This is a genomic window from Neotabrizicola shimadae (assembly GCF_019623905.1).
Taxonomy (GTDB): domain Bacteria; phylum Pseudomonadota; class Alphaproteobacteria; order Rhodobacterales; family Rhodobacteraceae; genus Neotabrizicola; species Neotabrizicola shimadae.
Genome location: NZ_CP069370.1, coordinates 1,403,253 through 1,456,111, shown reverse-complemented (window position 1 = coordinate 1,456,111; position 52,859 = coordinate 1,403,253). Strand labels below are relative to the sequence as shown.

General features: G+C 65.7%; 64 protein-coding genes (2 of these 64 cut by a window edge). 39 read left to right on the top strand and 25 right to left on the bottom strand.

The genetic code is table 11. The annotated features are described in order from the left end of the window. The 4 genes from trkA to hflX form a co-directional block, all read left to right on the top strand. Positions 1-546 carry the 3' portion of a Trk system potassium transporter TrkA gene (trkA, locus tag JO391_RS07055; RefSeq protein ID WP_220663691.1) on the top strand. It extends 831 nt beyond the left edge of the window, so the window shows 546 of its 1,377 coding nt (coding positions 832-1,377); its start codon lies off the left edge, out of view; the stop codon is at positions 544-546. 4 nt (positions 547-550) lie between these two features. After that, a complete protein-coding gene (locus JO391_RS07050; protein ID WP_220663690.1) occupies positions 551-2,068 on the top strand; it encodes a TrkH family potassium uptake protein in 1,518 nt (505 codons plus the stop codon). Positions 2,069-2,209: 141 nt separating this feature from the next. After that, on the top strand, positions 2,210-2,443 hold the full coding sequence (hfq, locus tag JO391_RS07045; protein ID WP_146285890.1) for an RNA chaperone Hfq: 234 nt from the start codon (positions 2,210-2,212) through the stop codon (positions 2,441-2,443). 35 nt (positions 2,444-2,478) lie between these two features. Continuing rightward, positions 2,479-3,765, top strand: coding sequence for a GTPase HflX (gene hflX, locus JO391_RS07040; protein WP_310795068.1), 1,287 nt, complete (start codon positions 2,479-2,481; stop codon positions 3,763-3,765). 3 nt (positions 3,766-3,768) lie between these two features. Here hflX and JO391_RS07035 read toward each other — a convergent pair whose 3' ends face one another. Beyond that, complete coding sequence (locus JO391_RS07035; protein WP_220663688.1) at positions 3,769-4,470, bottom strand: Crp/Fnr family transcriptional regulator; 702 nt, start codon at positions 4,468-4,470, stop codon at positions 3,769-3,771. 173 nt (positions 4,471-4,643) lie between these two features. Here JO391_RS07035 and JO391_RS07030 point away from each other — a divergent pair, with 173 nt between their 5' ends. After that, positions 4,644-6,047, top strand: coding sequence for a DUF1254 domain-containing protein (locus JO391_RS07030; RefSeq protein ID WP_220663686.1), 1,404 nt, complete (start codon positions 4,644-4,646; stop codon positions 6,045-6,047). A 244-nt stretch (positions 6,048-6,291) separates the two neighbouring features. Here the strand turns inward: JO391_RS07030 and JO391_RS07025 are convergent, their stop codons facing one another. The 3 genes from JO391_RS07025 to JO391_RS07015 are packed head-to-tail and all read right to left on the bottom strand — an operon-like array spanning position 6,292 to position 8,518. After that, positions 6,292-7,272, bottom strand: coding sequence for a methyltetrahydrofolate cobalamin methyltransferase (locus JO391_RS07025; protein ID WP_220663684.1), 981 nt, complete (start codon positions 7,270-7,272; stop codon positions 6,292-6,294). A 14-nt stretch (positions 7,273-7,286) separates the two neighbouring features. Further along, positions 7,287-8,207 (bottom strand): methylenetetrahydrofolate reductase, encoded by a 921-nt coding sequence (locus JO391_RS07020; protein WP_220663682.1) that lies wholly within the window; start codon positions 8,205-8,207, stop codon positions 7,287-7,289. 14 nt (positions 8,208-8,221) lie between these two features. After that, a complete protein-coding gene (locus JO391_RS07015) occupies positions 8,222-8,518 on the bottom strand; it encodes a virulence factor (protein WP_220663680.1) in 297 nt (98 codons plus the stop codon). Between the two features lie 200 nt (positions 8,519-8,718). Here JO391_RS07015 and JO391_RS07010 point away from each other — a divergent pair, with 200 nt between their 5' ends. Next, positions 8,719-9,858: a Ppx/GppA phosphatase family protein gene (locus tag JO391_RS07010; protein ID WP_220663678.1), complete on the top strand. Its 1,140-nt coding sequence runs from the start codon at positions 8,719-8,721 to the stop codon at positions 9,856-9,858. Then, positions 9,855-10,607, top strand: coding sequence for an RlmE family RNA methyltransferase (locus tag JO391_RS07005; protein ID WP_220663676.1), 753 nt, complete (start codon positions 9,855-9,857; stop codon positions 10,605-10,607). Before JO391_RS07010 ends, JO391_RS07005 begins: the two co-directional genes overlap by 4 nt. Before the next feature lie 70 nt (positions 10,608-10,677). Here JO391_RS07005 and mepK read toward each other — a convergent pair whose 3' ends face one another. After that, positions 10,678-11,247 (bottom strand): peptidoglycan L,D-endopeptidase MepK, encoded by a 570-nt coding sequence (mepK, locus tag JO391_RS07000; RefSeq protein ID WP_220663674.1) that lies wholly within the window; start codon positions 11,245-11,247, stop codon positions 10,678-10,680. A gap of 53 nt (positions 11,248-11,300) precedes the next feature. Next, positions 11,301-11,555, bottom strand: coding sequence for a hypothetical protein (locus JO391_RS06995; RefSeq protein WP_220663672.1), 255 nt, complete (start codon positions 11,553-11,555; stop codon positions 11,301-11,303). On the opposite strand from JO391_RS06995, the gene JO391_RS06990 reads away from it, so the two are divergent. Genes JO391_RS06990 through JO391_RS06975 form a run of 4 tightly spaced genes read left to right on the top strand, consistent with a single transcriptional unit; the run spans position 11,554 to position 15,813 of the window. Continuing rightward, entirely contained in the window at positions 11,554-13,164 is a 1,611-nt protein-coding gene (locus JO391_RS06990) for a L,D-transpeptidase family protein (protein WP_220663670.1), read from the top strand. The two genes, JO391_RS06995 and JO391_RS06990, sit on opposite strands and share 2 nt — an antisense overlap. A gap of 46 nt (positions 13,165-13,210) precedes the next feature. After that, a complete protein-coding gene (locus tag JO391_RS06985; protein WP_220663668.1) occupies positions 13,211-14,314 on the top strand; it encodes a UDP-3-O-(3-hydroxymyristoyl)glucosamine N-acyltransferase in 1,104 nt (367 codons plus the stop codon). A 27-nt stretch (positions 14,315-14,341) separates the two neighbouring features. Continuing rightward, positions 14,342-14,608, top strand: coding sequence for an acyl carrier protein (locus JO391_RS06980; protein ID WP_220663666.1), 267 nt, complete (start codon positions 14,342-14,344; stop codon positions 14,606-14,608). Next, entirely contained in the window at positions 14,605-15,813 is a 1,209-nt protein-coding gene (locus tag JO391_RS06975; protein WP_220663665.1) for a beta-ketoacyl-[acyl-carrier-protein] synthase family protein, read from the top strand. Before JO391_RS06980 ends, JO391_RS06975 begins: the two co-directional genes overlap by 4 nt. Positions 15,814-15,842: 29 nt before the next feature. Here JO391_RS06975 and JO391_RS06970 read toward each other — a convergent pair whose 3' ends face one another. Continuing rightward, positions 15,843-16,553, bottom strand: a complete 711-nt coding sequence (locus JO391_RS06970; RefSeq protein ID WP_220663663.1) for an invasion associated locus B family protein — start codon at positions 16,551-16,553, stop codon at positions 15,843-15,845. A gap of 419 nt (positions 16,554-16,972) precedes the next feature. On the opposite strand from JO391_RS06970, the gene JO391_RS06965 reads away from it, so the two are divergent. Both JO391_RS06965 and JO391_RS06960 read left to right on the top strand, forming a co-directional pair. Further along, positions 16,973-18,517 carry a helicase HerA-like domain-containing protein gene (locus tag JO391_RS06965; protein WP_220663661.1) on the top strand — a complete coding sequence of 515 codons (1,545 nt, stop codon included), beginning with the start codon at positions 16,973-16,975 and terminating at the stop codon, positions 18,515-18,517. A 97-nt stretch (positions 18,518-18,614) separates the two neighbouring features. Further along, positions 18,615-19,862, top strand: coding sequence for a CAP domain-containing protein (locus tag JO391_RS06960; RefSeq protein WP_220663659.1), 1,248 nt, complete (start codon positions 18,615-18,617; stop codon positions 19,860-19,862). Between the two features lie 3 nt (positions 19,863-19,865). Here JO391_RS06960 and JO391_RS06955 read toward each other — a convergent pair whose 3' ends face one another. From JO391_RS06955 to JO391_RS06940, 4 genes are read right to left on the bottom strand one after another with little or no spacing between them, the layout of a single operon-like run. Continuing rightward, a complete protein-coding gene (locus tag JO391_RS06955) occupies positions 19,866-21,170 on the bottom strand; it encodes an HlyC/CorC family transporter (protein WP_220663657.1) in 1,305 nt (434 codons plus the stop codon). Next, positions 21,167-22,114 carry a site-specific tyrosine recombinase XerD gene (locus JO391_RS06950; RefSeq protein ID WP_375155690.1) on the bottom strand — a complete coding sequence of 316 codons (948 nt, stop codon included), beginning with the start codon at positions 22,112-22,114 and terminating at the stop codon, positions 21,167-21,169. The genes JO391_RS06955 and JO391_RS06950 overlap by 4 nt, the downstream gene beginning before the upstream one ends. Positions 22,115-22,119: 5 nt before the next feature. Then, positions 22,120-23,712 carry a hypothetical protein gene (locus tag JO391_RS06945; RefSeq protein ID WP_259444840.1) on the bottom strand — a complete coding sequence of 531 codons (1,593 nt, stop codon included), beginning with the start codon at positions 23,710-23,712 and terminating at the stop codon, positions 22,120-22,122. Next, on the bottom strand, positions 23,699-23,836 hold the full coding sequence (locus tag JO391_RS06940; RefSeq protein WP_220663653.1) for a hypothetical protein: 138 nt from the start codon (positions 23,834-23,836) through the stop codon (positions 23,699-23,701). The genes JO391_RS06945 and JO391_RS06940 overlap by 14 nt, the downstream gene beginning before the upstream one ends. Positions 23,837-24,048: 212 nt before the next feature. Between JO391_RS06940 and JO391_RS06935 the strand changes: the two genes are divergently transcribed. The 4 genes from JO391_RS06935 (at position 24,049) to JO391_RS06920 (ending at position 28,345) form a co-directional block, all read left to right on the top strand. Next, on the top strand, positions 24,049-24,591 hold the full coding sequence (locus JO391_RS06935; RefSeq protein WP_220663651.1) for a shikimate kinase: 543 nt from the start codon (positions 24,049-24,051) through the stop codon (positions 24,589-24,591). Between the two features lie 3 nt (positions 24,592-24,594). Then, entirely contained in the window at positions 24,595-25,707 is a 1,113-nt protein-coding gene (gene aroB / locus JO391_RS06930) for a 3-dehydroquinate synthase (protein WP_220663650.1), read from the top strand. A 62-nt stretch (positions 25,708-25,769) separates the two neighbouring features. Then, complete coding sequence (locus JO391_RS06925; protein WP_220663649.1) at positions 25,770-26,933, top strand: WD40/YVTN/BNR-like repeat-containing protein; 1,164 nt, start codon at positions 25,770-25,772, stop codon at positions 26,931-26,933. A gap of 1,175 nt (positions 26,934-28,108) precedes the next feature. Continuing rightward, positions 28,109-28,345 carry a hypothetical protein gene (locus JO391_RS06920; protein WP_220663648.1) on the top strand — a complete coding sequence of 79 codons (237 nt, stop codon included), beginning with the start codon at positions 28,109-28,111 and terminating at the stop codon, positions 28,343-28,345. Between the two features lie 31 nt (positions 28,346-28,376). Here the strand turns inward: JO391_RS06920 and JO391_RS06915 are convergent, their stop codons facing one another. The 4 genes from JO391_RS06915 to JO391_RS06900 form a co-directional block, all read right to left on the bottom strand. Then, a complete protein-coding gene (locus JO391_RS06915) occupies positions 28,377-28,898 on the bottom strand; it encodes a YcbK family protein (RefSeq protein WP_220663647.1) in 522 nt (173 codons plus the stop codon). A gap of 84 nt (positions 28,899-28,982) precedes the next feature. Further along, on the bottom strand, positions 28,983-29,531 hold the full coding sequence (locus tag JO391_RS06910) for an AAA family ATPase (protein WP_220663646.1): 549 nt from the start codon (positions 29,529-29,531) through the stop codon (positions 28,983-28,985). 3 nt (positions 29,532-29,534) lie between these two features. Next, positions 29,535-30,017, bottom strand: a complete 483-nt coding sequence (locus JO391_RS06905; RefSeq protein WP_220663645.1) for a hypothetical protein — start codon at positions 30,015-30,017, stop codon at positions 29,535-29,537. Beyond that, positions 30,014-30,514, bottom strand: coding sequence for a hypothetical protein (locus tag JO391_RS06900; RefSeq protein WP_220663643.1), 501 nt, complete (start codon positions 30,512-30,514; stop codon positions 30,014-30,016). The genes JO391_RS06905 and JO391_RS06900 overlap by 4 nt, the downstream gene beginning before the upstream one ends. A gap of 293 nt (positions 30,515-30,807) precedes the next feature. On the opposite strand from JO391_RS06900, the gene JO391_RS06895 reads away from it, so the two are divergent. The 12 genes from JO391_RS06895 to JO391_RS06840 all read left to right on the top strand — a co-directional run bounded on the left by JO391_RS06895 (position 30,808) and on the right by JO391_RS06840 (position 36,055). Continuing rightward, positions 30,808-31,800, top strand: a complete 993-nt coding sequence (locus tag JO391_RS06895; RefSeq protein ID WP_220663641.1) for a hypothetical protein — start codon at positions 30,808-30,810, stop codon at positions 31,798-31,800. A gap of 65 nt (positions 31,801-31,865) precedes the next feature. Then, positions 31,866-32,156 (top strand): hypothetical protein, encoded by a 291-nt coding sequence (locus JO391_RS06890; RefSeq protein ID WP_220663639.1) that lies wholly within the window; start codon positions 31,866-31,868, stop codon positions 32,154-32,156. Then, complete coding sequence (locus JO391_RS06885; RefSeq protein WP_220663637.1) at positions 32,156-32,461, top strand: hypothetical protein; 306 nt, start codon at positions 32,156-32,158, stop codon at positions 32,459-32,461. The genes JO391_RS06890 and JO391_RS06885 overlap by 1 nt, the downstream gene beginning before the upstream one ends. After that, positions 32,458-32,841: a hypothetical protein gene (locus JO391_RS06880; protein ID WP_220663635.1), complete on the top strand. Its 384-nt coding sequence runs from the start codon at positions 32,458-32,460 to the stop codon at positions 32,839-32,841. Before JO391_RS06885 ends, JO391_RS06880 begins: the two co-directional genes overlap by 4 nt. Before the next feature lie 106 nt (positions 32,842-32,947). After that, positions 32,948-33,433: a hypothetical protein gene (locus tag JO391_RS06875; protein WP_220663633.1), complete on the top strand. Its 486-nt coding sequence runs from the start codon at positions 32,948-32,950 to the stop codon at positions 33,431-33,433. After that, on the top strand, positions 33,433-34,197 hold the full coding sequence (locus JO391_RS06870; RefSeq protein WP_220663631.1) for a hypothetical protein: 765 nt from the start codon (positions 33,433-33,435) through the stop codon (positions 34,195-34,197). Before JO391_RS06875 ends, JO391_RS06870 begins: the two co-directional genes overlap by 1 nt. A gap of 38 nt (positions 34,198-34,235) precedes the next feature. Next, positions 34,236-34,844: a transglycosylase SLT domain-containing protein gene (locus tag JO391_RS06865; RefSeq protein WP_220663629.1), complete on the top strand. Its 609-nt coding sequence runs from the start codon at positions 34,236-34,238 to the stop codon at positions 34,842-34,844. Beyond that, positions 34,844-35,017: a hypothetical protein gene (locus JO391_RS06860; protein ID WP_220663627.1), complete on the top strand. Its 174-nt coding sequence runs from the start codon at positions 34,844-34,846 to the stop codon at positions 35,015-35,017. Before JO391_RS06865 ends, JO391_RS06860 begins: the two co-directional genes overlap by 1 nt. A gap of 1 nt (position 35,018) precedes the next feature. Beyond that, entirely contained in the window at positions 35,019-35,414 is a 396-nt protein-coding gene (locus tag JO391_RS06855; protein ID WP_220663625.1) for a hypothetical protein, read from the top strand. Positions 35,415-35,418: 4 nt separating this feature from the next. Next, positions 35,419-35,607 carry a hypothetical protein gene (locus tag JO391_RS06850; protein WP_220663623.1) on the top strand — a complete coding sequence of 63 codons (189 nt, stop codon included), beginning with the start codon at positions 35,419-35,421 and terminating at the stop codon, positions 35,605-35,607. Continuing rightward, complete coding sequence (locus tag JO391_RS06845) at positions 35,607-35,774, top strand: hypothetical protein (protein WP_220663622.1); 168 nt, start codon at positions 35,607-35,609, stop codon at positions 35,772-35,774. The genes JO391_RS06850 and JO391_RS06845 overlap by 1 nt, the downstream gene beginning before the upstream one ends. Then, positions 35,771-36,055 (top strand): hypothetical protein, encoded by a 285-nt coding sequence (locus JO391_RS06840; protein ID WP_220663621.1) that lies wholly within the window; start codon positions 35,771-35,773, stop codon positions 36,053-36,055. Before JO391_RS06845 ends, JO391_RS06840 begins: the two co-directional genes overlap by 4 nt. A gap of 350 nt (positions 36,056-36,405) precedes the next feature. Here JO391_RS06840 and JO391_RS06835 read toward each other — a convergent pair whose 3' ends face one another. Beyond that, positions 36,406-37,575, bottom strand: coding sequence for an NAD(P)/FAD-dependent oxidoreductase (locus JO391_RS06835; RefSeq protein WP_220663620.1), 1,170 nt, complete (start codon positions 37,573-37,575; stop codon positions 36,406-36,408). Positions 37,576-37,676: 101 nt separating this feature from the next. On the opposite strand from JO391_RS06835, the gene JO391_RS06830 reads away from it, so the two are divergent. Beyond that, positions 37,677-38,471, top strand: a complete 795-nt coding sequence (locus tag JO391_RS06830; protein WP_220663619.1) for a helix-turn-helix transcriptional regulator — start codon at positions 37,677-37,679, stop codon at positions 38,469-38,471. Between the two features lie 270 nt (positions 38,472-38,741). On the opposite strand, the gene tsf is transcribed toward JO391_RS06830, so the two are convergent. The 3 genes from tsf to JO391_RS06815 form a co-directional block, all read right to left on the bottom strand. Next, entirely contained in the window at positions 38,742-39,650 is a 909-nt protein-coding gene (gene tsf, locus JO391_RS06825; protein ID WP_220663618.1) for a translation elongation factor Ts, read from the bottom strand. 70 nt (positions 39,651-39,720) lie between these two features. Further along, positions 39,721-40,476: a 30S ribosomal protein S2 gene (rpsB, locus tag JO391_RS06820; RefSeq protein ID WP_220663616.1), complete on the bottom strand. Its 756-nt coding sequence runs from the start codon at positions 40,474-40,476 to the stop codon at positions 39,721-39,723. Positions 40,477-40,711: 235 nt separating this feature from the next. Beyond that, positions 40,712-41,638, bottom strand: coding sequence for a LysR family transcriptional regulator (locus JO391_RS06815; RefSeq protein WP_220663614.1), 927 nt, complete (start codon positions 41,636-41,638; stop codon positions 40,712-40,714). An 86-nt stretch (positions 41,639-41,724) separates the two neighbouring features. Between JO391_RS06815 and JO391_RS06810 the strand changes: the two genes are divergently transcribed. From JO391_RS06810 to JO391_RS06785, 6 genes are read left to right on the top strand one after another with little or no spacing between them, the layout of a single operon-like run. Next, positions 41,725-42,354: an NADPH-dependent F420 reductase gene (locus tag JO391_RS06810; RefSeq protein WP_220663612.1), complete on the top strand. Its 630-nt coding sequence runs from the start codon at positions 41,725-41,727 to the stop codon at positions 42,352-42,354. An 18-nt stretch (positions 42,355-42,372) separates the two neighbouring features. After that, positions 42,373-42,750, top strand: a complete 378-nt coding sequence (locus JO391_RS06805; protein WP_220663611.1) for a GFA family protein — start codon at positions 42,373-42,375, stop codon at positions 42,748-42,750. After that, entirely contained in the window at positions 42,747-43,298 is a 552-nt protein-coding gene (locus JO391_RS06800; protein ID WP_220663609.1) for an antibiotic biosynthesis monooxygenase, read from the top strand. The genes JO391_RS06805 and JO391_RS06800 overlap by 4 nt, the downstream gene beginning before the upstream one ends. Before the next feature lie 11 nt (positions 43,299-43,309). Then, positions 43,310-44,047: a type 1 glutamine amidotransferase domain-containing protein gene (locus tag JO391_RS06795; protein WP_220663608.1), complete on the top strand. Its 738-nt coding sequence runs from the start codon at positions 43,310-43,312 to the stop codon at positions 44,045-44,047. A 51-nt stretch (positions 44,048-44,098) separates the two neighbouring features. Then, entirely contained in the window at positions 44,099-45,619 is a 1,521-nt protein-coding gene (locus tag JO391_RS06790; RefSeq protein ID WP_220663607.1) for an FAD-binding domain-containing protein, read from the top strand. A 46-nt stretch (positions 45,620-45,665) separates the two neighbouring features. Then, the gene (locus JO391_RS06785; RefSeq protein ID WP_310795064.1) at positions 45,666-45,833 is read left to right on the top strand and encodes a DUF2256 domain-containing protein; all 168 of its coding nucleotides are present in this window, start codon (positions 45,666-45,668) and stop codon (positions 45,831-45,833) included. A gap of 34 nt (positions 45,834-45,867) precedes the next feature. Here the strand turns inward: JO391_RS06785 and JO391_RS06780 are convergent, their stop codons facing one another. Then, positions 45,868-46,329 carry a cupin domain-containing protein gene (locus tag JO391_RS06780; RefSeq protein WP_220663604.1) on the bottom strand — a complete coding sequence of 154 codons (462 nt, stop codon included), beginning with the start codon at positions 46,327-46,329 and terminating at the stop codon, positions 45,868-45,870. A gap of 121 nt (positions 46,330-46,450) precedes the next feature. On the opposite strand from JO391_RS06780, the gene JO391_RS06775 reads away from it, so the two are divergent. Then, positions 46,451-47,368, top strand: a complete 918-nt coding sequence (locus JO391_RS06775; protein ID WP_220663602.1) for a LysR family transcriptional regulator — start codon at positions 46,451-46,453, stop codon at positions 47,366-47,368. Here the strand turns inward: JO391_RS06775 and JO391_RS06770 are convergent. From JO391_RS06770 to JO391_RS06755, 4 genes are read right to left on the bottom strand one after another with little or no spacing between them, the layout of a single operon-like run. Then, positions 47,365-47,808 (bottom strand): SRPBCC domain-containing protein, encoded by a 444-nt coding sequence (locus JO391_RS06770; protein ID WP_220663600.1) that lies wholly within the window; start codon positions 47,806-47,808, stop codon positions 47,365-47,367. The genes JO391_RS06775 and JO391_RS06770 overlap by 4 nt on opposite strands. Before the next feature lie 37 nt (positions 47,809-47,845). Then, positions 47,846-48,334 carry an SRPBCC family protein gene (locus JO391_RS06765; protein ID WP_220663598.1) on the bottom strand — a complete coding sequence of 163 codons (489 nt, stop codon included), beginning with the start codon at positions 48,332-48,334 and terminating at the stop codon, positions 47,846-47,848. Then, a complete protein-coding gene (locus JO391_RS06760; RefSeq protein WP_220663596.1) occupies positions 48,331-48,819 on the bottom strand; it encodes an SRPBCC domain-containing protein in 489 nt (162 codons plus the stop codon). Before JO391_RS06760 ends, JO391_RS06765 begins: the two co-directional genes overlap by 4 nt. Then, a complete protein-coding gene (locus tag JO391_RS06755; protein WP_220663594.1) occupies positions 48,797-49,150 on the bottom strand; it encodes an ArsR/SmtB family transcription factor in 354 nt (117 codons plus the stop codon). The genes JO391_RS06760 and JO391_RS06755 overlap by 23 nt, the downstream gene beginning before the upstream one ends. A gap of 182 nt (positions 49,151-49,332) precedes the next feature. Here JO391_RS06755 and JO391_RS06750 point away from each other — a divergent pair, with 182 nt between their 5' ends. Both JO391_RS06750 and JO391_RS06745 read left to right on the top strand, forming a co-directional pair. Then, entirely contained in the window at positions 49,333-51,495 is a 2,163-nt protein-coding gene (locus JO391_RS06750; protein WP_220663592.1) for a malate synthase G, read from the top strand. A 155-nt stretch (positions 51,496-51,650) separates the two neighbouring features. Then, positions 51,651-52,703: an alpha/beta fold hydrolase gene (locus JO391_RS06745; RefSeq protein ID WP_220663590.1), complete on the top strand. Its 1,053-nt coding sequence runs from the start codon at positions 51,651-51,653 to the stop codon at positions 52,701-52,703. Here JO391_RS06745 and JO391_RS06740 read toward each other — a convergent pair whose 3' ends face one another. Continuing rightward, positions 52,704-52,859 carry the 3' portion of a BolA family protein gene (locus tag JO391_RS06740; RefSeq protein WP_220663588.1) on the bottom strand. The gene runs 96 nt beyond the window's last position, so only the last 156 of its 252 coding nucleotides appear in the window; its start codon lies beyond the right edge, outside the window; the stop codon is at positions 52,704-52,706.

Genomic DNA, 52,859 nt, shown 5'->3' with positions numbered 1-52,859 from the left:
CTGGAACGTACCATCGTGCTGAACGGCGACGGCATGGACATGGACATCCTCGCCGAAGCCGATATCGACCGCGCCGATGCCGTCCTTGTCGTCACCGACGACGACAAGACCAACCTCCTGGCCGCCGTGCGCGCCAAGCAGGCCGGTTGCCCCATGTCCATCGCCCTGGTGAACGATCCCACCCTCGCGCCCTTGATGGCCCCCCTGGACATCGACGCCTACATCAACCCGCGCGCCACTACCGTCTCGTCCATCCTGCGCCACATCCGGCACGGCAAGGTGCGCGCCATCTATTCCATCGGCGATGCCGAGGCCGAGGTGATCGAGGCGCAGGTTCTGTCCACCTCGCCCCTGGCGGGCAAGCTGGTGCGCGATGTGGAGTTTCCCGAAGGCGTGCTGGTCGGCGCCCTGATGAAGGGCGAAAAGGTGGTGAAGCCCACCGGCGACCTGCGGATCGAGGCCGGCGACGTGATCGCCCTCTTCGCCATGGCCAGCGATGTCCCCGAGGTCGAGCGCCTGCTGCAGGTCTCGATCGACTTCTTCTGATCCGATGCTGCGCCGGCTCGCCGATCTGCCGATCCTGGTGATCCTGCTGGCGCTGGCGGGCCTTGCCATGCTGTTGCCCGCCGCCCATGCCACAGTGCTGGACGATGACCGCCTGGCCCGCATCTTCGCCCAGTCCGCGGGCCTCGTCCTGACCGGGGCGCTCATGCTGGCCCTGGCAACCGCCGGCCAGCGCACCACGGTCCTTCAGGGCTATCTCGCCGGGCTTGCCGCCGCCTATCTTGCCCTGCCCGTGGTCTTCGCCTTGCCTTTCGTGCTGGCGCTGCGCGACACCACCTTCGCGAACGCCTGGTTCGAGATGGTGTCCTGCTTCACCACCACCGGCGCCACGCTCTACGATTCGCCCGACCGGCTCGCCCCCAGCCTGCATCTCTGGCGGGCGCTCGTGGGCTGGTTGGGGGGCTTCTACACGCTCGCCGTGGCCGGGGCGATCCTTCCAGCCATGAACCTCGGCGGCTACGAGGTCATCACCGGGCGCACGCCGGGCCGGGGAAATGCCGGCCTGTCGCAGATCACCCGGACCGCCGACCCGGCCGAACGCCTGGCCCGCCAGGCCGTCACCCTGTTTCCGCCCTATGCCGGGATCACGATCCTTCTGTGGATCGTCCTCCTGCTCACCGGCGAGGATGGCCTCGTCGCGCTCAGCCACGCCATGTCCACGCTGTCCACCAGCGGCATCAGCCCCGGCGTCGATTTCGAAGAGGTCCGCGCGGGCTTTCTGGGCGAGCTGGCCGTCTTCGCCTTCCTTTGCCTCGCGCTCTCGCGCCGCTTCCTGCCCGGCCCCGCCATCCTTGGCCGCAGCCCGCGCATCGTGGACGATCCCGAATTGCGGTTGGCGGCCGTGATCCTGGCCGTGGTCTCCACTGTCCTGGTGCTCCGCCACCTCTATTCCGTCGACATCGCCAGCGGCATCCCCGGCGTGTCCGAAGCCCTGCGCGCCTGGTGGGGCGCGCTCTTCACCGCGCTGTCCTTCCTCACCACCACCGGCTTCGAATCGAGCGAATGGGACGTGGCGCGCGACTGGCTCGGCACCGGCTCGCCCGGCCTCGTCCTCGCCGCCCTGGCCGTGATCGGCGGCGGTGTCGCCACCACGGCCGGTGGCGTCCGGCTCCTGCGCATCCTCGCGCTCTTCCGCCTGGGCCAGCGCGAGCTGGAACAGGTCATCTTTCCCAGCTCGGTCGGCGGCGGCGGCAGCGACGCCCGGCGCCTGCGCGGCGAGGGCGCCTATGCCGCCTGGGTCTTCTTCATGCTCTTCGCCACCTCCATCGGCGTCGTCACCGCCGCCCTGACCCTTGCGGGGGTCGAGTTCGAACCGGCCCTCGTCTTCGGCCTCTCCGCCCTCACCCTCACCGGCCCCCTGGCCGAGGTCGCTGGCGGCGTCCCCTTCGACTGGGCCGCGCTCGGCCTGCCGGCCAAGGCGATCCTTGCCATGGCCATGATCGTCGGCCGGCTTGAAATTCTCGCCGTCCTGGCGCTCCTTTCGCCGGCGCTCTGGCGGCGCTGATCCTCGATCCGCCGCGAAGATTGCTCTGGAATCCCGGAACTTTGTTTTCCATACTGCCCCGCACGGGAGGGATGGGCGCGTACGAACAGCGCGCCCGCGACCGGGACAACACGAGAAGCCAAGAACAAGGCAACAGAACGAATGGCCGCAGACAAACAGAACTTGCAGGACGCTTTTCTCAATCACGTCCGGAAGGCAAAGGTTCCCGTCACCATCTTCCTCATCAATGGCGTGAAGCTTCAGGGCGTCATCACCTGGTTTGACAATTTCTGCGTGCTCCTGCGCCGCGATGGTCAATCGCAGCTCGTCTACAAGCACGCCATCTCCACGATCATGCCCGGCGGGCCGATCAACCTCTACGAGGGCGAAGACTGAACATTTCCGACGAGGACGGGGAGGAGTTCGACGACATCCTCCCCCCGAAGGACGACCGCGCGCCGGACGAGACGCGCGCCTATGTCGTGCATCCCGACATCCGCTCCGCCCAGGGCCGCCGCCTGCCCGAACACCGCCTGGCCGAAGCCGTGGCATTGGCCGCAGCCCTTCCCGGGCTCACCGTCATGGGGTCCGACGTGGTGCGCCTGCCGCGCGTCCAGCCCGGCACGCTCTTCGGGTCCGGCAAGGTCGATGAACTCGGCGCCCGCTTCAAGGAACTTGGCGTCGGCCTCGTGCTGGTCGATGGCCCGGTCAGCCCGGTGCAGCAGCGCAACCTGGAAAAGGAATGGGGCGTCAAGCTTCTGGACCGCACCGGCCTGATCCTGGAAATCTTCGCCGACCGCGCCCGCACCCGCGAAGGCGTGCTGCAGGTGGAACTCGCCGCCCTCAGCTACCAGCGCACCCGCCTTGTCCGCGCCTGGACCCACCTCGAACGCCAGCGCGGCGGCTTCGGCTTCGTCGGCGGCCCCGGCGAAACCCAGATCGAATCCGACCGCCGCGCCATCGACGATCAGGTGGTCCGGCTCAAGCGCCAGCTGGAAAAGGTGGTCAAGACGCGCGAACTGCACCGCGCCGCCCGCGCCAAGGTGCCGTTCCCCATCGTGGCGCTGGTGGGCTACACCAACGCCGGCAAGTCCACGCTCTTCAACCGCATGACGGGGGCAGAGGTCCTGGCCAAGGACATGCTCTTCGCCACGCTCGACCCCACCATGCGCGGCGTCGTACTGCCCTCGGGCCGCAAGGTGATCCTCTCCGACACCGTGGGCTTCATCTCCGACCTGCCCACCCAGCTTGTCGCCGCCTTCCGCGCCACGCTGGAAGAGGTGCTCGCCGCCGATCTCATCCTGCACGTCCGCGACATCAGCCACCCGGAAACCGGCGAACAGGCCGCCGACGTGGCCGAAATCCTCGCCAGCCTTGGCGTCAAGGGCGGCACGCCCATGTTCGAGATCTGGAACAAGCTCGACCTGGTGCCCGAAGGCCAGCACGATGCACTGGTGGCTCAGGCCGCGGCACGCACCAATGTCTTCGCCGTCTCCGCGCTGACGGGCGAGGGGATCGCGCGCCTGCTCGACGCCGTGTCGATGGCCTTCGATGAAGAACGCAGCCAGCGCGAGCTGGCGCTCTCTTTCGCCGAAGGGCGAAAGCACGCCTGGCTCCACGCCGAAGGCGTGGTCATCTCGGAAACCCAGACCGACGAGGGCTGGACGATGGAGGTCAGCTGGACCGCCCGGCAGGAAAAGCGTTTCCGCGATCTCTGACGCTCAGCCGCCGTCCCGGTCGGCCAGCCCGCGCAGCCCCACCGCGTTCCTCACCTCCAGCCCGCGATAGTCCAGCGCGACAAGGCCCGCCGCCGCCATCCGCCGCAGAATCCGCCCCGCCGCATTGCGGGAAAGGTTGGCCGCCGCGGCCAGTTCGGCCTGCGTCACCGGCAGCCGATCAGCCGCCGCGGGCGCCGGCCCCGCGCGGCGCTGCCCGGCAAAGCGCAGGATCGTTGCCGCCAGACGCCCTTCCGAGGACGGGATCAAGAGATCCGCGGCAATCGTCGCGCTTGTATCGCCATATTCGGCCAGCAGCCGCATGAAGGGCCGCCACCCCTGCGGCACCTCATCCAGCAACGGCAAGAGGCGCCCTTTCGGGACCACCGCAATCCACACTTCGCCCCGCGCCTCGGCCGTCACCACGCGCGGCCGGTCCAGAAGCAGCGACCCATAGCCCAGCCAGGAAACGGCATGAACCAGATGTGTCACAGGTGTCCCGGCCCGCCCCAGGATCGAGGTTACGGCGATGGTTCCCTGCGCCAGACCCACGAAGTCATCCGCCTCTTCCCCGCCAAGCGTGATCGTGGTCCCACCCTGCACCCGGCGCAGCCGGGCACCGGCCAGCACCTGATCACGGAATCCCGCCGGCGACTCGGCCAGCCACCCCCGCGATGCCAGCACCGCCAAGGCCTCCTCCCGTTCCATCCGGCCTCCTGCGTTGGCGTGATCCTTGGCCCTGATTGCACCCAAAGGGTCAATCCTGAAGGCGATACTGCGCGATACTGCGCAAGGAATCGAGTTGAACCGCAGCTTCGTGCCGCCAGGAATTCGCTCCCCCCGGCCACACTCCAGGTCTTTCCGCGAAGAAGGAAGCCGCCATGCCCACCCGCCGACGCATCCTCACCCTGCCGCTCGCCGCCGGCCTTGCCGCGATCTGGGGCGCAAACCGCGCCGCTGCCACCGAACCCGCACAGGACGAGGAACTGGCCTATGCCATCGGCGTGCAGGCCTATCTCTGGTCCTATCCGATGATGGACTTGTACCGGACCCTCTGGGAAACCACGCTCGACCCCGCGCGCGGCCATGACCGCGGCCTCAACGAATTCTTCCGCTTCGACCGCCTCATCACCCACGAGGATGACTGGGTCATAACCCCCAACAACGACACGATCTATGACCGCGTCTTCTTCGACCTGCGCGCGCAGCCCCTGATCCTGTCCATCCCCGCGACCGACCGGCAGTACTGGTTCCCCGTCGGCGACATGCGCCACGATTACAACGCCAACCTGTCATGGGATACGGTGGGGCGCGCGGGCGGCGATTTCGCCCTTTGCCCGCCCGGCTGGGTTGGCGTGCTGCCCGAAGGCGTCCGCCGGGTGGACATGGCAACCCCGCTCGGTTTCACGCTTGGCCGCTATGCCGTTGCGGGCTCAGACGACCTGCCCGCAGCTCTCGCGCTGCAGGCCCAGGTGCGACTTGTTCCGCTCGACCAATGGGGCAGGGCGGACGTCACCCGCCCGGTGCCGGATGCCGCGGCCTTCCCCATCTTCACCCGCGCCGGGCTGACCGATGCCCGCGCCTATTTCACCACGCTGAACGAGGTGCTGCGCCTCACGCCCCGGCCCGGCAATGCCGCCGATGCGGCCATGGCGGCCTGGCTTGCCGAAATCTCCATGGCGCCGACGGAGCAGTTTGACTGGGATGCCCTGTCGGCCGCTGCGCAGGGGGGGCTGACCCGCGCCGTGGCCGAAGGCCATCGGATCATCGCTGCGCGGATGCAGCGCGCCGTGCCCATCGTGAACAACTGGCAGGTGGCTCGACTCGATCCGAAGATCAGCGGCGATCCGGTCATTGCCGCTGCCGCCGCCATGCTGGGCCTGATCTGGAACCCGATGGAGGTCAGCACCTATGACGTGGGTTTCCTCGATGCCGAAGGCAAGCCGCTGACCGGCGCCGACCGCTATGTCCTGACCTTCGATCCGCCGCCGCCAGTCAACGCCTTCTGGTCGGTGACGATGTACGACGCAGCGACGCAGCTTTTCGTGGAAAGCCCGATCAACCGCTATTCCATCGGAGATCGCACGCCGGGCCTGATGACGGACGAGGACGGGACGGTTTCGATCTACCTTCAGCACGACGCGCCGACCGATCCGGTGGAACGCGCCAACTGGCTTCCCGCGCCCGCCGGGCCCTTCTATCTGGTCACGCGGCACTACTCTCCGCAGGCAGAGATCCTGACGGGCGATTGGCAGCCCCCCTTCATCCAGCGCCGGCAGGGCTAGCCCCTGTCAAGGGCGCCACTCCGGCACCGCCCCGGCATCCGCACTACCGGACAAGCGCCTCCCTCCCCCTTGTGGGGAGGGATGGGGAGGGGGGCGACAGCACGACAGGGCGCAACGCTTGTGCCCCGACGGGCTAAAGGCTCCCACAACCCTCTCGGACAGAAGTTAAGTCCAAGTTAAAGCACGCAGGTAACACATTGAAATCATTGAGACGGGAAAGGCGTCCGAGCTCGGACGCCCCATCTCAGCCCCGCGCCCGGCGCCCGCCCCGGCGGCCCGAGGTCGCGGCCGAAGCCGCCGCCGAGGCCTCGGCAAAGGTCATGCCGCCCTCGACCGCTTCCAGCACCTTGGCAAACCGGATCCACTCGCCCCCGTTGGGGTCGTGGTTCATCAGGAAGTTGGCGGCCCGGATCGCCTCCATCTCCTGCTGGCGGACGGGGTTCATGATGGCCGAAGTCATGCCGGCCCCGATCGCCATGGGCAGGAAGGCCCCGTTGATCCCATGCCGGTGGGGCAGGCCGAACGAGATGTTCGAGGCCCCGCAGGTCGTGTTCACCCCCAGCTCGTCGCGCAGCCGCCGCACCAGGGCAAAGACCTGCTGCCCGGCCGAAGCCATCGCCCCCACCGGCATCACCAGCGGGTCCACCACGATGTCATGCGCCGGGATGCCATGATCCGCCGCCCGCTCCACGATCTTCCTGGCTACCGCGAACCGCACATCCGGGTCCGGCGAAATGCCCGTGTCATCGTTCGAGATCGCCACGACCGGCACGTTATATTTCTTGACCAGCGGCAGCACCCGCTCCAGCCGCTCTTCCTCGCCGGTGACCGAGTTCAGCAGAGGCCGCCCCTCGCAGGCCGCAAGCCCCGCCTCCAGCGCCGCCGGCACCGAGCTGTCGATGCACAGCGGCACCTCGACCGTCTGCTGGATGATCTCGATCAGCGCCTTCATCAGCGGCGGCTCGACGAAGTTGTTGTCGGCATAGCGGGCGTCTTCGGCCATCTTGTTGGTGAAGACCGCGCCCGAGTTCACGTCCAGGACCGTCGCGCCACAGGCCACCTGTTCCAGCGCGTCCTTGATGACGGTCTCGAAGTTCCCGGCTTCCAGCTCGGCCGCAAGCTTCTTGCGGCCCGTGGGATTGATGCGCTCGCCAATCACGCAGAAGGGCTCGTCGAAGCCGATCACGACGGTCTTCGTCTTGGACTCAAGGACAGTACGGGTCATGGTTCAACCTGCTTTCAAGCGTTGGCGGGCTGGCCGGCACGGCCGCCGTGTTCGGTCACCCACTGGGCGTTGGTCTTGATGCCACCAAGCGGGAAGAAGTGCACCTGCTCGATGCCGAAGGCCGGGTTGGCGGCCTTGTGGGCCGCCAGGCCCGCAAGGAACTCGCCCGGCTCGTAGGGCAGAAGCAGTTTGGTCACGTCCAGCGCCCGCTTCTGCAACACGCGCAGCGAAGCGCCCACGCCGCAGGAGACAGCGAACTTGATCAGCGTCTGCAACTTGGCAGGACCAGCCACACCGATATGCACCGGCATGGTCACGCCGGCATCGGCAAGACGCTTGACCCAGGCAATCACTGGATCGGATTCAAAGCAGAACTGGGTGGCGATGGCCATCTTGGCATCAGTACGGTTGGCGAAATCCTGCTTCCATTGCAGGGCCTTCAACACGATGGCGTCGCCCCCATCCTTGTCGATGTCCTTGTTGCCTTCCGGGTGGCCGGCAACATGAAGCCTCTCGAAGCCGTCGAAGGCGCCGGTCTCGATCATCTGCATGGACGAGTCGAAGTCTCCTGCCGGGGTGTTCACGCCACCGCCCAGAAGCAGGGCCTGTTTCACATCGGCCTCGCCGCGGTAACGCGCGATCCAGTCAAGCAATACGGCCTTCGATGGAATGATCCGGGCCGGGAAGTGCGGCATGACCGGAAAGCCTTCGGCGTTCAGCCGCTTGGCTGTGGCGACCATGTCCTCGATCGGGGTGCCCTCAATGTGGGCGATGTAGACGCGGGTGCCCTTGGGCAGCAGCGCACGGAAATCCTCGATCTTCTCTGCGGTGCGGGGCATCACTTCGATCGAATAACCGGTAAGGAAGGCTTCAAGCGCAGCGGAATCTGCCTGGGGCGCAGTGGGTGCCTCGCGGCGGAAGTTGAACAGTGCCATCGTCGTATCCTCTCTCAGGCCCTGCCGCCCGCTTCGATCAGCGCCTTCAACCGCGCCATGTCGTACTCGGCTTCCAGCCGCGCCGCCTCTGACTCAGCGATGGCATCGGGTTCACCCTCCACCTCGTAAGGAGCCGCCTTGCGCCATTCGGCGAGGTAGGAATCCGTATCCCGCGCGCCGATCTTCATGGCACAGCGGTCGATGGCCTGCTCGAACCGCTCGCTCAACTGCTTCTTGGACCCGCGCCGGCCCTTACCCACGATGACCTGGGCCGGGATGTCGCGCCAGTAGACGATGGTGACTTCAGGCATGGCCTCTCCAAGCGTGCTGCTGTTGCGCCTTGTAGCGGCCTTTCCGCGACAGGCGAAGTCGGATTTCGACATGGTGTCGGGGCGAAACGACGCCCGCCCTGTCCGGCATCTGAACGGTCGGAAAGGACAAATGCCAAGCAACTTGCGGCAGTGACGGATTTGCGACTAATCTGGCCTCAACCAGAGTTGGAGGGCGACCAATGACGCCCGTGCGTCCCCTGGGGGGGGACGCGAAAGCCGAGCCGGTCGAGATGCCCGAGGGCGTTTCCCGGACGGTCGAACCGTCATCCCCCCTTAGCCCTGCGGCGGGGCATCTTTACGCCGCACTTGATCTCGGCACGAACAGTTGCCGGATGCTGATTGCCCAGCCAAAGGGCAGCCAGTTTTTGGTTGTGGACAGCTTTTCCAAGACCGTCCAGTTGGGCGCCGGGCTGGAGGCTTCGGGACGTCTGAGCCGGGCATCGATGGGGCGCACGGTTCAGGCGCTTAGGATCTGCCAGAAGAAGATCGAGAAGCACAATGTTCGCCGGATGCGTCTGGTGGCCACGGAAGCGTGTCGTCGGGCGCGCAATGCCCGTGACTTCATCCGTCAGGTGCGGCGCGAAACAGGGCTACAGCTGGAAATCATCGCCCCTGAGGAGGAGGCGCGGCTGGCCGTGATCTCTTGCGCGCCACTTGTCAGCCCGAAGACGGAACAACTTCTGGTGGTGGATATCGGCGGCGGGTCGACCGAACTGGTCTGGATCGACCTCTCCGGTGTCGATCCCGAGGACCGTCCGCGGTCGATCATGCAGCTGCACCGGGGCTTTTACGAGCAGGGCGAAAAGCTGGCGCGGGTGGTCGACTGGATTTCAGTGCCGCTTGGCGTGGCGACGCTGAAGGACCAGTTTGCCGATGTCGAGGACGATGCCGCGCGCTTTGCGCTGATGAGCTGGTTCTTCGAGGAGCAACTGGCGAACTTCTCTCCCTATAATGCGAAGCAGGCGCGCGAGGGGTTCCAGATCGTCGGCACATCGGGCACCGTCACGACGGTCGCGGCATCGTTCCTGGGCCTTAGGCGGTATGACCGGACCAAGGTCGACGGTCTGGTGATGACCTCCGACCAAATCGACACGGTGATCCGAGACTATCTGGCGCTCGGTCCCGAAGGGCGCCGCACCGATCCCCGCATCGGGCGCGACCGTCACGCGCTGATCATGTCTGGCGCGGCGATCTTGCAGGCGATGATGCGTATCTGGCCGACCGATCGTCTTTCGGTGGCCGACCGCGGCCTGCGCGAGGGGCTGCTTTATGCACAAATGAGCGCTGACGGCGTTCTGGAAGACGGACCTTACGCATGACGACTGGCAAGGAAAAAGGCACCTCCGGGCGCGGGCAACGCGAGCTTCGGGTGCGGGTGAAGACAGCGAAGGGGCGCAAGCTTTCGTCGACCCTATGGCTGGAGCGGCAGTTGAACGATCCTTATGTCCAACGCGCCAAGCGTGAAGGCTACCGGGGTCGAGCGGCCTACAAGATTTTGGAACTGGACGACAAGTACGGATTCCTGAGGCCCGGCGCCCGTGTGGTTGATCTTGGCTGCGCGCCGGGTGGCTGGTGCCAGGTGGCGGTGGCTCGCGTAAACGCTCTTGGCGACAACCCCAAGAAGCCGGTCGGACGAGTTCTGGGCGTGGATCTGCAAGAGGTGGAGCCGATTGCGGGGGCGGAGATTCATCAGCTGGATTTTCTGTCCGATGAGGCGGACGAGAAGGTGAAGGGGTGGCTTGGCGGTCGGGCCGACGTGGTGATGTCGGACATGGCCGCGGCGGCCTCGGGCCACAAAGGCACGGACCACCTGCGCATCATTGCCCTGGTCGAGGCGGCGCTGGCATTCGCCTTCGACGTGCTGGAAGACGACGGGACCTTCGTTGCGAAGGTGCTGGCAGGAGGCGCAGAGAACGAGATGCAGGCTCTTCTGAAGCGGAACTTCCGCAAGGTGGCCAATGTGAAGCCGCCGGCAAGCCGGTCTGACAGTTCCGAGAAGTTCGTGGTGGCGATGGGGTTCCGAGGCCGCCAGCATCAGGGTGGAGAGGACGAACTGTCCGGGGATTGATGCCTTTGCGTCAACAGAAAGGGGCGCCCGTGGCGCCCCGAATTCATGTCGGTCGGTTGCCGTCAGGTCGTCAGCCGCCCCATGACCGGACAGGACCGCAATCCATGTGCACGAAGTTCGACCGCGAATAACGTCCTACACCCCCCGAAGAGCAGGCCTCGGCGGCGCGGGCCATCTGTCCGACCGAGCGCGACTTCAGCCGCAGATCTGCCGCCTGGCCCTTCATGTGCAGCGAATTCTTGGCAACCCCGCGCGAGCTTTCCCGCAGCATGGCGTTTGTGGCCGGGCAACGATAGCCCGACAGCAGCATGTAGGGTTCGTTCACGTCCATGATGCGGTGCGAGGCGGCCATGATGTCCACCGTGCGGCCATCCATCACCCTTACGTCGTTCGTGCGCCAGTCGCGCATGAAGTGATTGAGTTCCTTCATCACTTCCGGAATGTAATCGCCATCGACCCAGTAAATCGTGTCGATGCTTTCGCCCGTACGGCCCGAGTACATGCGGATACGGCGGATATCGCCGGCACCGCGCATCAGGCCGAAGGCGTTGGAGTAGGTCGGCGCGGCAACGACCATCGTTGCCGCGAAGATGCCAAGCACACCTCGCCGCGTAAGACCCTTCGCTTCGATGTTCTGCATTCTGCGCCTGTCCCGTAGCTGGTCTTCGACCGCCTTGACCGGCGGTTCGATTGTCACTTCCCCAAGTGCGCCATTTGTATGGCATGGATCGCACGGTCGATGAAGGCTCGTTTCGCCGGTTTCACCACTCTGTCCCGGAATCGGCAAAAACTTGCTGAACGGCCGTGCAGACATGGGCGATCCCTGCCGATGTTTTCGTTGCCGATTTGCGACAAATTCGCCGCATCACAGACGGGCGGCAGTGGACACTCGGCAAAATCTGTTAAATCCTGCCAAAGGTTCAAGATTTCCAGCCACGAGGTTTCCATGCCGCCCCGTCAGCGACGCAGCCTTCCGTACAACGCGATCGCAGCGGCCGTTCTTGCAGTGGTCCTTTCGGCAGAGGCTGGTCGGGCACAGGACATGCCCTCGCCCTTCGTGCAGTCAGTGGCTGCGGCCGCGGCGGAGGACGAGACCGTGTCCGCCTTCTATGCCGCGCGGGACTACCGGACCCTGTGGACCGGACCGCAAGATGCCGAGCGCCGGTCGCTTGTACTTTCGGCCTTTGCCACGGCGGCCGACCATGGACTTCCCGTCTCGCGCTATGACGCCGCAACCTTGGCCGCGCTCTTTGCAAGCGCACAGACCGAAGGAGACCGCGGGCGGCTGGAAGTGGCGATGACGCGGGCCTACCTGGCCTTCGCGCATGACCTGCAAAGCGGCGCGCTGGTGCCGAAGAAGGTCGATGGCGGCATCCTGCGCGAGGTCACGGTCGTGGATCCGGCGGTGAACCTTGCTGCCGTCGAAAGCCCCGACTTTGCCGCCTATCTGCGGGACCTTCCCCCCGATGCGCCAGAGTATGCGCGCCTCATGGCGGCGCGGTTCGAACTGCAACAGGTCGTTGGCGCTGACGGTTGGGGCGCCGCGGTCTTGTCCGGCGGACTGGGGCAGGGCGACAGGGGTGCGGCGGTTGTGGCCCTGCGCGACCGCCTGGGCGCGATGGGTTACCTGGGACGGACCGCAACCGCTATCTATGATCGTGACATCGCTGCCGCTGTGTCGCAGTTCCAGATCGATCACGGGCTTCCGGCGACCGGAAAGGCCGATGCGGATACTCTGGCCGAGATCAATGAAAGCCCCGAATCCCGCCTTCAGTCGGTGACGGTTGCGCTGGAAAGACTGCGCTGGATGGGCGATGCACCGCGCGGCGACCGGCATATCTGGGTGAATCAACCGGATTTCACCGCCCGCATCGTGGATCATGGCAAGGTCACGTTTCAGACACGCGCCGTGATCGGCAAGGATTCGGCCGACCAGCGCAGCCCCGAGTTCTCTGACGAGATGGAGTACATGGTGGTGAACCCCTCGTGGGGTGTGCCGCGGTCCATCACCGTGAAAGAGTACCTGCCGCTTCTGCAACGTAACCCGAACGCCGTCGGTCATCTGCAGGTGGTGGACAGTCGCGGTCGGGTGATCCCGCGTGGAAGCGTGAACTTTGCCGCCTATTCTGCCCGCAGCTTTCCCTTTGGCCTACGCCAGCCCCCCTCTGACGGCAACGCGCTTGGCAAAGTAAAGTTCATGTTTCCGAACCCTTACAACATCTACCTGCACGACACGCCTTCCAAATCCCTGTTTGAAAAGCAGGTGCGTGCCTTCAGCCACGGTTGCATCCGCCTGGGCGAGCCCTTCGACTTTGCCTACACCCTTCTCGCCCCCCAGACCGACGATCCGCAGGGCAGCTTCGAGGAAAGCCTGAACACCGGGCGGGAGACGGTGGTGAAGTTCGACACGCATATTCCCGTGCATCTGGTCTACTTCACCGCCTGGCCCACGCCGAAGGGACGCATGACCTATCGGAATGACGTGTATGGTCGCGACCAACGAATCTGGGATGCACTGATGGCCGCAGGGCTGGAACCGGCCGGCGCCTCGGGTTAAGTCCGCTACACTGTCGGACGTGGCAGCGAAGGCGGGAGACGGCAGGATGACCGAGCAGAACGGGCACAGCATCGGCGAGATTGCTGCGGCGCTTGGGACCGCTGCCGAAGGCAATCTGGATCTGAGGGTTATGCGCGCGTCCGAGCCGGCTGCGGCAGGTCCGGATGATCTGGCACTGGCGATGGACCCGAAGTACGCCGCTGGCCTTTCGGTCGGAAAAGCGCGGGCCGCCCTGCTTTGGCCGGGTGCCGACTGGCGCGGCCTGGGGCTGGAGGCTGCGGTCTTTGCGCCGCGCGGTCGGCTGGCGATGGCCGGCCTGTCTCGGATGATGGATGAAGGCCCCGGCATCGCGCCAGGTATCCACGCCCTGACGGTCATCGATCCCACCGCGCAGATCGGCGAAGGCGCGGCGATCGGCCCCTTCGTCACAATCGGCGCAGGCGCCCAGATCGGACCCGACGCCCGCATCGGCGCCCATGTTTCCGTCGGGCCGGGGGCGCGTATCGGAGCTTCGGCTCTGATCCTCGATGGCGTCCGTATCGGTGCGCGCGTGACCATAGGCGACCGCTTCATTTGCCAGCCGGGCGCGGTGATCGGGTCCGATGGCTTTTCCTTCGTGACGCCCGAGAAGTCGGCTGTGGAACAGATCCGCGAGACGCTCAAGGAAGATCACGACAAGGCAGAACAGTCCTGGGTGCGGATTCATTCCTTGGGCGCCGTGTCCATCGGCGACAATGTCGAGATCGGTGCGAATGTTTGCATCGACCGGGGCACGATCCGCGATACCGAGATCGGTTCGGGCACGAAGCTGGATAACCTCGTTCACATTGGGCACAATGTCCGGGTGGGCAGGGATTGCCTGTTGTGCGGGCAAGTCGGCATTGCAGGCTCGGCCCGGATCGGCAACCGGGTGGTTCTGGCCGGACAGTGTGGCGTCAACGACAACATCTTCGTGGGCGATGACGTGCTGGCCGGGGGCGCCACCAAGATCTTTACCAACGCTCCGGCTGGCCGGGTGCTTCTTGGATATCCCGCCGTCCGCATGGAGACCCATATCGAGCTTCAGAAGGCGCTGCGGCGGCTGCCTCGCACAGCGACACGTCTGGCCGAGCTTGAACGGGTTGTTTCCAGGCTTTCAGGCGAAACGTAAGGAAGGCCGGCAATGGGGACGAGCACAATGTCAGAGACAATCGGGCAAGAGGTGATCCGCATCATCGCGCACCAAGCAGTGCTGGATGTGGCCGACGTGACCCCGGAGTCGACGCTGCAAAGCCTTGGCATCGACAGCCTTGGTCTGGTCGAGGCCATTTTCGCGATTGAAGAGACTTTCGACATCACAGTGCCCTTTAACGCCAATGATCCATCGAGCAGCGAGTTCGACATTTCTTCCGTGGCCTCCGTGATCGGAGCCGTGGAAAAACTGGTCGCGTTGAAGACCGGATGAGGCGCGTCGCGATCACCGGCGCGGGGACGGTCAACCCGCTGGCCCAGGATGTCCCGGGCACTTACAGCGCCTTCAAGGAGGGTCGCACTGCCATCGGTCTGCTGGACCTGAGGGATTTCGACAGGCTGTCCGTCCGCATCGGTGCCCAGATCAAGGATTGGCAACCCGAAGCGCATTTCGACCGGGCGCGCTTGTCCGCCATGGACCGATTTTCGCAGTTTGCCGTAGTCTCAGCGCGCCAGGCTCTGTTGCAGTCGGGGCTGGACCTGTCGCCAAAACTGAAAGCCGGCGCGGGAGTCATCCTTGGCACGGCCGGCGGGGGCATGACGACATCGGACGAAAGCTACAGGTCGGTCTACGAGGAGGGCAAGAACCGCGTCCATCCTCTCTTGGTGCCGCGCCTGATGCACAATGCTGCGGCTGCGCACGTCTCGATGGAGTTCGGTCTGGCCGGGCCGGGGTTTTCGGTCTCTTCGGCCTGCGCAAGTTCCAACCACGCAATGGCTCTTGCCTTCCAGATGGTAAGGTCCGGCGCCGCCCCGGTGATCCTGACCGGCGGCAGCGAGGCCATGCTATGCTTTGGCGGCATCAAGGCCTGGGAAGGTCTGCGTGTCATGTCCTCGGATGCTTGCCGTCCTTTCTCGAAGAACCGGAGCGGGATGGTGCAGGGGGAGGGGGCCGCCGTCTTTGTGTTCGAAGACATGGAACATGCCATGTCCCGGGGCGCGACGATCCTTGCCGAGGTGGCCGGCTGCGGCCTGTCGATGGATGCAGGCGACCTTGTCTCGCCCTCTCAGGAAGGGGCGGCCCGGGCCATGCGGGCCGCACTGCAGGATGCGGCGATTGACCCGCATGACATCGGCTACATCAACGCGCACGGCACCGGCACGACCGCGAACGACCGGACAGAATGTTCTGCAATCGTGGAAGTGTTCGGACCGGAAGCGATGCGGATCCCGGTCTCATCCACCAAGTCGATGCATGGCCACCTTATCGGCGGCACGGGGGCGGTCGAACTGCTTGCCTGCCTGATGGCCCTGCGCGAGGGTATCCTTGCACCGACGGCAGGATTTCAGGAGCCGGACCCGGACTGCCCGCTGGACGTCGTGCCGAACCATGCGCGCGAGGCCAATGTCACCGCCTGTCTTTCAAACGCATTTGCGTTCGGCGGAATGAACGCGGTGCTTGCGCTGCGGCGGAGCTAGGGGCGGCGGTTTTCGCCGCCCCCGCAGTCTCAGTTGCCCGACCCGCCAAAGGACGGCGCAGCCGGTTGTGCTTCCGAAGCGGGCGCCTGCTGTGCCTGGGCACTGGCTTGCGCAGCCTCATTCGCTTTCACTACTGCCGCGAAACCGTCGGTGAAGCCCTTGAGCGAGACCTCAATGGATACGGTCTGGTCGGGAGCCACGACCGGCACGATCGTTACCACGGCCTGGTTGCCCTTCTTCATGGCTTCGACCTCTGCGGCCGTGAAGCCGACGCGGCTCACACAGCCGATTTGCGAGCAGAAGCTGAACGGGTAGCGTTTCGGCTGTGCGGCGTCGATGGTGAGACCCAACTGTGCCGTCAACAGGGTTTCAAGCGGCGTGACAAACGTGGCGCCGGCCGCTGCCTCGCCGCCGGCGGGCAGGGGGAACAGCGAGGCTTCGGCCACGGCATTGCCGCTCGCGTCCTTGAGAAGCTGGTACAACTGGCACGGGTCGGCGTTGTTCGGCGTCTTCACGCAGCGCTGTTCCCAAAGGTCGAAGCGCGCCGCCGTGTAGGTATCGCCAACCTTGGGCTCCCCGCCGTCCACCGGAGCACCAAGCGACAGGCCGTTGGTGGTGGGGGCGTCGCCCTGAACCGCGCCGGACTGTTCGGCCGGTGCCGTTTCTTGTGCCAGGGCCGGGCCGAAGGCGGCAAGGCCCGCCGCAGCAACAAGGGCGAATACCGTTCTCGTTAGTTTCATGTCGATCTCGTGCGTTGATCCTGCGCGTTGGGCCGCGCTTAGCACGATGGACCAGGGAAGTCAGTCGCTTTCGCAGGAAGTTGATCGGAGCGCAGTGCCACAAATCAAGAAGGGCCGGAAGACCGGCCCTTCTCTTGTGTATTTTTTGCTCCCTGTCGGACTGGCCGACTTCATGGACCGGGACGCTACGGTGGTTTTACATAGGCGTCAACTGATTTTCAGCACACCTATACGAAGGGAAACGCCACAAAAAAGCCGCGCCTTTTCAAGGGCGCGGCCAGTTCGACAGGGAGGAAGTCACACCGGGCGGACAGCACACATGCGCCCGGCAAGGATCAGACTGGCACGTCGGGGTTAACGCTGTATTGTCAAGACGAGCGCCGGGGCAGGCCGGGCGGCGGCAGCATCAAGGGGGCCGGATGGACGCGGCGGAAAGTATCTTTGTTGGTGGTGGCGGCGAAGGATATGGCAGCCCACAATCGCTTCTGCTTCGCTTCGGCAACCGGCATGGCTTGATCGCCGGCGCCACGGGCACAGGAAAGACGGTCACGCTTCAGGTTCTGGCCGAGGGATTCTCTGCCGCAGGGGTTCCTGTGTTTCTGGCTGATGTGAAGGGTGATCTTGCCGGTCTTGCCGAGGCCGGATCCGAAGCCGCAAAGACACATGAAGGCTTTGCCAAGCGGGCCGCTCTCATGGGTCTGGAACTGAGTTACCGTCCATTCCCCGTGACCTTCTGGGACGTCTTCGGGCAAAAGGGGCACCCGGTTCGGGCGACAGTGGCCGAGATGGGGCCGCTGCTCCTGTCGCGTCTTCTTGATCTGACCGAGGCGCAGGAGGGCGTGTTGAACGTGGCCTTCCGCCTTGCCGATGACGAGGGCTTGGCGCTGCTGGACCTGAAGGACCTTCAGGCCCTGCTGACGTTTCTGGGCGAGCATGCATCGGAAGTCTCTGCGCGCTACGGCTTGGTGTCCAGCACGTCGGTCGGGGCCATCCAGCGGCGGCTTCTTGTTCTGGAGAACGAGGGGGGCGCTAGCCTGTTCGGCGAACCGGCGCTCGACCTTTCCGACCTGATGTTGGTGGATGGCAGCGGGGCAGGGCGCATCAACATCCTCGCGGCCGACCGCCTGATGAACTCGCCCAGGCTCTATGCAACCTTTCTGCTTTGGCTTCTGTCGGAACTGTTCGAAACGCTGCCGGAAGTCGGCGATCCGGACCGACCGAAGCTCGTCTTCTTTTTCGACGAGGCGCATCTGCTGTTCCGCGACGCGCCGAAGGCATTGGTTGCCAAGGTCGAACAGGTGGCCCGGCTCATTCGGTCCAAGGGGGTCGGGGTCTATTTCATCAGCCAGAATCCGGCCGATGTTCCCGATGCGATCCTTGGCCAGCTTGGCAACAGGGTTCAGCATGCCTTGCGTGCCTTCACCGCGAAGGATCAGAAAGACCTGGCAAAGGCCGCCGAGACATACCGGCCCAACCCGCGCTTCAAGATCGACGAGGCAATCCGCGATGTCGGAACCGGGGAAGCGGTCACTTCCTTCCTGGAAGCGAAGGGAGCACCCGGTATTGCCGAGCGCACCCTTGTGCGGCCCCCTTCGTCTCGCCTGGGCCCCATCGAGGATGCCTCGCGGGCTGGCATCATCGCCGGCTCACCTTTGGCCGGCAAGTACGATCAGTCCGTGGATCGCGAAAGCGCCTGGGAAATGCTCAAGGCCCGTGAAGCCAAGGCAGCCGAAGAAGCTGCGCGCACAGTTCCCCAGACGACCGATGCCTCGCCGGAGCGTGATTATCGCAATGCGCGCCGCTACGATGGCGGGTCAAACCATCCCGCCCCCAAGCGATCGGGCTCGAGTCGCAGCGACTCGGTGGGCGAGGCCTTCGCAAAATCCTTCGCTCGTCAGCTGGGCACCAAGACAGGTCAGGCCGTAGTCCGCGGCATCCTTGGGTCTCTGTTCAAGTCGCGTTAGCGCAGTTCGGGCCGCTTTCCGCCCATTGAAACAATGCTGCCTGTCGTGCGGCATTGTTTCCAACTACAATGCTGCCAAAACAAGATGGAGAGGCAGCATGGCACTGTCAGCCACCGAGCAGTATCTTCTGGAACTGATCAATCGTGCGAGGCTCGATCCTGCGGGAGAAGCCGCCCGGCTTGGGATTGACCTTAACAGCGGGCTTAGTCCGGGAACAATCTCGGCGTCAGCCAAACAGGTTCTGGCACCCAATGCGCTATTGGATCAGGCCGCCACGAGCCACAGCCTGTGGATGCTGCAGACGGATACTTTCAGTCATACCGGTTCCGGCGGCAGCACGCCAGGAACCCGTGCCACGACGGCTGGCTACAAATGGTCGATCCTGGGTGAAAACATCTCCTATCGCGGAACAACGGGCACCGTAGATGCCGCTGCCTACATAGAGCAGCAGCACTACGATCTTTTCAAGAGTTCCGGCCACCGTTTGAACATGCTCAATTCGAGCTACCGAGAGATCGGTGTGTCGCAGGAACTCGGTCAATTCACGTCCGGTAGCACCACCTTCAACGCTTCCATGGTGACCGAGCTTTTCGGGACATCGGGCTCAGCAAGTTTCGTGACGGGCGTCGCTTATGCCGACAGGGACAAGGACGGGTTCTATTCTATCGGCGAAGGGCGTTCCGGCGTCAGTCTGAACGCCGCTGGCCAAGGGACGTCTACAGCCGAAGCCGGTGGCTATGCGATTGCGGTGTCCTCATCGGCAATCTCCTCGGCTGTCGCCGTGACCGGAACCGTAGGAGCGCAAGCTTTTTCCGTGACGCTTGACCTGACCTCTGGAAACGCAAAGCTCGATATCGTTGGCGCCCAGATGCTGCTGTCTTCGGTGGATATCGATCTCGTTTCGGGCATCCAGAACGCCCGGCTTCTCGGGGTTGCGGCGATTGATGCGACAGGAACTGACCTGGCAAACCGGCTGATCGGGAATTCGGGTGCAAACACGATTTCGGGTCAGGGCGGCAACGACACGCTGTTGGGTTCTGGTGGCAATGATGTATTGCTGGGCGGGCGCGGAAATGACCGCCTTGTTGGCGGCCCCGGTCGAGACACGTTTGTATTCGGACCGGATATGGGAATTGACGAGGTCAGCGACTTCTCTCCCACGCTTGATCGGCTCCGACTGGACGATGTAATCTGGGGGGCAGGGCATTCGGCCCAGTCTCTGGTTTCAACTTTCGCCGAGGTGACGGCACGAGGCGTTCTGTTCGATTTCGATCCCTCCAACCAGATTCTTCTGGTGGGTCTGACGAGCACTTCAAATCTCGATGCCTTGATCGACATCATCTGACGCTCAGATCGGGCGCAGTTTCAACTTGGTGATCCGGTTTTCGCGCCTCTCAACGATTTCAAATCGAAAGCCGTGAAAGCTGAAAGCCTGGCCGGCAAGGGGGATCACCTGGGCCTCGTGGATGACAAGGCCTGCAATGGTATTGGCCTCGTCATCGGGCAGGCTCCACTCCATCGCCCGGTTCAGGTCTCGGATCGTGGCTGACCCTTCCACCAGCCAGCTCCCGTCCGGTTCCGGCTTCAGGCTCCGCACACTTTCGTGCAGGTCATATTCGTCCCGGATCTCGCCGACGATCTCTTCAAGGATGTCCTCAAGGGTAATCAGCCCCTGCAGCGCCCCGTATTCGTCCACCACCAGGGCAAAGTGCGTGCGGCGCTTGAGAAACTCGCGCATCTGTTCGTCCAGCGTGGTGGTGTCGGGAATGAAATAGGGCTTCATTGCCACCTTCAGGATGTCCAGGTCGGAAATGGACGCCACGGACCCCTCATGACCGCGCACAAGCCGATCCACCTCGCGCAACAGGTCCTTCGCGTGGACGACGCCCAGGATGTCGTCGTCACTGCCCCGGAACACCGGAAGGCGCGTATGGGGCGAGTTCAGAACCTGGTCTAGGATGCGTTCGGGCGTCTGGTCGGCGTCGATCATTTCGATCTGACGGCGATGGCGCATGATCTCGTCTACAGTGCGTTCGGCCAGATCCAACGCGCCAAGAAGGCGGTCGCGCCCCTCCTTCTCGAACGCGCCCTCGCTGTGGCCAAGCGCGATCGCCCCCACAATTTCCTCGCGCAGCGCCAGCATGCGACCATCCGGGTTTTCGCGGATGCCAAACAGCCGGATCAGCCCGCGCACCAACAGACGGACAAGCGTCACCAGGGGGGAGAACACCGCAATCAGCACACGGACAATCGGAGCGACACGCGTGGCAACGGCCTCGGGGTAGGTGATGGCAATCGTCTTGGGCAGCACCTCGCCAAAGATCAGCACAAGCACCGTCATCACCAGAGTGGCCAGGGCAACCCCGCTTTGGCCAAACGCTCGCGTCAGCAAGGCCGTGGCGAGCGAGGCGGACAGGATGTTGACGACGTTGTTGCCCAGAAGCAGCGCGCCGATCATCCTTTCGCTGTCGTCCGTGACCTTCATTGCAACTCCAGCGCCCCGCGACCCTCGGTCCGCCTGCGCCTTCAGCTTGGATTTCGACGCGGCCGTCAGTGCCGTTTCCGAGCCCGAGAAGAACGCCGAAAGGCACAGAAGCAGAACGATCACACCCGCGGTGATCCAGAAGGCGATGTCGAGTGCTTCAGCGTTCATGCCGGCTCCGATCCCGCCTTGCGGGCCAAGGGATGGTGGTCAAGCACCAACGACTTGAGGTGCTCATCCAGCACATGAGTGTAGATTTCGGTCGTCGCCACGTCTGCATGGCCCAGAAGGGTCTGGATGGTGCGAAGGTCAGCCCCACCTGCCAGAAGATGCGTGGCGAAGGCATGGCGCAGGGCATGTGGTGTGACCTTGGACGGCGACACGCCGGCCCGCACGGCGATATCCTTCAATAAGAGATGGAAGTGCTGCCGCGTCAGATGCCCTGCCTTACCGGGCCCCGGAAACAACCAGCGGCTGGCTTGCCGACCCGCCTTGCGAGCAGTCTCGTCCTCGGTCTCGCGCAAGGCCAACCACGGCGCAAGGGCCGCCCGCGCCGGGCCCGACAACGGCACCATGCGCTCCTTGTTGCCCTTGCCGCGCACGAGGATCATCCGCGGATCGCCCTTCACCGCCGAAAGGGGCAACTCCACCAGTTCCGACACGCGCAACCCGGTCGCATAGACCAATTCCATCAGTGCGACGTTGCGCAGCCGTTCATCCGCAGTCCGCCCCTGTTCCGCGGACGCCGCGATCAGGCGCGTCACCTCTTCCTTTGCCAATGTTCCGGGCAAACGCTTCTTTGGTGTGGGGCCGGCGATGCGCAGGGACGGATCGTCTTCGCGCCAGCCTTCCTCATGAACGAAGCGGAAGAACTGGCGGATCGCCGAAAGCCGCCGCGCCCGGGTTGCCCGCGACAGCCCCTGCCCATCGCAAAAGACCAGATATTCCTCCACACCCTTACGGTCGGTCGTGCCGAAGTCCATGCCCTGCCGCGAAAGCCAATCGGCGAAGTCCCGCAGGTCTCGCCCATAGGCCAACCGCGTGTTTCGGGCAGCGTCCCGCTCGGCTGCCAGAGATTCAAGGAATGCCGATATCCAGTGCTCCCTATGTGTCACCGGACTCAACCTCGCCGTTCCAGAAGCATCAGCTGCAACGCCGTACGCCGCGCCGTGTCCGTCATGCCCAGTCGCTGAAGGATCGCCAGGCCCTCGGTGACGCCCGAGGGGTCGGACTCCACTCCTGTGGTGATCCGGTCGATGGCAAGTAGGATCAACTCGCCCGTGCGCCCCTCCGCGACAAGCGAAAGGGTATCCAAAGACAGGGTCGGGCTCCCGAAGGCCGGCACGATCATGCGCGCCATGCTGTCGGGAGCCTGTCGGTCCGCGACATCGCCGGTGGCGAGTCCCAAAAGGAAGTCCTCGCGCGGCGTCTTGGCGACCTTGTCCTTGACCAGTTGCGAATAGTCCGGTGCCAGAAGCTCCAGCCGCAAGGCAATATTTGCGGCGTCGCCCTCAAGCGGAATGTCGGAAACACGGTTGGCCACCAGATCTGCCAGAACCACCTCCAGCTCTGCCGCCGCCATGGCAGACCAGGCAATCGGCAAGGCCCGCGCAACGGCCGATGCATCGCCAGCGTTCAGCGCCTCATCCAGCCTCTGGAACGCCTGCACCCTGTCCCAGACGCCACCCGAAGCTGCCGCCTTGTTGGCCGAATACAGGCCCGCCAAGAGGTTCGGGTCAATGACACCCGACCTTGCCAGCCTTTCGGCGGCATCCAACTGCGCCTTCCAGCCCGCGGGATCACGCAGTTCTGCATGGGCAAAGGCGAGGGGCAGGGTGGTGGTCGGGAAGGTCTCGCCGATGGCCTCGTACATGCGCCAATCCAGCGGGGTCATGCGCGGCGGCGGCGGCAACTGGTCCAGGTTTTCCGCCAGTTCGGGGTCCAGGAACCGGGCCAGAAGCGCGTCCTCGTCCTCCGTCACCTGGCCAAGAGCACGCGCGGTTTCAAGCGTCAGCGCCGCCGCGTTCCAGTCGCCCGCCCGGGCCAGGCAGAAGATACGGGCGGGAAGCGTAGGGGCAAGCGAAGGCGTTGCCGTCATCGTCTCGCATCCCCGATCCTCGTTGCCGGTCAGCAGGTCAACGTCGAAGCTGCGCCGGAACAGGGCTGGATCGGGCTCCTCGACCATGTCCATCAGGGCCTGCGCCTGTTCCAGAGCCCCCATGGCCAAAAGCTTGTCGATGCGCGCAAGAAGCAGAGTGCCCTCGTTTCCGGCATCCGACGGCGGGTCCGATTCCGCCAGAAGCAGCGTCATCAACAGGCCCTGCAACGCGGGCAGAGAATCAGTGCGTGTCCGTGCGATGGCCTCGCGTATCTCCGCCACACTGGCGTCACCCCAAAGCGCAGCCGGAAGCCCGGTGACCTTTGGCGAAAGAACGCCAAGGGCGTCCGGCGAGGGCGCTCCAAGAACGCTCGTCGTCACGTCCTCCGGCAAAGCGTCTTGCGTGACCGGCGCCTCGTCCGGCACGGCGGGTGTCGCCGCCGGGGCAGAGGCCGGTGTCGACACCGATTCAGAAAGCCAGTCGATGGCTGACAGCGGGGCCTCGGCCCGAAGCCCTGCTGCACCCGCAAGGATCGAAAATGCCGTACAAATGGTCAGCTGCGCACGTCTGCGGCTCCGCCGGGCACGGGCGGCCTTCTGGTCACTCGACCGCATTCAAGGTCACCGGCACCTTGATCTCCGACTGCTCGGGGCGCATGTCGGCCAAGTAGGCATAGGCGGACAGCCCGGCGATTCCCAACAACGCCAGTACGATAAGTGCCTTGATGATTCGCCACATGCCCTTTGCCTTTCCGCCCGCGCACCTTACTGCGCCGCAGCCTGCCCTTGTTGCCCGCTTGTACGACGGGTCTGCCGCGGGAGCGAATATATATGGCATTCGCGGCGACTTCACGCCATTCAGTCACGGAAGGGGGCGTCGCGGCAATCCTCTGCGGATCGCACGGTCGGTCCGAAGCCAACGGAGCGCGACCTAAGGGGGGCAGACGGCCGATGCTGCGGCTGAAGAAGACGGTTGTGATGGTCGGCATGATGGGGGCCGGCAAGACAGCGGTGGGCACCATGATCGCCCGTCTGCTGACGGTGCCTTTCCTCGATTCGGACGAAGAAATCACGCGCGCGGCAAACCGGCCCATCTCCGAGATTTTCGAACGCGACGGCGAACCCTTCTTCCGCGCGCGGGAAAGCGAGGTTCTGGGCAGGCTTCTGAAGTCCGAGCCAGCGATCCTGTCCACAGGCGGCGGTGCGTTTCTATCCGAGTCGAACCGACAGTTGATCCACGAGTCGGGCGTGTCGGTCTGGTTGCGCGCGGATCTGGAGCTACTGTGGCAGCGCGTTCGCCACAAGACAACGCGACCGCTTCTGCGCACGGCCAACCCACGCGAGACACTGCGCACCCTTTACGAGGCCCGTGTGCCTCTCTACGCGCTGGCCGACCTGACGGTCGATTCCGGACCCGACCTGTCGGTTGAAGAAACCGCGCGTCGGGTGATCGGCGCCCTGTCGACCCGGCCCGATGTTCTGGAGGATATCTGACGCATGCGAACCGTTGTTCCTGTCGCGCTTGGGGCGCGATCCTACGAGGTGCGCATTGGCGAAGGTCTGATCGACGGGGCAGGGGCCGAAATTCTGCCCTTCCTTCGTCGGCGCAAAGTTGCTGTGGTGACTGACGAGTCCGTGGCCGCCCTTCATCTCGAGCGGCTGGTCGCTGCCCTGGCTTCACAAGGCATCGCCGTCAGCACCCTTTCCCTGCCGCCTGGGGAAGGGACCAAGGGCTGGCCCCAGTTCGCCCGCTGCGTTGAATGGCTGCTGGAACAGAAGATCGAACGCCGCGACATCGTCATCGCCTTCGGGGGCGGCGTGATCGGCGATCTGGTGGGCTTCGCGGCAGCCGTCCTGCGGCGCGGGGTGCGCTTCGTCCAGATTCCCACGACTCTGCTTGCCCAGGTGGACAGCTCGGTCGGCGGCAAGACAGGCATCAACACCACGCAGGGCAAGAACCTTGTCGGGGCTTTTCACCAGCCGTCGCTGGTCCTGGCCGACATTGGCGTGCTTGACAGCCTGCCGCCGCGCGATTTCCTCGCGGGCTACGGCGAGGTCGTCAAATACGGCCTCCTTGGCGACGCCGCCTTCTTCGACTGGCTCGAATCCGCGGGACCGGAGCTGGCAGCCGGCGACAAGGTCGCGCGCCATCGCGCCGTCGCCCGTTCAGTCGAGATGAAGGCAGGCATCGTCGAAAGGGACGAGACCGAAGAAGGCGAGCGTGCGCTCTTGAACCTTGGCCATACCTTCTGTCATGCCCTTGAAAAGGCAACCGGATACTCCGACCGGCTCCTGCATGGCGAAGGTGTGGCGATCGGTTGCGCTCTGGCATTCGAACTCAGCCAGCGCCTCGGCCTTTGCCCGCAAGAGGCGCCAAGCCGTGTGCGCGCACATTTGAAGGCCATGGGCATGAAGACCGACCTGTCCGACATCCCCGGCGGGTTGCCAGGGGCCGAGCATCTTCTGAACCTGATGGGACAAGACAAGAAGGTCGTGGATGGCCGTCTGCGCTTCATCCTTGCGCGCGACATCGGCCAGGCCTTCGTCGCTGAAGACGTGCCACCGTCAGTCGTACTCACCCTGTTGAACGACGCTCTGGCCCGTCCGTGAATTCCGATTAAACGGCCGACGATGTCATGTTAGCCTTGTCCTGCGCAAGCAGGGAGGCTGCCATGGACCGGAACGTGACCATCCTCGTCGGGACGACCAAGGGCGTCTTCCTGATCGCCCCGCAGGAAGGCAGCTGGTCCGTGCGTGGCCCGTTCTGCGACGGCTGGTCGATCAACCACGTCCTCGGCGACCCGGTCAACGGCACCATCTGGGCGGCCGGCGGCGGCGAATGGTCCGGGGCAGGGGTCTGGCGCAGCACCGATGGCGGTGCCACCTGGACGGTCTCGCGCCTCTCCACTGGCAAGTTCGATGAATGGCTGGCAGCCGACCCGGATTTCGCCGCCCACATCGGCCGGACTCCCGCGCCGCCGGCTCCCTTCACCGGCGAGATCGAGAACCTCTGGTCGCTCGGCTTGTCAGGCAGCACGCTTTATGCCGGCGCGAAACCGGCGACGCTCTTCGCCAGCAAGGATGGCGGCGAAACCTGGGAGAAGGTCCGATCCCTCTCAGACCATCCGTCAAGGGAAAGCTGGCAACCGGGGGCGGCGGGCCTGATCCTGCATAGCATCGTCGCCGATCCGGGAGAGCCCAAGAAACTCTGGGTCGGAATCTCGGCCGCCGGTGTCTTCGCGACCGAGGATGGTGGCCAGAGCTGGGACCGCCGAAATCGCCGGTCCAACGAGGACGGGGCCCAGGATCATGACCACGGGCATGGCCATGCCGGCCACGAAGTCGGCCATTGCGTCCACAACTTCGCACGCAGCGCCGCAGCCCCAGTGGGCACCGATCTTCTCTATCAACAGAACCACCACGGCGTCTTTGTCAGCCGCGATGGCGGCCGAAGCTGGGCCGACGTTTCCGCCGGTTTGCCTTCGACTTTCGGCTTCCCGATAGCCGTCCATCCGACCGATTCCGAAACTGCCTGGGTACTGCCGCTGAACGGAGACATGCTCGGCCGGTTTCCACCCGGCGCATCCGCTGCGGTCTGGCGGACCCGCGACGGTGGGCAAAGCTGGACGCGGCAGGGCAGCGGACTTCCGCAGGAAGCCTGCTACTTCACTGTGCTGCGTCAGGCGATGGCCACGGACCGGTGCACACCTGCGGGTGTGTACTTCGGCACCAATTCGGGCTCGATCTTCATGAGCGCGGACGAGGGCGACCACTGGGAAGAAATCGCCCGACATCTTCCCACGATCCTTTCCGTCGAAACCCTTGAAAGGGCCTGATCGCAAAGGACATGATTATCCGATAATCAATATTATCCCTCGGAAAACGTTCAGTTTTTTTGGGGGAGGGGGCCAGCCCACGGGGACGTTTGCGAAGACTACCGGGCAGGCTGGCCGCGTGTCGGGGTGAACCTTCACGGCCCTAAATATGGATTATGGACCGCCCGAAAGCAAGCGGGGACTTCGCCTTAAACGAGGCGAGACAATGAGCAAGAATCGACGGGGCAGAGGCAAGGCTTTTACACCGGCGGAAGACCGGGAAATCCTGTTGGGCCTGCACCACGGGCTTAGAGTGCCCGTGATCGCAAAGCAGCTTGGGCGCGGGCGGTCAACGGTCTTCTACAGAATAGCGCGCATGAAGGCATCGAGCCAAATTCACCAGACGGTGATGGACCTGGGGCCGCTGCAAGGTGCAGGCGATGACAGCCCCAGCGTCTGAGGGCTATCGGAAGGGCATCTACACAACGGCAGTTTTGGAGGCAGCGGAGGCGGCAGGGATACGCCTGTCTGCCCTGACGGTCCTCTATTACCTCTGCCGATGGTCCAAGAAGGACGGCCCGCTAACCGATCAAGCACGGTGGCAGATCGAGCAGGGCTGCGGCCTCTGCGACAAGACGGTGAAGGCGGCGCTTAGGCGGCTTCGGGATGCCGGTGTCTTGGTGCCCGTGGCGCGCAAGCATGGCGGCAAGATCAGGGGGGGGCAGGGCGTTGGAGTGGTCTATCGGCTTGCGATCATCGGGCCGGGAAGGGGGGAAAAAACTTCCCCCCTTCCGGTCGGACAGGACGTTGAAGAAGGGGGGAAAAAAACTCCCGGTATGGGGGGAAAAAAACTCCCTGATAGGGGGGAAAAAAACTCCCCCCTCAATAGAGGCAAGAGAAAACAAGAAAGAGAGGAAGGAGGCGCGTCCCGCGCCGGGCGGAACTCGCGCCCGCTAGACGCCGGGGCAAGCCCCGGCCCGCGGGCTGGCGCGCAATACGAACCGGACGAACTGAGGCGCTTAAGCGAGGAAACGTCGCGCTATGGCTACAGCGAGGCCAAGAGGCGGCAGGACGCTCGCCTAGCGGAGAGGGGGGCTGGCTGAGAGGAAGGGAAGGCGGAGCCGGTGCGCCCGGAAATATGGACTGGCGCACCGGGCGGAAACGTCCATAAATCGCGACATGGCGGAGGGAAGGCGATGGCAGATGAACGGCTCGCAATGAGGCTGGCGGCGGCGGCGGCGGGTTCGGCTGGCGTGCTTGTGGCCTATTGGGCCGGGCAACGCTCGACAGACTGGTGGGCCGGGTTTCAGGCCGGTCTTGCCGGATCGGACGGGCTGGGGCCGCACGTCTTCGGGATTTTGGGCGCGTTCGGTCTGGTCGGGCTTTCGGTCGCCCTGGCATTGGCCGCAGAACGAAAAAACCCGCCCCGGTGAAGGGGCGGGCCAGTCACGAGGCAACCGAATGTCAACGCCGGGGCCAGAACTTCGACAGGGCGCGCGGCAGGGCCTTCGCCTTCGGCGGCGGGGCCAGCGTGATCTTGCGGGGCAGGGCAGGGGGCGGCGGCGCGTGGTCTTCGTCGTCGTCCGGCGGGAAGGGGTCGCCCCAAGACCGTTCCGGGCCGGTGTCGATATGGACAAAGCCCATGTGGGGATACGTCCCGATGCCGGTAAAGCCGACCTCACGGGCGGCGGCGATGAAGCGGTGCGGGTCGTGATCTTCCATGCGCACGTCGAAGGCGATGCCTTCCATGTGCTTCGACCGGGGCGCGCCTTGGACGGCCCGATTGTGGACCGGGGAGCGATAGCCGGAATTGATGACCATCGGCGCGTCAATCAGGCGGCGCAGGGCTTCCAGCTTGTCCATTGCCTCGCTGTCCACCATGAGCTGCCCCGTTCCCCGGCAGGCAAGCTCGGACGGCCGGAAATGGGGCCACGGCCACGTTTCCGGCGGCACGTCCCGCCAACTGGCATAAAGCGGGGTTTTCACTTCTTCTTCCCCTTCTTGCCGCCCTTCTTGAGGAAACGGCCCGTCTTGGCCGAACGCGGGGGGGTCTTCTTCTTCGCCATGGGATCAATCCTTTTCTGGGTGGCGGATGAACTCGCCGGGGGCGAGGGTGGAGAGGGTGCGGGCCTTCGGCCCGATGGCCTGCGCAGCGACCGAAACGTCCAGGTGATCGGAGAGGCGAAGCCAATAGGTCACGGCGGCCTGCGATCTGATCTGCGCGCTTACCGCGTTCGGCCTCTGGCCGATGATCAGCATCCCGAAGGCGCGGTGCCGCCCCTGAAAGATGATCTTGGACAGGGCATCGGAATTCTTGTCCAGGTAGGCCGGGGCTTCGTCGCAGACGATGAAGACCGGGCGATCCTTCCGGCTGGCGAGGAACGCCGCGAAGATCGTGTCAATCTGCGCCTTTTTCGCGGGATTGCGCATGATCACGCGGGCTTCGCCCGCCTCGATGGCGTTCACGACTTGGCCGGGCGTGGTGTATCCGTCTTCGGCCATGGGGTCGATGATCACGGCGCGCTTGATCTTGGCCTTGGCGACAAGCTGGCGGGCGAGGGTGGTCTTTCCAGATCCTCGCCCTCCCCAAATCGCCGTCACATCGGTCGCGAACGGCATGGATCACGCGGCCCGGCTGGACGCGAAGGCGGGGCCTTCGGTCGCTTCGCCTTCGATGGTCGCGGCCTGCCCTTGGGCGATGGAAGCCTTGACAAGCTGGACGCAGGCAAAGCCGTGGACGCCTACGGCAAGCACCTGCCCGAAGAACGTGGAATTCGCGCCAAGGAACAGCCGGGCCGTTGCCGGATTGAGCGCGAGAAGGTCGTAAGACGCCTGCGCGGCGATCATGCCGCCTTCGGACCTCGCCTGTTGCCCCAGAGGGCAGGGCGCGCCGGTGCGGGCCTGCACCATGCCCCCAAGCATGTCATGCAACAGCCCCCATTGTTGCCCCCACACTTCGGGGCTGATCAATTCCGGCTCGGGCGCGAAGACCTCTGCCGCCTCGGCAGCTTCCGGGCCGGTGAAGTCCTCTGCCGACATGATGCCCGACAGGTCCGGGGCGTCAGCCGGTGCGGCCTGCATGACCATGGTTTCAAGATCGGTCATTCGTCGTCCTCGGTGTCGTCAACAAGCGGGATGAAGCCGAAAAGCATGGTCTTCTTCGGCGGGGCCTTCGTGGCGGGCGCTGGCGCGGCCTTGGGCGGCGCTGGCGGCTTCGGGGTGGCGCGGACCTTGACGGGCGCTGGCGGGGCCTGTGGCGGCTTCTGGCGCGGTGCCGGGTGCCCCCAGGTGTCGGGCAGCGCCTGCGGCGCTGGCGGGGCCTCTGGCGGCTTCTGAGGGGCACGGGCAGGGCCGGGGTCACGCGACAGCTTGCGCGGCTCTGGTGGCCTGTCCTGCGCCTCTTGGCGCTCGCGCTCATAGGCGGGCCAGTCGATAGCCTCGCCCCCCATGGCGGCAGACAGCCGCGCGCGGCGGTGGGCCGGGATGGGGCGCGCGCCGGTCATGTAGTCGTGAAGGGTCTTGGGCGTCATTTCCATGTGGCGGGCGATGGCGGCTTTCGACCGTCCCGCCCGCATGAAAGCGGCCTCGATAGATGGCAACATGTGGCAACCTGCCCGGTGATCTTCGCAATGTTACGATCCTTTACATTACATAATAACGCAAGAGGAATGTTCGCCTTTGTCACGGTTTTTCATGGTTTTTCCCGGCTTGCGGGAGATTATCGACTTGGCGAAAATGGCCGCACTTTCAACCTAACCAGCCTCAAGGGGGGCCAGTATGTCCAAATCTATGGTCAACGCGGTGGTCGCGGTCGTGGTCGGCACGATCATCTTCCGCGTCCTCGAAGAGAAGACGCCGCTCAAGTCGCTCCTGAACTGATCCGGGGGGCAGCGACATGGCACAGCAACCCCGCGCGTCCCGTGAGCGGACGGGCAATATCCGAACCTCGGGCGTGAACCCGGAACAGGCGCGGAACCTTCGGGTGCCGCAGCACTTCCGGTATGACGAAAACCTGCCGACGATCAGCAACCAATATGCGGACGGCACGGCGGTCATCGACTTCCCGGTGGGCCTCTACACCTACCGCGCCTTCGGCCTGCGGATCGAAAACAGCGCCGCGATTGCGGGCGAGACGGTCGCCGAAATGGGCGTCTTCCGGCTGAACTCGGCCAACCTTGCGAAGTATGTCGCTTCGGTCGCGCTGGAGATCAACGGCAAGGTGGAACAGGAATTCACCGCCGCCGAACTGATCGACTTCAACGAGTTGATGAACTGGGATGTGCGCGACGGCATCCACTGGATGTGCTTCGGCTCGCCCGGCTTCTTCAAGGAAGACCTGCACGAAGACGCCTACCTGCTTGGCACGTCCAATATCCGTTCGGTGCGCCTTCTGGTGAAGCTGCAAACCGCGTGGCTCGCGACCATGAAGCTGATCGTCGCGACGGAGTATGCCCCCGTCGCGCGGCCCATCGGCTACATCATCACGCACCGCCAACAGCGGTATTCGTTCAGCGCCTCGGGCGAACAGACGATCAGCGACATTCCGCACGGGATCGACCTGGCCGCTATCTGGGTCCGGGCGCTGAACGGCAAGCGGATCGACGGCTACGGCCTGCGGGTGGACGATCAACAGATGTTCGACTGTTCCGTTCCGGCCGCCATGGCCTTGGGCGCGCTCTGGGGCAAGGACACGTCGCAGCTTGCCGCCGGCAACCTCTTCATCGACTTCTGGCGCGAAGGCGATGCCAACAAGGGCTTGGCGGCGCTCGCCCAAATGGCCCAGGTGCGGCGCAATGCCGATATCCGCCTGACGCTGAACTTCGGGGAGGCGGCGGCAGAAATCAAGCTGATCACCTTCCACTGCGGCCTTTACGCGCTGCAACGCTGACCTCGGGCGGGTGAAGACTTGGGGCGGCGCTACGGTGCCGCCCCGTCCATAAATCGGGGGCAAGCATGGCGAAGATGTGGGACGGGATATTCGGCTTTCTCGACGGCCTCGGCGGGGTCGCGGAGAGGGTCAACAACTTCAGCGACGACGCGGCGGGCGTGGCCGAAAACCTCGCGCGGGGCAGGGCGGCTCTTGCCAATCAGCGGGCCGACAAGCGCGGTCGCGATCTGGATTTGGCCGAACAGCGGCAGGATATCCAGCTTGAAGCCGTCAAGGTGGAGCGGGGCGACAACCGCGAACTGTATTGGGCCGGGGCCTTCGTCGCGGGGCTGGTCATTCTCTTGGTGGTGCGCTGATGCCGGGTGTTCCCTTTGAACTTGGGTTTTCCTTCGCGAACACGCCGATCAGCGGATCGGACGCCTACACGGACGGTTACGCGCGGTCTGACCTGACCTCGCCGTTCTGGTCGGACGGCGGCGGCAACAGCGCCGCAAACGGCCTCAATGGAGCGTGGGATTTCGGCGATGTGGTGTTCGGCTCGGATGGGGTCGGCGGCACGATGGCGGGCGGCTCTACGCCGATCACGGGCCTTGTGCGGGATATCGCGGTCGGTGTCGCCGTGGCCCTGCTGGCAAAGTATCTGTGGGGGAAAATCCGGTGAAAATCTCGGTCACGAAAGCCCCTCTGGCCGCCGATCTGGCGGCGCAGCTTCCCGCCGATGAAGCCGCCCAGGTGGCGGCCCTTGGCGCGCGCGATGACTGCCTGACGCTGGCCTATGTGGACGGCGGCAAGCTGGCCGGTTACGCGATCTTCGGGCATGGCGATGATGGCTTTGTGGTCATCTACATGGCCCGGTCAATGGCCAAGGGCCTTGCGGCTGTTGTGCTGCAATCGGTCTTCGGGGCGGCGCAAGTGATGGGCAAGCCCCTGCGCGTCCATACGGAGCGGGTGCGGGCCATGGCGCGCATGATGGGCGCGGACCTGTCTTCGGTGTTCTCGGACACTGACGGCATCCCGATGGGGGGCTTTCATGGGGTCTGACAGCAAGTCGTCTTCCTCGAATTCGTCTTGGACCTCCAATTCTTCCTCGAATTGGAACCAGACGACGAACACGAGCAACACCACGACGAACACCACGCAAGTTGCCATGTCGCGCGATGCGATCCTGCAATCAGGAACGCAGATCCTTGATAGCGTGATTGTGGACCCTTCGGACGAGGTGATGAAGGCGCTTATCGGCCAATTGGGGGCTTCCTTTGAAGTCCTGATGTCGGGTCAGCGGGCGTCTATGTCCGACCTCTTGGGCCTCGGGCGGCAGGTGCTTGACCTCGCCGACCGGAACCAAATCGAGATGGCCGGGATGGCTCAATCAACCCTGCGCGCCTCTATCGACTGGATGGAGCAAATGGTTGAGCAAGGCAAATTCGTGATCGACTTTGCCTCGGAAGCCCTTTCCACGTCCTACGACTTCGCCGGGTCGGTTGTGGACGGAAACCAGACGCTCGCGGAAAAGGCGCTCGCGCTCGCGGCAGACGTGAAGACGGGCGACTATTCCGACACGCTCAAGAGCATGGCGGCAATGACCATGCTGTTCGCCCTCGGGGCGCTGTTCATCACGAAAGGAAGCCGGTAATGCGCTGGTCGCACGAACTCATCCGAATTCCGCCCTTCGGCAAACAGCCGGTGGAGGCGCGCGGGGGCCTCGGCTATGTGGAAGGCAACGTGCCCTTCATCGCGTTTGAAGAAGGCTCGGACCTGATGCGCCTGCGGACGGGGCAGGCGGTGCCGGTGCTGGCGCGCAAGGTGAGCCTGCTCAATCCGTTCAGCGTGACAGCCGAAGTCCAGATCCTGCGCGGCCCTGACCTCTGCGCGGTCGGCTCGGCCGAAATGCCCGATCATCGGACCTTCGCGGCAACGCGCGCCAAAGCCTCGACTGTCATTCAGAACGTGGCGGGCGGCGGGCCTGCCGCCGGGCGGCGGCGCGGGATCGGCCTCATGTCCAAGCGGGGCAGGTTCCATGTCAACTATTTCAACACGGTAGCCGCAACCGATGTGGCAAACGAAATCATGGTGCTGCCGAAAGCCTCGGTCGCCTTCCTGCCCCTGCGCCCGGCTGCGGCCTTCAACACGTCCATCCCCTGCTATCGCCCGGACGGCTCGATCAATGAAGAGTTGGTGTGCATCGCGGGCAGCTACACCCAAGCGGAGATTGACACTTGGAAGGCGGCGGCGGGCTACACTGCCGCCGAAATCAAGCACGGGGCGAACTTCGCATCCGGTGAATTCCAGGTGGGGCCCGACCTCGCGGCCTTCGTCACGGTGCCGGAAACGGTGGTCCTGAAAACCATCCTCGATATCCGCGACATGGGCGACGTGTCGCTGTTCACGGTGCGGTGATGGGAGCGGGGCGGCTGGTAGTGGTGGGGGGGCTGGCGGTGGGCGGCTGGTGGGCGTGGCAGAACGGCAAGCTGGACGGCCTGCTAGAGCGGCTCGGCTTGGCTGGCACGTCCAGCCCCGCGCCCACGACAGGGAAGGACAGCAAGGACGACGACAACAGCGTGTCGCCGTGGTGGCCGATATCCTCGGACAACCTGCCTTCGGTCGGCGGCGGCAACCCGTGGGAAAGCGTCCTGCGGCGCAATTGGGCGGTGGTCAGTCCATGGGCCAAGGCCAATTATGGATGGGTCGCCGCGATGATCAAACAGGAAAGCGGGTCGCAGGGCAGCGCCGCGCGCGGATCGGCGGGCGAGGTAGGCTTGATGCAGGTGAAGCCGGGAACGGCGCTGGACCTGTATTCGCGCCTCGGATATCGGCAGTTTCCGGCCACAACTGAGGCGCTAGCGACAGATGCGGGTGGCATCTACTTCGGCACGTCCTATCTGCAATACCTGTCCACAATTCGCGCTGATCGGGCGTGGATCACGAAAGCCTACAACGGCGGGCCGGGATGGGAGGGATTGAGCGACAGCTATAGGGCGGCGCGCGAAACCTACTATTCCGAAGTCCTCGACAAATTCCGCATCCTGTATCCGGGGGTAATCTGATGCCTGCAATCTTGGGAATTCCGTGGCTCTTGGGGCTGATCGGGGTTGGTGCCGCCGGGGGCATCGCCTTGGGCACCTATGAAGCCGGGGCGCAGGCCGGGAAGGGCCTTCGCGAAGTGATGCCGCTGGCGGTGGGCGCGGCGGCGCTGGTCTATCTGATGGGAAGGAAGTGAGATGGCAATCGGCACACTGTTGGGCGGTCGCTTCGATTGGGGCGGGGAGAACTCGCCCGAGAAAACCCCTCTGGTCACGCCCGAAGAACAAGGCGGCTGGCTGGACTTCCTCAAAGGCGACGACGACGAGGAAGACGACGACGCCCCGGCCACGGGCGGCGGTCTTTCGGGCTGGTGGGACAACCTGACATCGGGGGTCAAGGGCGCGGTGGAACGCAACTATGTGGACGGGCTGCTTACCTCGGCTTTGGAGGGCGACGAATTCGCGGGCTATGACCTGGCGAACTACAAGGTCACGAACGCGGGCCGGGAATTCAGCCTGACCGATACCGGCAAGAAGTGGCTCGCGATCGCGGCCTTCGGGGCCGTCGCCCTGTGGATCATGCAGAAGCGGTGAGGCGATGTTGACTGACCTCGCAATCTGGCAGGTGGTGGCGGGCCTCGCGGGGTCTGCCGCCATAACCGCCGGGGCCTACATCTTCCAACGCCTTGTCGCCCAGCTTGATCAGACTGCCGACAAGCTCGGGGAGATATCCACCGTCACAGCGGCCCATGCGGCCCGGCTGGACGCGCTCGAAAGGGTCAAGTGATGCCGCTCATTCTGTTGGCTGGACTGATCGGGGCGGGTGCCGGTGGCGGCTTCTTCGCGTTCGGGTCCAAGGCTGGCGACGGAGCCAGAGAGGGTCAGGTGGCCGCTGCCGTGATCGTGTCGGGCGCGGTCGCGGCCTACATCGTTGTGCGGGCGATGCGGCGATGACCATGGATCACGAGGGCCTGCCGGTGGCCGAAGATGATGGCGAAAAGGCGGCGCGGGCGTGGGCTGCGGCGACGTGGCTAGACGACTTCTGGTCGGTCGTGATCGCAATTCCGGCGCTTTTGGCCTTCGTGCCGGGGGTGCAAGATGTTGTGTCAAGGGGTTTCCAGATCCTCGCGACCGATGCCCCGCCGTGGTATCTCGGCGCGCTTGGTGTCGCGGTAAGCTGGGGCTTCGCCCGGCGGGTCGGCTGGGAACCGAAGGCGGTGCGTAAGGACGGCTGACCTTTCGGACCACCTGACATAATTCCGCGTTAAGATCGGGCGCTAAGTGGGGTCATTCATCTAGGGGGCGAGTGCCCCCTTTCGCGTTTTCGCGGCAGGGGGGTCGGCAGGGGGGTCTAGAATTTGTGGACGGGCACAACCTATGGGGCTTGACGTGTCCACAGTCCATATTCTACGGTCGGCCCTGCGAAGACTGCTGAACTAGCGGGACGAAAGGCGGAAAAAGCCGAAAATCTGATAATCAATATTATGTCATGCATTCGATATGCCGTCCGGCTTCCGCCGCGCCACGGATGAAGCAAGAAACTAATGCCAAATCCGTATGTTGCACCGCATCCTTCAATCCAGCCCTACACCACCGCGCGTTCCAACATCGGCCGGTTCGATAGTACTCGCTCCACTGATAGTTCCGACAGATCCAGCGTCTGCCAACGGCCGTGCAACAGATGTTCCGCGACGCCGCGCCCGACTGCCGGCGATTGCTGCAACCCGTGCCCCGAGAATCCCGTCATCAGGTGCAGGTTCGGCACCGCCGGGTGCGGCCCCAAAATCGCGTTCTGGTCCAGCACGTTGTAATCGTACTGCCCCACCCAGTGTCGCACCACCTTCACTGCATCGAACCCCGGCGCACGGGCGTAAAGCTGTGGCCAGATCACCTCTTCAAACAGATCAAGTTCGGGTTCGAAGTCATTGGGATCACAAGGCCCATCCGTATCCGGCACGGTCGCCGTGATCCACTGGCGATCCTCAGGCCGCAGATAGAATCCCTGGTCGATCAACAACGGTGCGTCCGGGTGGCGCGCGTTCGGCGCGTCGATCACGAACACCGTCCGCTTGCGCGGCTCCACCGGCACTTCGATGCCTGCCATGCGGCAGACCTCTGCCGCCCGTACGCCCGCTGCCATCACCGCGGCTCCGCAGGCGATCCGCTCCCCTCCGGCCAGGGTCACGCCGGCCACCCGGCCACCAGAGACCTCGATGCCAGTCACGCGATCCTTGACATAGCGCGCACCTTGCGCCCGCGCTGCAGTCCGAAAACCGGACAGAAGCCCCATATTGTCAAACCAGCCTTCGTCGCGCGGCCCGAAACTCCCCGCCACCAGGTCGCCCACCTCCAGCCAGGGAAACCGCGCCTTGATCTGGTCGGGCCCCCAGATTTCTGTTGCCGCGCCATGTGCGCACTGCATCGCCGCCAGGTCCGCCATGACCGCCGCATTTTCCGAACGGCCGGTCACAAACAGATAGCCGTTCTCCTTCAGCCCAAGCGACGGCACGCCCACATCATGGCCGAGGCTCGCCTGGAACTCACGGATGAAACCGATCCCGAAGCGCGAGATTTCCACGTTCACCGCCGCCGAGAACTGCTGCCGGATCGAGGCGACAGACCGCGCAGTGGCGCTGTTCGCATAGGTCGGATCAGGCTCGACGACCACGACATTCAGCCCAGGATGCAGCCGCGTCAGCCAATAGGCGCAGGACGACCCCATCACCGCACCGCCGATCACAACAACATCAGCCATATGCTTCCCCCCGGTTGACCCCTCGACAGGGCGCTTGCAGCATCGTTAAGTCACGGAGAGGACAAGGACAATGGTCGCCAGGCGGCCGGAACGGACAGGCGATGACGCGCGTGCTGCCCCTTCTGACCCAGATAGCCGAGGCCCGCAGCGCCGATGCGGTCTGGTCCCTTGCAAGCGCCCACTTCGCCAGCCTCGGATTTTCGCGCGCGATCTATGGCCTGGCGCGAGGGCAACGCGCGAACCATTGGCCCGATCCGGCAAACCGTCTCTTCCTGTCCACGCTTGGGCCGGAATTCATCCGCACCTACCTCGAAAGCGGTTCCTTCACGCGCACCGCCCTCTACCGATGGGCAGAAAGCAACGAGGGTGCGTGCACATGGTCATGGATTCCGGCCGCGGTCGCTGCGGGTGAGATTCTGCCTCACGAGGTCGAGGCCCTTCAGCAAGATCGAGAGATGGGAATTGTCGCCGGCATCACAGTGGCCTTCCCGCGATTTCACGCCCGAACGAAAGCCGCGCTCGGCCTCATGGCAGACGTGGGCATGACCCACGAACAGGTCGATGACATCTGGGCGAGCGAAAAATCGCAGATCCTCGCGGTGGCCCACATGATGCACCTCTGCCTGCTGCAATATCCGGCGATGTCCACGCTGCATCGCCTGACGCAACGCCAGCGAGAGGCGTTGGAATGGGTGGCCGATGGCAAGACCACGCAGGATGTGGCGCTGATCATGGGGGTCAGCCCGGCGATGGTGGAAAAGCACCTGCGCTTGGCCCGCGAGGCGCTGGACGTGGACACGACCGCCCAGGCCATAGCCCGCGCTGTGGCCTTGAACCTGCTGTTTCCCGTGCGCAACACCGGCCAGACCTATACGAAAGAGGTAGGGAATCCCTGACTGTTCAGTCCCCGGAAAAGCTGAGACCGTCATTCAAGTTCACGCGCAGCGGGATGTGCAGCCCGTTTGGCCAATGCCAACGGTTCGCTGGTCCTGCAGCCCGGGATTAACTGCGCAACGGCTTCCCTCCCGGTCTGCGCAACGGTTGCGCCCTGTCCTCATCCCCAAGGCGGCGCAAAAGAACGGTGCGGTTCCTTGCGGGACCGCACCGTTTCTCTTTCCAGCGATGCATTGAATGGGCCGCACCTGCAGGCGCGGCCCGATCTCCGCTCAGCCCTGAAGCGCCTTCGCGACTTCGGCGGCGAAGTCTTCCTGCTTCTTCTCGACGCCCTCGCCCACGGCAACGCGGGCAAAGCCGGTGATCTCGACGCCCGCTTCCTTGGCGGCCTGCTCGACCGTCATATCGGGATTGATCACGAAGGCCTGACCAAGAAGCGTGTTCTCCGCCAGGAAGCGCTTCATCCGGCCTGGGATGATGTTGTTGTGGATCACCGCATCGGGCTTCGGCTTGGCCGAGGATGCGTTTTCTTCCAGCGCCTTGGCCGTCTGCACCGCAAGTTCGCGCTCCAGCACCGACGGGTCGAGCGTGGCTTCCGAAAGCGACAGCGGCGAGGTTGCGGCGATGTGCATCGCGAACTGCTTGCCGATTTCCTTGGCCTTGTCTTCCGGCCCGTTCAGCGCAACCAGCACGCCGATCTTGCCCATGCCATCAGCGGCGGCGTTGTGGACGTAAGAGACGACCGTGCTGCCTTCCAGAACGTGAAGGCGGCGGAAGTTCATGTTCTCGCCGATACGGGCGATGGCTTCCTGGATCACCTGGTCCACGGTCTTGCCGTTCAGGTCGGCAGCCTTCACCACCTCGATCGAGTCGCCGGTTTCCAGAGCGACCTTGGCCACTTCGCGCACCAGAGCCTGGAAGTCGGCGTTCTTGGCCACGAAGTCGGTTTCCGAGTTGATCTCGACCGCCACGCCCTTGCCGTTCGACACGGCCACGCCGATCAGGCCCTCGGCCGCAACGCGGTCAGCCTTCTTGGCAGCCTTGGCCAGGCCCTTGGTACGCAGCCAGTCGATGGCGGCTTCCATGTCGCCGGCCACTTCGGTCAGCGCCTTCTTCGCGTCCATCATCCCCGCGCCGGTCAGCTCGCGGAGTTCCTTCACCATTGTCGCGGTGATCGTCATGTCAGACTCCTGAATTCGGATACCGGCGGGAGGTACTCCCGCCGGGTGAAGCTTTGGTGACGGGGGCCGATCAGGCCTCCAGCGCCTCTTCCTCGGGGGCTTCTTCCAGGGCGCCGAGGTCGACGCCGGCGGCGCCAAGCTGGGCCGACATGCCGTCAAGTGCGGCGCGGGCCACGAGGTCGCAGTACAGCGAGATGGCGCGGGCGGCATCGTCGTTGCCGGGGATCACGTAGTTCACGCCCTTGGGCGAGCAGTTGGTGTCGACCACGGCCACGACCGGGATACCCAGCTTCTGGGCTTCCAGGATCGCCAGGTCTTCCTTGCCCACGTCGATGATGAACAGAAGGTCCGGGGTGCCGCCCATTTCGCGGATGCCGCCGAGCGAGGCCTGCAGCTTCGCCTGGTCGCGCTCCATGTTCAGCCGTTCCTTCTTGGTCAGGCCTTCCGCGCCGCCGGCGAGGATCTCGTCGATCTGCTTCAGGCGCTGGATCGAGTTCGAGATGGTCTTCCAGTTGGTCAGCGTGCCGCCGAGCCAGCGGTGGTTGATGTAGTACTGGGCGCATTTTTCGGCGGCTTCGGCGATCGGCTTCTGGGCCTGGCGCTTGGTGCCGACGAAGAGGATGCGGCCGCCCTTGGCGACGGTGTCGCGCACGACCTTCAGCGCCTGGTCCAGCATCGGGACGGTCTGGGTCAGGTCGACGATGTGGATGCCGTTGCGGTCGCCGTAGATGTACTCGCCCATGCGGGGGTTCCAGCGGGCGGTCTGGTGGCCGTAGTGGACGCCAGCTTCAAGCAGCTGACGCATGGAGAACTCGGGAAGAGCCATGTCCGTTTCCTTTCCGGTTTGAACCTCGGCCGGGGTTTCCGGGGTTGCCCCCGAACCGGTGGACCGCCGGGGATTTCTCCCCCGGAGGCCCTCACCCGACCTGTGAAGTGCGCGCCCCTTACCCCTGTTCCCGGACGGGCGCAAGCCCCCTGCCCGGCTTTCCGGGGCGTCCGAGCTCGGGCGCTTTGCTGGGCACAATGATTTCAATGGCTTGCAAGCACGCATTAACTTGGACTTAAGAATTGTCCGAGCTTGCAGCCGAAGCCAGCCGGTCGATCAGCCACAGAAGCGCCGGGTCATGTTCGTTGCGGCGGTGGCGCAAGGCGGTGACGGCAAAGCTGCGCAGCGCCACGGGCGGCGCGCGCGTGACAAGGCCGAAGCGCGGGGCAAAGCCTTCGGCCAGCGCGCGGGGCAGCGTCACCGCGACCGGCGCCTCTGCGGCGGCGGCCAGCGCGGGCAGGAAGGCGGGCAGCGCCGCCACCACGCGCCGTTCGAGGCCAAGCGCCGCCAGCGCCTCGTCCGCGATGCCGCGCAGATCGCCCGCGGGCGAGACGAGGACATGTGGAAAGGCAGCATAGGCGGCGGGCGTCAGATCGCCCTGCCCCAGCACGGCCGCCTGCCCGGCCACCGCGAAATCCTGCCGGTAAAGCGGCGCTGCAATCAGGCTGTCGGGCGCAGACCAGAAGAAGCCAAGCGCGAGGTCGATTTCGCCCGCGATCAGCGCCTCCATCGCCTCGCGCCGCGCCAGGGGCCGCACCGAAAGCTGCAGGCCGGGCGCAGAGGCGGCAAGGTCGCGGATCAGCCCCGGCAGCAGAACTGCCTGTTCGGCGTCCAGCGCGGCCAGACGGATCACGCGCCAGGTGGTTTCCGGCTGGAACGGCGCGGGATCGGCCAGCGCGCCGCGCAGCGCCTGCACCGCGCGGGCCAGCGCCGGCTCCAGCCGCAGCGCCACGGCGGTCGGGTCCAGCCCGTGCGGGCGGCGCAGGAACAACTCGTCGCCGAAGATGTCGCGCAACCGCCGCAGCGCCTGCGAGATGGCGGATTGGGTAAGCCCCAGCTCGCGCGCGACATCGGTGGATTTGCGGTGCCGCATCAGGCCGAGAAAGACCAGAAGCAGCGTGAGGTCGAGCCGACGAAGTTCATTATCACTGATATCGGACATGATACGATTTCATTTTTCATGCAGGCCAAGCCGTCCTACCTGATGACCATGGCCCGGCACAAGCGCCGGCTCGGGGAGAGGCGGGGATGCGGATCGCGATCATCGGCACGGGGAATGTGGGATCGGCCCTGGCACGCGGGCTGAAGGGCAAGGGACATGACCTTTGGCTGGGGGCGCGCGAGCCGGGTACGGTGGCGGCGCTGGCCGCAGAGACCGGGGCAAAGGCCGCCCTGCCCCGCGATGCCGCAGCGGCGGCAGATCTGGTGATCCTGTCCCTGCCCTGGGGCGTGGCCGAGGCGGCGGTGGCCGCCTTGGGCGACCTTTCGGGCAAGGTGGTGGTGGATTGCATGAACCCGATCGGACGCACGGCGCAGGGCATGGGCCTGACCCATGGCCACACGACCAGCGGGGCCGAGATCGTGCAGGGCTGGCTGCCCAAGGCGCGCGTCGTCAAGACGTTGAACCAGGTGGGGGCCGAGATCATGGCCGACACCTCGGTGCTGCCGCACCGGCCCGTGATGTTCATGGCCGGCAACGACGAGGCGGCCAAGTCGCAGGTGGCGCAGGTGCTGGCGGATCTGGGGTTCGAGCCGCTGGATGCGGGCGACCTGACCAAGGCGCGGTATCTGGAGCCCTTTGCGATGGTCTGGATCAACCAGGCGATCTTTCGGGCCAAGGGCCGCAACTGGGCCTTTGCCGCCGTTTCCGCCACCTGACAACCGGGAGATCAGGACATGACCGACAGGCTGACCGCCACCTGCCATTGCGGCAGGGTTCATATCCTAATGCCCGCCGCCGCGGCCGGGGTTCTGGCCTGCCATTGCGGCGACTGCCAGAAGATGCACGGCAATTTCAACGCCTTCCTCGCCGCCCCCCGTGCCGACCTGGTGGTGACGGGTGAAGAGGCGCTGGTCTGGTACCAGTCTTCCGAGGCCAGCCGCCGCGCCTTTTGCGGCACCTGCGGGTCGCGCGTGGTGAAGGAGATCACTGCCGCAGGGCGCTGGCTGATCTCGGCCGGGCTGGTGGACGGGCCAACGGGCAAGCGGATGCTCAAGAATCTGTGGGAGCAGTCGAAGCCGGACTGGTACGACCTGCCGGCGGTGACGGCATGAGCGATCCCGTGACCGTGGTGGTGCGCCGCCGGGTGAAGCCGGGGCGCGAGGCAGACTACGAGGCCTGGCTGTCACGACTGACGGCGGGGGCGGCGCGGGAATTTCCGGGCTATCTGGGCGCCGATATCCAGCGGCCAGGCGCGGATGGTCTGTATCGCAGCATCTTCCGCTTTGACACGGTGGCGCATCTGGAGGCCTTCGAGGGCTCGGCCTTTCGGGCGAAGATGCTGGAAGAGGCCGCGCCGCTGTTTGCCGCCGATGCCGCCTGGGAGCGCATGACCGGGCTGGAGTTCTGGTTCGACCCGCCGCCCGGCACGCGGGTGCCGCAACCCGCGCCGCTGCGCATGGCGCTGGTGCTGGTGGCGGTGGTCTTCCTGCTGGTGCTGGCTCTGAACCTGACGCTTGGGCCCCTGATGGCCGGCTGGCCGCTGCCGCTGCGCGTGCTGGTCACGGTCTGCATCCAGGTGGGGCTGATGACCTTTGTCATCATGCCGCGCCTGACGCCCCGGCTGGCCTGGTTCATCTATCCGAAAACCGTAACTCTCTGAGAGGAAAAGACATGTCTGCAACAATCGACACGCATGGCCAGAAGAAGGTTCTGATGATCGCCGCCAATCCCGGCACCTCGCCGACGACGGGCTGGCCGGTGGGATTCTGGTGGGCGGAACTGACCCATCCCTGGTGGTGCTTCACCGAGGCGGGCTATGCCGTGGATATCGTCTCGCCCCAGGGCGGCGACCTCGTGGCCGACGGGTTCTCCGACCCCGAGGATGCCTCGGGCTATTCGGCGCATGACCTGATCTCGCTTGGATTCAAGACGTCGAAGACCCATGCCGCCTTGGTGAAGGGCACAAAGTCCATCGCCGAGGTGGATCTGGCTGGCTATGACGCGATCTTCCTGGCGGGCGGGCAGTCGCCCATGGTGACGATGATCGACGATACGGCGCTGCATGGGTTCGTGGCGCGGGCCTATGAGGCGGGCAAGGTGGTGGCGGTGGTCTGCCACGGCACCTGCATCCTTCTGAAGACGCGGCTGTCGAATGGCGACCTGCTGGTCAAGGGCAAGACCTGGACGGGCTTTGCCAACAGCGAGGAAGCCTATGCCGATGCCTGGGTGGGCCGGAAGATCCAGCCCTTCTGGATCGAGGAGGAGGCGCGGAAGATCGAGGGGACCAACTTCGTGGTGAACGGCATGTTCAAACCTTTTGCGATCCGCGACGGCAACCTGATCACCGGGCAGCAGCAGTTTTCCGGCGCGGCGGCGGCGGAGCTGGTGGTGCAGGTTCTGGGGCGCTGAGGCGCATCGCGGGACTTGCCGAATCCGGGCGGTGCGGTATCTGCTTGTTCCATGAATGTTCTCGTCTGGTTCAAGCGTGATCTGCGCGCCGCCGACCACCCTGCCCTGGCCCATGCCGCCGGGCTGGGGCGGGTCCTGCCCGTCTATGTGGTGGAGCCGGAGCTGTGGCGCCAGCCCGATGCCTCGGCCCGGCACTGGGGGTTCGTGGCCGAAAGCCTGGCCGAGCTGCGTCGCGACCTGGCGGCGCTTGGGGCGCCCCTGGTGGTGCGGACGGGCGATGCGGTGGAGGTGCTGGCGGAACTGGCGGCGCGGCATGGCGTGACGCGGATGGTCAGCCACCAGGAGACCGGCACGCAATGGAGCTTTGCGCGTGACCGGCGGGTGGCGGCCTGGGCGCGGCAGGCGGGGATTGCCTGGGAGGAACTGCCGCAGGCCGGTGTGCGGCGGGGTGCGCGGGACCGGGCGGGATGGGCCGGGTTTCGCGACGGGTTCATGGCGGGGGCGGTGTTGGCGCCCCCTGCCCTGTCGGCGGTGCCGGGGGTGGAGCCGGGGATGATCCCTTCCGCCGCGGCGCTGAGGCTGGCGGCGGACCGCTGCCCGCACCGGCAGGCGGGCGGGCGGGCGCGGGGGCTGGCGCTGATGGACAGCTTCCTTGCCAGCCGGGGCGAAGGCTATCTGGCAGCGATGTCGGCGCCGGGCACGGGCGAGCGGTCCTGTTCGCGCCTGTCGCCGCATCTGGCCTGGGGCACGCTGTCAGCGCGCGAGGTGGACCAGGCGGCGCGGGCTCGGGCCGAGGAACGGCCGGGCGGGACCTGGGGCGGATCGCTGGCCGGGTTCCGCAACCGGCTGGCCTGGCGCGACCATTTCCTGCAGCGGCTGGAGGATGTGCCGGATCTGGAGGCGCGGGCCATGTCTGCCGCGGCGGAACACTTGCGCCCGCGCGAGCCCGATGCGGCGCGGCTGGAGGCCTGGGCGGGGGGCGAGACGGGGTTGCCCTATGTGGACGCCTGCCTCCGCTATCTGGCGGCGACGGGCTGGCTGAACTTTCGGGCGCGGGCGATGCTGATGGCGGTGGCCTCCTATCACCTGTGGCTGGACTGGCGGGCGACGGCGCCGGTGCTGGCGCGGGCCTTCACCGATTACGAGCCGGGCGTCCACTGGTCGCAGGCGCAGATGCAGTCGGGGGTGACGGGGATCAACGTGCCGCGCATCTACAACCCGGTGAAGCAGGGTCAGGACCACGACCCGACCGGCGCCTTCACCCGGGCATGGGTGCCGGAACTGGCGGCGGTGCCGGACATCTGGCTGCAGGAGCCGTGGAAATGGCCGGGGGCGAAGGGGCTTCTGGGGCGGCGCTATCCCGAGCCGGTGGTGGACCCGGAGGCCGCGGCACGCGCGGCGCGGGCGGCGATGGGGGTGCTGAGGCGCGCGCCGGAGGTGCGGGAGGAGGCGCTGGTGATCGAGGCGCGGCACGCCAGCCCCGGCGCGACCGATCCGCGGTTCCGCCGCGATGCGCTGAGCGGGCGGCGGGCGCGGGCGGTGGAGCCGGGACAGCTGAGTTTCGGGTTCTGAGACTGGACGGCGCGCGGGCGCGCGCCACCTTCCGGCCATGCCGAAGATGCGCCGCAAGTCAGACCTGCCCGTGAAGACCTGCGCCACCTGCGGGCGCCCGATGGTCTGGCGCAAGGCCTGGGCACGGACCTGGGACGAGGTGCGCCACTGTTCCGAGAAATGCCGCCGCGCGCGGGGGCGGACGGAAAGGCCGGGCGATCCCTCGCCCGGCTGAAACCTTCCCCGCGGGGAAGATCCGTCTTGCGCGATCAGGCGGCAATCGCAGCCGGGGCCGGCACGAAGCGCAGGTTGAAGCGCGCGGCAAGGGCGGCGATGCCGATGTCCGTGGTCGGCGCCTCGGCCTGCATCGCGGGGAAGAAGCCCTCGAACCCGCCCGGCGTCATCACCACGAGAAGCTGCCCTGTCTCGCTGCCGATGTTCTGGAAGCGATGGGCCGTGCCGCGGGGGATGACGATGGTGCCGCCGGCGCCCAGTTCCACATGGTCTTCCTCACACCAGAAGCCGAAGCGGCCGGACAGGACGACGAAGAATTCCTCCTCGCGGTCATGGACATGGAAGGGCGGGCCTTCGCCAGCGGGAACCTCGGATTCGAAAACGCCGAGGCTCCCGCCGGTACGATCCGCCGAAATGCGGATGATGTGGCGCCCGAAAGCATCGGCGATCTGGCCGGCTCCGGGAAGGGAAAAGGCAGCCTTGGTGAAAGTGGACATCTGTGTCTCCGTTCTGTGGTTTTCTGAAAGGGCTTCGTCAGGAAGTGATGGCGGTATACGCGGGGCGGCGGGCCGTGATAATCCGGGCGGACCCGAATGCATTGTCTGGATGATTTGACGAATGAAGACGGTTGATCCGCTGCATGGCGTGGCGGCCTTCCTGGCGGTGGCCGACCAGCAAAGCTTTACCGCCGCCGCTGCGGAGCTGGGCCTGACGCGGGCCACGGTCAGCGCGCAGGTGGCGGATCTGGAGGAACGGCTGGGGGTGCGGCTTCTGCACCGGTCCACGCGGGCAGTGCGGCTGACGCCGGCGGGGCAAGCCTATCGCGACCGGCTTGCCGATGTGCCCGAGCGCATCAATGCGGCAGAACGGGCGGCGCGGGCAGAGCAGACCGCGCCCGAGGGCCGGCTGCGCGTGACCGCCCCGCCCGATCTGGCGCAACGCTTCCTTGTGTCCTGGGTGGCGGAGTTCCTGGCCAGCCACCCTGGCATCACCATCGAGCTGGAGTTGTCGAATGCGGCGCGGCGGCTGATCGAGGACCGCTTTGACCTGGCGATCCGGGGCGTGCTGGCGGTGGAGCCGCATCTGGTGACGCGTGCGCTTGGCCGGTCGCCGCTGATCAGCTGCGCGCGGCCCGATTATCTGGATCGGCGCGGGCGACCGGAAGGCCCCGGCGATCTGGCCGGACACGACCTTCTGCACTTTTCGGGTCTGCGAAAGGGCCGGGTCTGGACCTTCGCACGGGCAGACGAGACGGCAGAGATCGCCATCGCGCCGCGGCTTGACCTGAATGACGGCTGGAGCCTGCGGCTGGCGGCGCTGGAAGGTGTCGGAATCTGCCAGTTGCCCGCCTTCATCGTGGGCGAGGATGTGCGCAGCGGCCGGCTTGAGGCGCTGTTGCCCGGCTGGTCTGCCGGGGCGGTGCCGCTGCACGCGGTTTACCCCGACAACCGGCTGATTGCGCAGCGGGTGAAGGCCTTTGTCGCCTTCATTGCCCGCAAGGCCAGGGCCGAGCCTGACCTTGCGGGCGAGGCTTAGAGCGTCACCGCCAGCGCCTCCAGCTTGGCGAGCGTCGTCTGGCCCAAAGCCTCGGCGCCGATCTGTTTGGCCATCGCGAAATCGGCCGGGTCGGAGAAGACCATGACCTGCGTGATGCGGGTGCCGCCGGCTTCGGGGGCCAGCGTGACCGTCACCTGCTTCGAAGTGCCATCCTCGACATCGCCGTCCATGATGAACTCGATGCGTTTCGGTGGGTCCCATCGGGTGTGGCGGTGGCGGTTGGCCCAGACCTTGCCATCGGGGCCGATCATGTCGAACCGCCAGACGCCGCCTTCGCGCAGGTCGATTTCCTTGGTGTGGCAGGTAAAGCCCTGCGGCCCGAACCAGCGCGGCAGAAGCGCCGGATCGGTCCAGCAGCGCCAGACCTTTTCGGGCGGCGCCGGGATCAGGCGGGTGATGGTGAGCGTCTGCGGGGTCATCGGCGGCGTCCTTTCGGGTTGTTCCGGGGGCCTGCGGTCAGAGGCCTTGGGCCAGCGCGTCCAGCTGGTCGGCGGCGATGCCCCAGCCGATCTGGAAGCCCATGTCGTCATGAGTTTTCGCATCGGCGGCGCTGCGGTGCCGGGCAACGGCGCGGTAGCGGGTGCCAGAGCCTTCGGGAGCGAAGGTCACGATGGCGGCGAAGTGCAGGCCGGCCCCGGATTGCACCAGATCCACCGGCGCGAAGTCGGCGCGGAACATGTCGGTGAAGACCAGTTTCCGTTCCGGCACGACCTCCAGAAAACTGCCCTCGTTCGGCACGCTTTCGCCTTCGGGCCCCGCCATGCGGGTGAAGAAGCGCCCGCCGGGGCGCAGGTCGATGACCGCTTCGGAGACTGACCAGGGCTTCGGGCAGAACCACTGGCACAGAAGCGCGGGTTCGGTCCAGGCGCGCCAGACTTTCGCCGGCGGGGCCTTCAAGAGCCGGTCCAGCACCAGATCGCGGGTGGGGTCGAGAGTCAGCGTCATTGCGGGAGCTCCTGGGAAAGCGCGTCAAGCTGGTCGGTGGCGACGGCGGAGCCTTCGGTCCAGCCGCCCTCGGCGTTGGCCCTGGCGTCGGCCACGCTCATGTGCCGGGCGATGGTGCGATAGCGGGTGCCGGTGCCTTCGGGTTCGAAGGTCATCACCGCGGTGAAGGCCGGGCCGAAATCGGCGCTGACCTTCTCCACCGGGGCATAGTCGCGGGTCATCAGGTCGGTGAAGACGAGCCTGGTGTGGGGTTCGGCCAGGAGGATCGCGCCTTCGTTCGGAAACTGCTGGCCATCGGGGCTTTGCGCCAGAAGGTAGAACCGGCCGCCGGGTCGCAGTTCGATTTCGGCATCCACCAGGGTCCAGGGCTTGGGCATGTACCACTGGCAGAGGAGCTTGGGGTCGGCCCAGCACCGCCAGACCAGCGCGGGCGGCGCCTTCAGCAGCCGTTCGACCACAAGGTCAGTCTCGGGGTTGATCTGCATCGTCGTCCTCCAGCGTTGCGAGAAAGGCTTCCAGCCGGTCGGTGCGCGCCTCCCACAGGGCGCGTTGCTGCGAGAGCCAGTCGGCGGTGGCGGCCAGGGTTTCGGGCCGCGCCTGGCAGAGCCGGGTGCGGCCGGACTTGGTGGTGGCGATCAGGCCCGCCTCTTCCAGCACGCCGAGGTGCCGCAGGATGGTGGGTAGCGCCATGCCGGTGGGGCGGGCCAGTTCGCTGACGGGCACCGCGCCCTGCCCCAGCCGGGCCAGCATCTGCCGCCGCGTCGGGTCGGACAGGGCCTGGAAGATTCGGTCGAGGTCGGGATCATGGTGAGCCATGTGGCTAAGTATCACCCGGAATGGAGCGAGGGAAAGAGAAAAGTTAGGCGATGTGCTAAGTTTTTATTCTGCGGCAGCGGTTGAAGCTGCCTTTCGGATTTGCCAGCAAATCCGGGCCGATCGCTTGTTGCGGCACGGGGGCGCCCCGGTATTGTGGCCGCGAAGTCAACGGAGGGCACAGCATGGCCGGGCGCGTGGTTCGGGCGGGATTGCAGGTGGACGAGCGGCTGGCGGCCTTTGTCGAGGGCCGGGCCCTGCCCGGCACCGGCGTGGCGGCGGATCGGTTCTGGGCGGGCCTGTCGGCGGCGGTGGACGAGCTGATGCCGGTGAACCGCCGGCTTCTGGCGGTGCGCGACGAGATGCAGGCCGCCATCGACGCCTGGCACCGCGAGCGGCGGGGCCAGCCGCATGACGCGGCGGCTTATGAGACCTTCCTGCGGGGCCTTGGCTACCTGCTGCCGGAGGGCCCGGATTTCGCTGTGGGCACGGCGAATGTGGACCCGGAGATCGCGCAGATGTCCGGGCCTCAGCTGGTGGTGCCGGTGATGAATGCGCGCTACGCGCTGAATGCGGCAAATGCGCGGTGGGGCTCGCTGTATGACGCGCTCTACGGCACGGATGCGATGGGCGACCTGCCGCGGGGCAAGGGCTTCGATGCGGCGCGCGCCTCGCGCGTGATTGCCTGGGTCCGGGCTCATCTGGACGAGGTGGCGCCTTTGCGCGGCGCCTCGTGGTCGGTGGTGACGGGGCTTTCGGTGCGGGATGGCCATCTGGTCGTCCGGCTGCCGCAGGGCGAGACGGGGCTGGCCGACCCGGCGCAGTTCGCGGGCTGGCGGGACGGCGGGCCTTGCCCGTTGCAGGTGCTGCTCTGCGTGAACGGGCTGGGGATCGAGATCCTGGTGGACCCGCAGACGCCGGTGGGCCGGCTGGACCCGGCGGGGATCTCCGACATCTGGGTGGAAGCCGCGCTGTCGGCGATCATGGATTGCGAGGATTCCGTCGCCGCCGTGGATGCCGAGGACAAGGTCCTGGCCTATGGCAACTGGCTGGGGCTGATGGACGGCACGCTGACCGACACCTTCGAAAAGGGCGGCAAGACCATGACGCGCCGGCTGAACCCGGATGCGCTGTACCATGCCCCCGACGGCGCGCCCCTGTCGGTTAAGTGCCGCGCGCTGATGCTGGTGCGCAATGTGGGCCACCTGATGACCAACCCGGCGATCCTTGACCGCGAGGGCCGCGAGATCGGCGAGGGGCTGATGGATGCCTTCGTCACGGTGCTGTGCGCCATGCATGACCTGCAAAAGACCGAAGGCCCGCGCAATTCGGCCTGCGGCTCGGTCTATGTGGTGAAGCCCAAGATGCACGGGCCTGCGGAAGTGGCGCTGGCTGCCACGATCTTTGACCGGGTGGAGGATGTGCTGGGCCTGCCGCGCAACACGGTGAAGCTGGGCATCATGGACGAGGAGCGGCGCACCAGCGCCAACCTGAAGGAATGTATCCGCGCGGCGAAGGACCGCGTGGCCTTCATCAACACCGGCTTCCTGGACCGCACGGGGGACGAGATTCACACCTCGATGGAGGCCGGCCCGATGGTGCGCAAGGGCGAGATGAAGGGCGAGGCCTGGATCAGGTCCTACGAGGACCGCAACGTGGACATCGGCCTGGCAGTCGGGCTGCGGGGCCATGCGCAGATCGGCAAGGGCATGTGGGCGGCGCCCGACCTGATGGCGGCCATGCTGCGCGAGAAGGTCGCGCATCCCAAGGCGGGGGCCAGCACCGCCTGGGTCCCCTCGCCCACCGCCGCGACGCTGCATGCCACGCATTACCACAAGGTCGATGTGCGGGCGGTGCAGGACGGAATCGCGAAGGGCGGCCCGCGCGGAACACTGGCCGACCTGCTGACCATCCCGGTGGCGCGTGGCGTGAACTGGTCGGCGGAAGAAATCCGCGACGAGGTCGAGAACAACGCGCAGGGCATCCTGGGCTATGTCGTGCGGTGGGTCGATCAGGGCGTCGGCTGCTCCAAGGTGCCCGACATCCATGATGTGGCGCTGATGGAAGATCGCGCGACCTGCCGCATTTCAAGCCAGCATCTGGCGAACTGGCTGCACCACGGCGTGGTCAGCGAGGCCGAGGTGATGGCGGCGATGAAAAAGATGGCCGCCGTGGTGGACCGGCAGAACGCAGGCGACCCCGCCTATCGCCCGATGGCGCCGGGCTTCGACGGGCCGGCCTTCCACGCCGCCTGCGATCTGGTGTTCAAGGGGCGGGTCCAGCCCTCAGGCTATACCGAGCCGGTGCTGCATGCCCGCCGGCAAGAGCGCAAGGCGCTGGACGCCTGAGGGCGCTTGACCGGAATCGGCCGGGCCGCGAGGGTGGCCTGGCCGCTGCCCTGGCGGCACCGTTGCAAGCCGGGAGTTTGACGCCCCCGGACCCCTTTGGAGCAATGCTCCAGAGAGGAAGCGGCGGCTGATGCCCCTTGCCGAGAGCGCGCCCGATGCCCGAGATTCCCGTCCTGACCGAAAGCCGCCGCATCCGCAGCCCGCGGCTCGAAACGCGGGTGCTGTTTTCCGGCCCCGAGGATGGCGTGCCGGTGATCTTCGTGCATGGCAACCTGTCGGCCGCGACCTGGTGGGAAGAGACCATGCTGCGCCTGCCGGCGGGGTTTCGCGGCATCGCGCCGGACCTGCGCGGCTATGGGCTGGCGGATCCGCGGGCGCTGGTGGATGCGACGCGGGGACTGGGTGATTTTTCGGACGACCTGGCGGCCCTGATGGACGAGTTGGGGCTCGCGCGGGCGCATCTGGTGGGCCATTCGCTTGGCGGCGGTGTGCTGTGGCGGTTCCTGGCCGATCATCCGGGCCGAGTGCTGAGCCTGGTGCAGGTGGCCCCGGCCTCGCCGCACGGTTTCGGGGCCACGGGTCCTTCGGGCGGGCCGGCCTTTGCCGATGGCGCGGGATCGGGCGGCGCCTCGGTGAACCCGGAGTTCGCGAAACTGCTGGCGGCAGGCGCGACCGGGGCCGACAGCCCGCTGCACCCCCTGTCGGTGCTGAATTCCTATGTCTGGAAGCCGCCCTTCGTGCCGGCACGGATTGCCGATATCCTCGCCTCGGCTCTGGCGCAGCACACCGGGCCGAAAGCGTACCCCGGCGACGCCGCGGCCTCGCCCAACTGGCCGGGGGCGGCGGCGGGGGCATGGGGGCCGATCAACGCGCTGGCGCCTGTCTATCACCCTGACCCCCTGGCCTTCACCCGGGTGGCAGAGAAGCCGCCGATCCTGTGGCTGCGCGGGGCGGAAGACCCCGTGGTCTCGGACGCCTCGCTGTTCGATCTGGGCACTCTGGGGCAGTTGGGCGCCGTGCCGGGCTGGCCGGGCGCATCGGTGATGCCGCCGCAGCCCATGGTGGGCCAGACCGAAACCGCGCTGGCAGCCTATGAGGCGGGCGGCGGCCGGGTGACACGGGTGGTGCTGGCCGATTGCGGCCATTCGCCCTATCTGGAACAACCCGGCGCCTTCGACCGGGCCTTCCACGCGCATCTGGCGGGCTGATCAGCCCGCGTCCAGTGCCAGGGCGTGAACGCGCCGTGTCAGGTCGCCAAGCGCCCGGTTGACCGCGCGGTGGCGGTCGATGCGCGACAGGGCGGCCAGCGCCGGGGCGCGGATCAGGATGCGGAAATGGCTTTCGCCCGTGCCATCGTCGCCGGC

Excerpts from the sequence above, each read along its gene's own strand:
- JO391_RS07050 (WP_220663690.1), top strand. The coding sequence starts at position 551 with ATGCTGCGCCGGCTCGCCGATCTGCCGATCCTGGTGATCCTGCTGGCG.
- hfq (WP_146285890.1), top strand. The coding sequence starts at position 2,210 with ATGGCCGCAGACAAACAGAACTTGCAGGACGCTTTTCTCAATCACGTC.
- JO391_RS07035 (WP_220663688.1), bottom strand. The coding sequence starts at position 4,470 with ATGGAACGGGAGGAGGCCTTGGCGGTGCTGGCATCGCGGGGGTGGCTG.
- JO391_RS07030 (WP_220663686.1), top strand. The coding sequence starts at position 4,644 with ATGCCCACCCGCCGACGCATCCTCACCCTGCCGCTCGCCGCCGGCCTT.
- JO391_RS07025 (WP_220663684.1), bottom strand. The coding sequence starts at position 7,272 with ATGACCCGTACTGTCCTTGAGTCCAAGACGAAGACCGTCGTGATCGGC.
- JO391_RS07020 (WP_220663682.1), bottom strand. The coding sequence starts at position 8,207 with ATGGCACTGTTCAACTTCCGCCGCGAGGCACCCACTGCGCCCCAGGCA.
- JO391_RS07015 (WP_220663680.1), bottom strand. The coding sequence starts at position 8,518 with ATGCCTGAAGTCACCATCGTCTACTGGCGCGACATCCCGGCCCAGGTC.
- JO391_RS07010 (WP_220663678.1), top strand. The coding sequence starts at position 8,719 with ATGACGCCCGTGCGTCCCCTGGGGGGGGACGCGAAAGCCGAGCCGGTC.
- JO391_RS07005 (WP_220663676.1), top strand. The coding sequence starts at position 9,855 with ATGACGACTGGCAAGGAAAAAGGCACCTCCGGGCGCGGGCAACGCGAG.
- mepK (WP_220663674.1), bottom strand. The coding sequence starts at position 11,247 with ATGCAGAACATCGAAGCGAAGGGTCTTACGCGGCGAGGTGTGCTTGGC.
- JO391_RS06990 (WP_220663670.1), top strand. The coding sequence starts at position 11,554 with ATGCCGCCCCGTCAGCGACGCAGCCTTCCGTACAACGCGATCGCAGCG.
- JO391_RS06995 (WP_220663672.1), bottom strand. The coding sequence starts at position 11,555 with ATGGAAACCTCGTGGCTGGAAATCTTGAACCTTTGGCAGGATTTAACA.
- JO391_RS06985 (WP_220663668.1), top strand. The coding sequence starts at position 13,211 with ATGACCGAGCAGAACGGGCACAGCATCGGCGAGATTGCTGCGGCGCTT.
- JO391_RS06980 (WP_220663666.1), top strand. The coding sequence starts at position 14,342 with ATGTCAGAGACAATCGGGCAAGAGGTGATCCGCATCATCGCGCACCAA.
- JO391_RS06975 (WP_220663665.1), top strand. The coding sequence starts at position 14,605 with ATGAGGCGCGTCGCGATCACCGGCGCGGGGACGGTCAACCCGCTGGCC.
- JO391_RS06970 (WP_220663663.1), bottom strand. The coding sequence starts at position 16,553 with ATGAAACTAACGAGAACGGTATTCGCCCTTGTTGCTGCGGCGGGCCTT.
- JO391_RS06965 (WP_220663661.1), top strand. The coding sequence starts at position 16,973 with ATGGACGCGGCGGAAAGTATCTTTGTTGGTGGTGGCGGCGAAGGATAT.
- JO391_RS06960 (WP_220663659.1), top strand. The coding sequence starts at position 18,615 with ATGGCACTGTCAGCCACCGAGCAGTATCTTCTGGAACTGATCAATCGT.
- JO391_RS06955 (WP_220663657.1), bottom strand. The coding sequence starts at position 21,170 with ATGAACGCTGAAGCACTCGACATCGCCTTCTGGATCACCGCGGGTGTG.
- JO391_RS06945 (WP_259444840.1), bottom strand. The coding sequence starts at position 23,712 with ATGCGGTCGAGTGACCAGAAGGCCGCCCGTGCCCGGCGGAGCCGCAGA.
- JO391_RS06940 (WP_220663653.1), bottom strand. The coding sequence starts at position 23,836 with ATGTGGCGAATCATCAAGGCACTTATCGTACTGGCGTTGTTGGGAATC.
- JO391_RS06935 (WP_220663651.1), top strand. The coding sequence starts at position 24,049 with ATGCTGCGGCTGAAGAAGACGGTTGTGATGGTCGGCATGATGGGGGCC.
- aroB (WP_220663650.1), top strand. The coding sequence starts at position 24,595 with ATGCGAACCGTTGTTCCTGTCGCGCTTGGGGCGCGATCCTACGAGGTG.
- JO391_RS06925 (WP_220663649.1), top strand. The coding sequence starts at position 25,770 with ATGGACCGGAACGTGACCATCCTCGTCGGGACGACCAAGGGCGTCTTC.
- JO391_RS06920 (WP_220663648.1), top strand. The coding sequence starts at position 28,109 with ATGGCAGATGAACGGCTCGCAATGAGGCTGGCGGCGGCGGCGGCGGGT.
- JO391_RS06910 (WP_220663646.1), bottom strand. The coding sequence starts at position 29,531 with ATGCCGTTCGCGACCGATGTGACGGCGATTTGGGGAGGGCGAGGATCT.
- JO391_RS06905 (WP_220663645.1), bottom strand. The coding sequence starts at position 30,017 with ATGACCGATCTTGAAACCATGGTCATGCAGGCCGCACCGGCTGACGCC.
- JO391_RS06900 (WP_220663643.1), bottom strand. The coding sequence starts at position 30,514 with ATGTTGCCATCTATCGAGGCCGCTTTCATGCGGGCGGGACGGTCGAAA.
- JO391_RS06895 (WP_220663641.1), top strand. The coding sequence starts at position 30,808 with ATGGCACAGCAACCCCGCGCGTCCCGTGAGCGGACGGGCAATATCCGA.
- JO391_RS06890 (WP_220663639.1), top strand. The coding sequence starts at position 31,866 with ATGGCGAAGATGTGGGACGGGATATTCGGCTTTCTCGACGGCCTCGGC.
- JO391_RS06885 (WP_220663637.1), top strand. The coding sequence starts at position 32,156 with ATGCCGGGTGTTCCCTTTGAACTTGGGTTTTCCTTCGCGAACACGCCG.
- JO391_RS06875 (WP_220663633.1), top strand. The coding sequence starts at position 32,948 with ATGTCGCGCGATGCGATCCTGCAATCAGGAACGCAGATCCTTGATAGC.
- JO391_RS06870 (WP_220663631.1), top strand. The coding sequence starts at position 33,433 with ATGCGCTGGTCGCACGAACTCATCCGAATTCCGCCCTTCGGCAAACAG.
- JO391_RS06860 (WP_220663627.1), top strand. The coding sequence starts at position 34,844 with ATGCCTGCAATCTTGGGAATTCCGTGGCTCTTGGGGCTGATCGGGGTT.
- JO391_RS06855 (WP_220663625.1), top strand. The coding sequence starts at position 35,019 with ATGGCAATCGGCACACTGTTGGGCGGTCGCTTCGATTGGGGCGGGGAG.
- JO391_RS06850 (WP_220663623.1), top strand. The coding sequence starts at position 35,419 with ATGTTGACTGACCTCGCAATCTGGCAGGTGGTGGCGGGCCTCGCGGGG.
- JO391_RS06845 (WP_220663622.1), top strand. The coding sequence starts at position 35,607 with ATGCCGCTCATTCTGTTGGCTGGACTGATCGGGGCGGGTGCCGGTGGC.
- JO391_RS06840 (WP_220663621.1), top strand. The coding sequence starts at position 35,771 with ATGACCATGGATCACGAGGGCCTGCCGGTGGCCGAAGATGATGGCGAA.
- JO391_RS06835 (WP_220663620.1), bottom strand. The coding sequence starts at position 37,575 with ATGGCTGATGTTGTTGTGATCGGCGGTGCGGTGATGGGGTCGTCCTGC.
- JO391_RS06830 (WP_220663619.1), top strand. The coding sequence starts at position 37,677 with ATGACGCGCGTGCTGCCCCTTCTGACCCAGATAGCCGAGGCCCGCAGC.
- tsf (WP_220663618.1), bottom strand. The coding sequence starts at position 39,650 with ATGACGATCACCGCGACAATGGTGAAGGAACTCCGCGAGCTGACCGGC.
- rpsB (WP_220663616.1), bottom strand. The coding sequence starts at position 40,476 with ATGGCTCTTCCCGAGTTCTCCATGCGTCAGCTGCTTGAAGCTGGCGTC.
- JO391_RS06815 (WP_220663614.1), bottom strand. The coding sequence starts at position 41,638 with ATGTCCGATATCAGTGATAATGAACTTCGTCGGCTCGACCTCACGCTG.
- JO391_RS06810 (WP_220663612.1), top strand. The coding sequence starts at position 41,725 with ATGCGGATCGCGATCATCGGCACGGGGAATGTGGGATCGGCCCTGGCA.
- JO391_RS06805 (WP_220663611.1), top strand. The coding sequence starts at position 42,373 with ATGACCGACAGGCTGACCGCCACCTGCCATTGCGGCAGGGTTCATATC.
- JO391_RS06800 (WP_220663609.1), top strand. The coding sequence starts at position 42,747 with ATGAGCGATCCCGTGACCGTGGTGGTGCGCCGCCGGGTGAAGCCGGGG.
- JO391_RS06795 (WP_220663608.1), top strand. The coding sequence starts at position 43,310 with ATGTCTGCAACAATCGACACGCATGGCCAGAAGAAGGTTCTGATGATC.
- JO391_RS06790 (WP_220663607.1), top strand. The coding sequence starts at position 44,099 with ATGAATGTTCTCGTCTGGTTCAAGCGTGATCTGCGCGCCGCCGACCAC.
- JO391_RS06785 (WP_310795064.1), top strand. The coding sequence starts at position 45,666 with ATGCGCCGCAAGTCAGACCTGCCCGTGAAGACCTGCGCCACCTGCGGG.
- JO391_RS06780 (WP_220663604.1), bottom strand. The coding sequence starts at position 46,329 with ATGTCCACTTTCACCAAGGCTGCCTTTTCCCTTCCCGGAGCCGGCCAG.
- JO391_RS06775 (WP_220663602.1), top strand. The coding sequence starts at position 46,451 with ATGAAGACGGTTGATCCGCTGCATGGCGTGGCGGCCTTCCTGGCGGTG.
- JO391_RS06770 (WP_220663600.1), bottom strand. The coding sequence starts at position 47,808 with ATGACCCCGCAGACGCTCACCATCACCCGCCTGATCCCGGCGCCGCCC.
- JO391_RS06765 (WP_220663598.1), bottom strand. The coding sequence starts at position 48,334 with ATGACGCTGACTCTCGACCCCACCCGCGATCTGGTGCTGGACCGGCTC.
- JO391_RS06760 (WP_220663596.1), bottom strand. The coding sequence starts at position 48,819 with ATGCAGATCAACCCCGAGACTGACCTTGTGGTCGAACGGCTGCTGAAG.
- JO391_RS06755 (WP_220663594.1), bottom strand. The coding sequence starts at position 49,150 with ATGGCTCACCATGATCCCGACCTCGACCGAATCTTCCAGGCCCTGTCC.
- JO391_RS06750 (WP_220663592.1), top strand. The coding sequence starts at position 49,333 with ATGGCCGGGCGCGTGGTTCGGGCGGGATTGCAGGTGGACGAGCGGCTG.
- JO391_RS06745 (WP_220663590.1), top strand. The coding sequence starts at position 51,651 with ATGCCCGAGATTCCCGTCCTGACCGAAAGCCGCCGCATCCGCAGCCCG.